The sequence below is a fragment of the Archangium sp. Cb G35 genome, assembly GCF_001896145.1.
Classification (GTDB): domain Bacteria; phylum Myxococcota; class Myxococcia; order Myxococcales; family Myxococcaceae; genus Archangium; species Archangium violaceum.
Genome location: NZ_MPOI01000019.1, coordinates 229,903 through 287,573, shown reverse-complemented (window position 1 = coordinate 287,573; position 57,671 = coordinate 229,903). Strand labels below are relative to the sequence as shown.

Annotated in this window: 45 protein-coding genes and 3 tRNA genes (2 of these 48 only partly in view); 18 read left to right on the top strand and 30 right to left on the bottom strand. The window is 68.7% G+C overall.

Translation table 11 applies throughout. The features are described from left to right. Window positions 1-583, bottom strand: the beginning of a protein-coding gene (locus BO221_RS45750; protein WP_073567227.1) for a carboxypeptidase regulatory-like domain-containing protein. 2,360 nt of this gene lie to the left of the window's left edge; the window shows 583 of its 2,943 coding nt (coding positions 1-583); the start codon lies at window positions 581-583; the stop codon falls past the left edge of the window. A gap of 248 nt (window positions 584-831) precedes the next feature. Here BO221_RS45750 and BO221_RS45745 point away from each other — a divergent pair, with 248 nt between their 5' ends. The 3 genes from BO221_RS45745 to BO221_RS45735 all read left to right on the top strand — a co-directional run bounded on the left by BO221_RS45745 (window position 832) and on the right by BO221_RS45735 (window position 4,217). Then, window positions 832-1,923, top strand: a complete 1,092-nt coding sequence (locus tag BO221_RS45745; RefSeq protein ID WP_073567226.1) for a prenyltransferase/squalene oxidase repeat-containing protein — start codon at window positions 832-834, stop codon at window positions 1,921-1,923. 430 nt (window positions 1,924-2,353) lie between these two features. Beyond that, window positions 2,354-3,490 (top strand): hypothetical protein, encoded by a 1,137-nt coding sequence (locus BO221_RS45740; RefSeq protein ID WP_073567225.1) that lies wholly within the window; start codon window positions 2,354-2,356, stop codon window positions 3,488-3,490. Window positions 3,491-3,596: 106 nt separating this feature from the next. After that, window positions 3,597-4,217 carry a TIGR02265 family protein gene (locus BO221_RS45735; protein WP_073567224.1) on the top strand — a complete coding sequence of 207 codons (621 nt, stop codon included), beginning with the start codon at window positions 3,597-3,599 and terminating at the stop codon, window positions 4,215-4,217. A gap of 9 nt (window positions 4,218-4,226) precedes the next feature. Here the strand turns inward: BO221_RS45735 and BO221_RS45730 are convergent, their stop codons facing one another. Next, on the bottom strand, window positions 4,227-6,332 hold the full coding sequence (locus BO221_RS45730; protein WP_158080029.1) for a PAS domain-containing protein: 2,106 nt from the start codon (window positions 6,330-6,332) through the stop codon (window positions 4,227-4,229). Window positions 6,333-6,438: 106 nt separating this feature from the next. Between BO221_RS45730 and BO221_RS45725 the strand changes: the two genes are divergently transcribed. The 5 genes from BO221_RS45725 to BO221_RS45705 all read left to right on the top strand — a co-directional run bounded on the left by BO221_RS45725 (window position 6,439) and on the right by BO221_RS45705 (window position 12,237). Continuing rightward, a complete protein-coding gene (locus tag BO221_RS45725) occupies window positions 6,439-7,446 on the top strand; it encodes a serine/threonine-protein kinase (RefSeq protein ID WP_073567222.1) in 1,008 nt (335 codons plus the stop codon). 66 nt (window positions 7,447-7,512) lie between these two features. Continuing rightward, the gene (locus BO221_RS45720) at window positions 7,513-8,853 is read left to right on the top strand and encodes a sigma 54-interacting transcriptional regulator (protein ID WP_158080028.1); all 1,341 of its coding nucleotides are present in this window, start codon (window positions 7,513-7,515) and stop codon (window positions 8,851-8,853) included. 16 nt (window positions 8,854-8,869) lie between these two features. Next, window positions 8,870-10,261: a serine/threonine-protein kinase gene (locus tag BO221_RS45715; protein WP_073567220.1), complete on the top strand. Its 1,392-nt coding sequence runs from the start codon at window positions 8,870-8,872 to the stop codon at window positions 10,259-10,261. A gap of 7 nt (window positions 10,262-10,268) precedes the next feature. Continuing rightward, the gene (locus tag BO221_RS45710; RefSeq protein WP_073567219.1) at window positions 10,269-11,141 is read left to right on the top strand and encodes a PEGA domain-containing protein; all 873 of its coding nucleotides are present in this window, start codon (window positions 10,269-10,271) and stop codon (window positions 11,139-11,141) included. Between the two features lies 1 nt (window position 11,142). Then, window positions 11,143-12,237 (top strand): hypothetical protein, encoded by a 1,095-nt coding sequence (locus BO221_RS45705; protein ID WP_073567218.1) that lies wholly within the window; start codon window positions 11,143-11,145, stop codon window positions 12,235-12,237. A gap of 3 nt (window positions 12,238-12,240) precedes the next feature. Here the strand turns inward: BO221_RS45705 and BO221_RS45700 are convergent, their stop codons facing one another. From BO221_RS45700 to BO221_RS45685, 4 genes are all read right to left on the bottom strand, one after another. After that, on the bottom strand, window positions 12,241-13,227 hold the full coding sequence (locus BO221_RS45700) for a hypothetical protein (protein ID WP_073567217.1): 987 nt from the start codon (window positions 13,225-13,227) through the stop codon (window positions 12,241-12,243). A 147-nt stretch (window positions 13,228-13,374) separates the two neighbouring features. Then, window positions 13,375-15,588 carry a PhnD/SsuA/transferrin family substrate-binding protein gene (locus tag BO221_RS45695; RefSeq protein WP_233166554.1) on the bottom strand — a complete coding sequence of 738 codons (2,214 nt, stop codon included), beginning with the start codon at window positions 15,586-15,588 and terminating at the stop codon, window positions 13,375-13,377. A 173-nt stretch (window positions 15,589-15,761) separates the two neighbouring features. Continuing rightward, window positions 15,762-16,001, bottom strand: coding sequence for an Lrp/AsnC ligand binding domain-containing protein (locus tag BO221_RS45690; protein ID WP_073567216.1), 240 nt, complete (start codon window positions 15,999-16,001; stop codon window positions 15,762-15,764). Between the two features lie 14 nt (window positions 16,002-16,015). Further along, window positions 16,016-17,152 carry a fatty acid desaturase gene (locus tag BO221_RS45685; protein WP_073567215.1) on the bottom strand — a complete coding sequence of 379 codons (1,137 nt, stop codon included), beginning with the start codon at window positions 17,150-17,152 and terminating at the stop codon, window positions 16,016-16,018. Window positions 17,153-17,557: 405 nt separating this feature from the next. Here BO221_RS45685 and BO221_RS45680 point away from each other — a divergent pair, with 405 nt between their 5' ends. The 3 genes from BO221_RS45680 (at window position 17,558) to BO221_RS45665 (ending at window position 20,576) form a co-directional block, all read left to right on the top strand. Then, on the top strand, window positions 17,558-17,749 hold the full coding sequence (locus BO221_RS45680) for a hypothetical protein (RefSeq protein WP_073567214.1): 192 nt from the start codon (window positions 17,558-17,560) through the stop codon (window positions 17,747-17,749). Next, complete coding sequence (locus BO221_RS54470; protein ID WP_143196064.1) at window positions 17,746-18,486, top strand: hypothetical protein; 741 nt, start codon at window positions 17,746-17,748, stop codon at window positions 18,484-18,486. The genes BO221_RS45680 and BO221_RS54470 overlap by 4 nt, the downstream gene beginning before the upstream one ends. 212 nt (window positions 18,487-18,698) lie before the next feature. After that, entirely contained in the window at window positions 18,699-20,576 is a 1,878-nt protein-coding gene (locus BO221_RS45665; RefSeq protein ID WP_073567211.1) for a hypothetical protein, read from the top strand. Between the two features lie 77 nt (window positions 20,577-20,653). On the opposite strand, the gene BO221_RS45660 is transcribed toward BO221_RS45665, so the two are convergent. From BO221_RS45660 to BO221_RS45650, 3 genes are all read right to left on the bottom strand, one after another. Beyond that, on the bottom strand, window positions 20,654-26,176 hold the full coding sequence (locus BO221_RS45660) for a DNA repair ATPase (RefSeq protein WP_073567210.1): 5,523 nt from the start codon (window positions 26,174-26,176) through the stop codon (window positions 20,654-20,656). 203 nt (window positions 26,177-26,379) lie between these two features. Then, window positions 26,380-28,617, bottom strand: coding sequence for a flotillin family protein (locus BO221_RS45655; protein WP_073567209.1), 2,238 nt, complete (start codon window positions 28,615-28,617; stop codon window positions 26,380-26,382). Window positions 28,618-28,726: 109 nt separating this feature from the next. After that, entirely contained in the window at window positions 28,727-29,530 is an 804-nt protein-coding gene (locus BO221_RS45650) for a hypothetical protein (protein WP_073567208.1), read from the bottom strand. A 193-nt stretch (window positions 29,531-29,723) separates the two neighbouring features. On the opposite strand from BO221_RS45650, the gene BO221_RS45645 reads away from it, so the two are divergent. Next, window positions 29,724-30,764, top strand: coding sequence for a DNA topoisomerase IB (locus BO221_RS45645; protein WP_073567207.1), 1,041 nt, complete (start codon window positions 29,724-29,726; stop codon window positions 30,762-30,764). Between the two features lie 21 nt (window positions 30,765-30,785). Here the strand turns inward: BO221_RS45645 and uvrA are convergent, their stop codons facing one another. Continuing rightward, window positions 30,786-33,338 (bottom strand): excinuclease ABC subunit UvrA, encoded by a 2,553-nt coding sequence (uvrA, locus tag BO221_RS45640; protein WP_073567206.1) that lies wholly within the window; start codon window positions 33,336-33,338, stop codon window positions 30,786-30,788. Between the two features lie 138 nt (window positions 33,339-33,476). Between uvrA and BO221_RS45635 the strand changes: the two genes are divergently transcribed. Further along, the gene (locus tag BO221_RS45635; protein ID WP_143196063.1) at window positions 33,477-34,208 is read left to right on the top strand and encodes a 2OG-Fe(II) oxygenase; all 732 of its coding nucleotides are present in this window, start codon (window positions 33,477-33,479) and stop codon (window positions 34,206-34,208) included. Between the two features lie 70 nt (window positions 34,209-34,278). On the opposite strand, the gene BO221_RS45630 is transcribed toward BO221_RS45635, so the two are convergent. From BO221_RS45630 to murJ, 6 genes are all read right to left on the bottom strand, one after another. Further along, window positions 34,279-34,953: a hypothetical protein gene (locus BO221_RS45630; RefSeq protein ID WP_143196062.1), complete on the bottom strand. Its 675-nt coding sequence runs from the start codon at window positions 34,951-34,953 to the stop codon at window positions 34,279-34,281. Between the two features lie 141 nt (window positions 34,954-35,094). Beyond that, window positions 35,095-35,168 (bottom strand) — tRNA-Met (locus BO221_RS45625). Window positions 35,169-35,244: 76 nt separating this feature from the next. Next, window positions 35,245-35,318: transfer RNA gene (locus tag BO221_RS45620), tRNA-Met, on the bottom strand. Between the two features lie 81 nt (window positions 35,319-35,399). Beyond that, a tRNA-Met gene (locus tag BO221_RS45615) sits at window positions 35,400-35,473 on the bottom strand. Between the two features lie 118 nt (window positions 35,474-35,591). Then, window positions 35,592-37,679: a S1 RNA-binding domain-containing protein gene (locus BO221_RS45610; RefSeq protein ID WP_073567203.1), complete on the bottom strand. Its 2,088-nt coding sequence runs from the start codon at window positions 37,677-37,679 to the stop codon at window positions 35,592-35,594. Window positions 37,680-37,888: 209 nt separating this feature from the next. After that, entirely contained in the window at window positions 37,889-39,592 is a 1,704-nt protein-coding gene (murJ, locus tag BO221_RS45605) for a murein biosynthesis integral membrane protein MurJ (protein ID WP_369866128.1), read from the bottom strand. Between the two features lie 108 nt (window positions 39,593-39,700). Here murJ and BO221_RS45600 point away from each other — a divergent pair, with 108 nt between their 5' ends. The 5 genes from BO221_RS45600 to BO221_RS45580 all read left to right on the top strand — a co-directional run bounded on the left by BO221_RS45600 (window position 39,701) and on the right by BO221_RS45580 (window position 45,136). Continuing rightward, window positions 39,701-40,207, top strand: a complete 507-nt coding sequence (locus BO221_RS45600; protein WP_073567246.1) for a ferritin — start codon at window positions 39,701-39,703, stop codon at window positions 40,205-40,207. Window positions 40,208-40,232: 25 nt separating this feature from the next. Next, the gene (locus BO221_RS45595) at window positions 40,233-41,090 is read left to right on the top strand and encodes a family 1 encapsulin nanocompartment shell protein (protein WP_073567202.1); all 858 of its coding nucleotides are present in this window, start codon (window positions 40,233-40,235) and stop codon (window positions 41,088-41,090) included. A gap of 27 nt (window positions 41,091-41,117) precedes the next feature. Beyond that, window positions 41,118-42,536 (top strand): sigma-54 dependent transcriptional regulator, encoded by a 1,419-nt coding sequence (locus tag BO221_RS45590; protein WP_073567201.1) that lies wholly within the window; start codon window positions 41,118-41,120, stop codon window positions 42,534-42,536. Window positions 42,537-42,673: 137 nt separating this feature from the next. Next, on the top strand, window positions 42,674-43,693 hold the full coding sequence (locus tag BO221_RS45585; RefSeq protein ID WP_233166557.1) for a M23 family metallopeptidase: 1,020 nt from the start codon (window positions 42,674-42,676) through the stop codon (window positions 43,691-43,693). 141 nt (window positions 43,694-43,834) lie between these two features. Beyond that, window positions 43,835-45,136 carry a hypothetical protein gene (locus BO221_RS45580; RefSeq protein ID WP_073567199.1) on the top strand — a complete coding sequence of 434 codons (1,302 nt, stop codon included), beginning with the start codon at window positions 43,835-43,837 and terminating at the stop codon, window positions 45,134-45,136. A 181-nt stretch (window positions 45,137-45,317) separates the two neighbouring features. Here the strand turns inward: BO221_RS45580 and rsmI are convergent, their stop codons facing one another. From rsmI to sdhA, 14 genes are all read right to left on the bottom strand, one after another. After that, a complete protein-coding gene (gene rsmI, locus BO221_RS45575) occupies window positions 45,318-46,148 on the bottom strand; it encodes a 16S rRNA (cytidine(1402)-2'-O)-methyltransferase (RefSeq protein WP_073567198.1) in 831 nt (276 codons plus the stop codon). Between the two features lie 9 nt (window positions 46,149-46,157). Continuing rightward, window positions 46,158-46,538 (bottom strand): YraN family protein, encoded by a 381-nt coding sequence (locus tag BO221_RS45570; protein WP_073567197.1) that lies wholly within the window; start codon window positions 46,536-46,538, stop codon window positions 46,158-46,160. Window positions 46,539-46,593: 55 nt separating this feature from the next. Continuing rightward, window positions 46,594-48,579: an ATP-binding protein gene (locus BO221_RS45565; protein WP_073567196.1), complete on the bottom strand. Its 1,986-nt coding sequence runs from the start codon at window positions 48,577-48,579 to the stop codon at window positions 46,594-46,596. 111 nt (window positions 48,580-48,690) lie between these two features. After that, window positions 48,691-49,092: a 50S ribosomal protein L19 gene (rplS, locus tag BO221_RS45560; protein ID WP_073567195.1), complete on the bottom strand. Its 402-nt coding sequence runs from the start codon at window positions 49,090-49,092 to the stop codon at window positions 48,691-48,693. A 123-nt stretch (window positions 49,093-49,215) separates the two neighbouring features. Beyond that, window positions 49,216-49,950, bottom strand: coding sequence for a tRNA (guanosine(37)-N1)-methyltransferase TrmD (gene trmD, locus BO221_RS45555; protein ID WP_073567194.1), 735 nt, complete (start codon window positions 49,948-49,950; stop codon window positions 49,216-49,218). Further along, the gene (gene rimM / locus BO221_RS45550; RefSeq protein WP_073567193.1) at window positions 49,950-50,510 is read right to left on the bottom strand and encodes a ribosome maturation factor RimM; all 561 of its coding nucleotides are present in this window, start codon (window positions 50,508-50,510) and stop codon (window positions 49,950-49,952) included. Before rimM ends, trmD begins: the two co-directional genes overlap by 1 nt. After that, complete coding sequence (locus BO221_RS45545; RefSeq protein ID WP_073567192.1) at window positions 50,507-50,794, bottom strand: KH domain-containing protein; 288 nt, start codon at window positions 50,792-50,794, stop codon at window positions 50,507-50,509. Before BO221_RS45545 ends, rimM begins: the two co-directional genes overlap by 4 nt. A gap of 25 nt (window positions 50,795-50,819) precedes the next feature. Then, window positions 50,820-51,083, bottom strand: coding sequence for a 30S ribosomal protein S16 (gene rpsP / locus BO221_RS45540; protein WP_047857489.1), 264 nt, complete (start codon window positions 51,081-51,083; stop codon window positions 50,820-50,822). Window positions 51,084-51,171: 88 nt separating this feature from the next. Continuing rightward, on the bottom strand, window positions 51,172-52,332 hold the full coding sequence (gene rlmN / locus BO221_RS45535; RefSeq protein ID WP_369866138.1) for a 23S rRNA (adenine(2503)-C(2))-methyltransferase RlmN: 1,161 nt from the start codon (window positions 52,330-52,332) through the stop codon (window positions 51,172-51,174). Between the two features lie 174 nt (window positions 52,333-52,506). Next, window positions 52,507-52,950, bottom strand: a complete 444-nt coding sequence (ndk, locus tag BO221_RS45530; protein ID WP_047857487.1) for a nucleoside-diphosphate kinase — start codon at window positions 52,948-52,950, stop codon at window positions 52,507-52,509. 36 nt (window positions 52,951-52,986) lie between these two features. Further along, window positions 52,987-53,889 carry a succinate--CoA ligase subunit alpha gene (sucD, locus tag BO221_RS45525; protein ID WP_073567190.1) on the bottom strand — a complete coding sequence of 301 codons (903 nt, stop codon included), beginning with the start codon at window positions 53,887-53,889 and terminating at the stop codon, window positions 52,987-52,989. A gap of 24 nt (window positions 53,890-53,913) precedes the next feature. Next, entirely contained in the window at window positions 53,914-55,074 is a 1,161-nt protein-coding gene (gene sucC, locus BO221_RS45520) for an ADP-forming succinate--CoA ligase subunit beta (protein ID WP_073567189.1), read from the bottom strand. A 223-nt stretch (window positions 55,075-55,297) separates the two neighbouring features. Beyond that, window positions 55,298-56,128: a succinate dehydrogenase iron-sulfur subunit gene (gene sdhB, locus BO221_RS45515; protein WP_073567188.1), complete on the bottom strand. Its 831-nt coding sequence runs from the start codon at window positions 56,126-56,128 to the stop codon at window positions 55,298-55,300. A 21-nt stretch (window positions 56,129-56,149) separates the two neighbouring features. After that, a protein-coding gene (sdhA, locus tag BO221_RS45510) for a succinate dehydrogenase flavoprotein subunit (RefSeq protein WP_073567187.1) crosses the window boundary here: on the bottom strand, window positions 56,150-57,671 show its 3' portion. It continues 359 nt past the right edge of the window; 1,522 of the gene's 1,881 nt are visible here — the last part of the coding sequence; the start codon falls outside the window, past its right edge; the stop codon is at window positions 56,150-56,152.

The following is a 57,671-nucleotide window of genomic DNA, read 5'->3' as shown; positions in this document are numbered from 1 at the left end:
CGTACACCTCGCCCGAGAACGTCTTTCCGGGGCCCAGCGGCACCTCGACGTCCGTGCTACCGGCGGCCACCCCTGCCCTCAGGCCGATGCCCTCCCCGCTCTCGGCCCAGAGCGCGACGGCACCCCCTTCCAAGCCATCGAGGCGGAAGTTCCCCTGGGCATCGGTGGTCGCGCGAGCCAGCGGCGCCTGCTGTCCCCGGAGCTCCGCCGCCAGTTCCAGGAGCGGCAGCGCGTCCCCGCTCAGCTCGCACGGCGACACGAACAACCCACCCCACCGGCGCTTCCGGGGAGTGGTCAGGGTGGACCATTCCCGGGGCACGGGCGCGAGGGCGACGACGAGCGCCCCGGGCACCGGTCCCCAGGGACCCACCACCTGGCCCTCGATGGACAACGTGCCCCGCGGCCCGGCCGGCGTGGCGCTGGACCAGAGGCTCGGAGCGGCCTGGGTCCGCTCCACCTCGGGTCTCCTCGAAGCGTCCGTGGCCCGGGAGGTGGACTCCGGCGCCGCTCCGGGCCGCCAGACGAGCCACAGCAGCAGGGCCAGCAGTCCCGCTCCCACTCCGATGACCCACCTGCGCCGCATGTACAGCCTCTCTCTCGTCTCCGTGACGCGGGGCCAGTTTAATGATCAAGGGGCCGCTGGGAACAGGGGCTCGGAGGACTCCCGGAAACTCCCACCTCCCGCTGAATCCTGTCTCGCTTCGAGAGGAATCATCGCCCTCCGGCACAATCACAAACAATCAGGAGCACACCCGGAGGAAGGCCGATATCCATCATGGGTTGCCCCATCGCATGTAAGGACTTGCACGTACGGCACACGGGGAGGGACCGATGCAGGCAATCCTGGAACACGAGGACACGAGGGAGTCCGCTGTCACCGAGGCGCTCGCGAGGGCCGTGCGCTTCCTGGAGAAGGCGCGGACGGCGGATGGACGCTGGTTGGATTTCCGCTTCCGCTTCGTGGTGGGAGACCGGGATGTCATCAGCTCGCAATGGGTGACGGCGTATGTCGGCGAGGCATTGGCCCGGGCGGGGGCGGGCCCGGCCACGCTGGCGCCCGCGCGGGACTGGTTGATGAGTCATTCGCACCCCGGGGGTGGGTGGGGTTTCAGCCTGGCGACGCCGGCGGACGCGGACTCCACCGCCAATGTGGTGCGCTTCCTCTCGCATGGGCGGGGCGAGCCGGAATGGGACGCGGCGCTCGGAGAGGCCTGCGCGCGATTGCTTCATTATTGGGACGAGCCCGGGAGCGGCTTCCGCACCTACCGCCCCGCTGAGCGGCCCTCGTTGAATGGCTGGGCCAGCTACCCGGGCAGCAGTTGGTGTGACGTCCACCTGTGTGTCACCGCGCTGGCGGGAGTGGCCCTGCACGACGCGGGAGACCCCCGCCACCGCCCCGTCCTCGAGGCCTGCGCCCGCCTGCTGCGCGACAGCCAATCCCCCGAGGGCTTCTGGGATGGCTATTGGTGGCACGGCCGCACGTACACCACCGCGCACGCGGCGCGGTTGCTGTTCCTGCTGGGAGAGACCGGACCGGTGGCGCGCGCCGCCCAGTGGGTGCTGGGTGCGCGGCAACCCGGCGGAGGCTGGGGCAACGGCACGGGGAGCGAGGCCGCCGCCTTCCACACCGCACTCTCCCTCTCGGTGCTGCTGCTCGATGGGGGTCATCCGCGACACGGTGCCGCGATCGACGCCGGCCTCCAGTGGCTGCTGCGGGCCCAGCAACCGGATGGGAGCTGGGCGAACGTGCCCATCATGCGGATGCCCCGCCCCGAGGAACATGCGCCCTGGGAGGATCCCGAGGGGTGTCTCCTCCTGCCGGTGCTGACGGACAGGAACCGGCTCTTCACCACCGCCACGGTGGTGCCGGCCCTGGTGGACTTCCTCCTGGCCTCGCACTCCGGATGGCGCGGCAAACCCTGACATCACAGCTCACCCGTCATCCCCGTTCGCGCGCCCATGGATCTTTCACACCCAATAAAAGACATCCATTCCTCGCGCGGCGGCCACGCGGATTGATTTGACTTTTGAAATGCCAATCTCTACATTTCCAATCGCTGCCGGTGACGGGGATGACCCGCCGCCGGAAGCCCCCGGGCGGATGATGAGTCTTTTCTGGGGTTCCACACCAAAGGGAGGGCAATGCCATGATGAACGAGAACATCGCCGAGCAGACTGCCAACCTCACCGAGCTCAACGACGAGGCGCTGGATGATCTCATCTCCGGCGGCGCGCAGGAGCTGAGCAAGACGCAGGCCTGGGAGTAGTCACACCAGGAAGCATCCCCGCGGTCACCACGGACGGGTGCATCCGGAGCGCCCGTCCGTTGTCTTTTCTGAATCAGGGGGATTCCATGTCCACCACGTTGAATGAGTACCTGAGACTCGCCGAGCCCCACCTCTCCCCCCGGCTCATCTCTCCCACGGCGCTGGCCCGGCTCGAGCAACTCGCCCGCCTGATGCCGCCCGTGTCCGCCTCCGGCTTCGAGTGCCGGCTGGGCCGGGAGGAGGCCCAGGCCGACTTCGGCGTCCGCTTCCTCGCCAGCGATGGCAGCCGCGCCATGCTCGCGGGCCGCATGGACACCGGCGCCGCCCTGCCCTCCCCGCTCTTCTCCCATCCCGTCTGGGAGCGCCTGCGCCGCTTCGGCGCGCGCTGGGACACCCCGGGGAGCTTGTTGCAGGAGGAGCTCGGCGACGTCTTCCTGGAGTTCGACGTCGAGGAGACACCGCCCCCGGTGCCCATCCCCTCCTTCTTCATCGAGTATGACCGGCGGGCCTGGCGCCGCCTGGCGGCGATGGAGGAATCCCTGGCACTGCTGTGGGGCGAGCCGCTCGCGCCCGCCGTCCGGGAGCGGGTGTTGGCGTGTCTGGCGGCCCTGCCCGCCGGGGGCTACGTGTCCGCCGTGGGCGCCATGTTCTCCCGCCGCTTCGACGGCGTGCGGTTGTGTCTCCAGGGCCTGGGGCCCGACACCCTGCCCGACTACCTGGCCCTCATCGACTGGCCGGGAGACACCCGCGACGTGGAGGCACTGCTCGCCCCGGTGGCCGGCCGCATGGAGCGCATGGCGCTGAGCCTCGACGTGGGCCCGGCCGTGCTGCCCAGGCTGGGTGTGGAGTGTCACCTCGCGGACAGCCTGCACGAGGCGGACTCCGAGCGCTGGGCGTCGCTGCTGGAGGTGCTCGTGAAGCAGGGCCTGTGTCTGCGCACCAAGCGGGACGCGCTCGTGGAGTGGCTGGGGCATACGCACCTGCGCTCACACCCCGAGGCCCTCCCTGACAACCTGCGAGCGCTCGCCGCCTCGCTCGGCCCCAAGGCCCTCCCCGTCTTCCTGCGGCGCATCAACCACCTCAAGCTCGTCCTCCAACCCGGCCAGCCTCCCGAGGCCAAGGCCTACCTCGTGCTCCTCCAGCGGTGGCTGGGCCATGACGGGCAGCGGCGGCGCTACGTGTTCGGCGATCTCCAGGAGGTCCGCGACGCCGTGCTCGGTTGAGCCCCAACCAACCGTGGCCCTGGCTTCGTACCGGGGGACCGTGGTCAGGGTCATTCCAGACAAGCTACACTCTTCCGTCCAGACGAGAGATGGGAGAGCGCTTCGGATGAGTGATGGCCAGACCTCCACGGGCGGTGAATCCGGCCTCGGAACGGAGCTGGAGCTGAAGCGGAGACTGTCACTGGCCACCCCTGCGGACACCGTGCGGGGCATGTCCTTCCACACCACGCTGGACGTGTTGCGCGCGGACCTGGGTGAGGAGGCGTTGGAGCGCTGCCTCGAGCCACTCAAGGAGAAGGTCTACAAGAGCTTCTTCACCTACCCCGTCAGCGAGTACCTGCGGTTGCAGTACAGCGCGGCGTGGCTGCTGAGCGAGAAGCACGGCGGCTTCGACAACGCGGTCCGGCGCATCGGCGGGGGAATTGCTCCCGGGTTCCTGGGCTCGGTGGTGGGCAAGGCCTTCATGCTGCTGACCAAGGAAGGCCCGAGGCAGTTGCTCAACAACATGCCGGTGGCGTTCCGGGCCGCGTCGAGCTTCGGCGAGGCGGTGGTGCACTGGACGGGGCCAAGGAGCGGCGTGCTCACCACGAAGCGGGACTTCCTCCTCTACCTCAACCACGAGGGCGGACTGCTGGGCCTGTTCCGCACGCTGGGCATCCAGGACGGGCGGGTGTCCGGCCGGCAGATCGGTCCGCTCGACAACGAGGTGGCGTTCTCCTGGGGTTGAGGGCGGGCCTCAGGCGGAGGACACCCGGGGCAGGCTCACCCGGAACACCGTGCCCGCCTCCGCCGAGGAGCTCACGTCGATGTGGCCGCCGTGCGCGGCGACGATCTCGTGCACGATGAACAGGCCGAGCCCCACGCCCTTGAGGGCGTTGCCTCCCCCGCTCGCGCGCGTGAAGGGCTCGAAGATGCGGGGCAGCAACTCCGGCGGGATGGGGAGGCCCTGATTGGCCACCTCGAGCACCACCTGCGCTCCCTCGCCATTCACGCGTACCTGGATGGGCGCCCCCTCCGCCCCATGGGTCAGGGCGTTGGACAACAGGTTGCCCAGCAGTTGGATCAACCGATCCGGATCCCACTCCCCGCGCGTCTCCCCGCGCGTCTCGAGCAACAGCTGGCGTTGGGGATGGGCGGCCTGCAGCTCGTCCACGGCGGTGCGGCCCACCTCCTCCAGGCTCATCGGCTGGCGCTGGATGGGGAGCGTCCCACCCTGGCGGACCCGCACGAAGTCGAGCAGATCCCGGATGAGGCGATCCATCCGCAGCACGCTCATGCGGATGCGTGACACCCACTTGCGCTGCGGAGCCGTGAGGGGCGAGGGGGAGCTCATCAACAGGTGGCTGACGGTGGAAATGGCCTGCAGGGGGTTGCGCAGATCATGGCTGACGATGCCGATCAGCCGCTCGCGCACCTCCCCCTCGCGGCGCAGCGCCTCCCGCAGCTCGTGGTGCTGGGTGACGTCGGTGCTCACCGCCACACCGGCCACCGGGCGCCCCGCGGCATCGCGCACCAGGGTGGAGCTCACGTCGATCTGCCGGCGGGAAGCGTCCGGACGGATGATCGTCACCGGCTCGCGCACCACCGTCTCGCCGTGGGTCAGCGAACGCGACAGGGGCCACTCCTCGGGGGCATAGGGCCGCCCGTCCGGGTGATAGCCCTTGTAGGCGCCGTATTCCGAAATACCCGTCGAGGCCACGAAGGGGTGGCCCCAGATGGTCTCGATCGCCGCGCTGCTGCGCACGAGCCGGCCTCCGGGCTCGGCGATGACGACGCCCACGGGCAACTGCTTCAGCACGGTCTCCAGCAGGGTGCTCTCGGCGGCGAGCCGATCCCTCAGCTGCTCGGCCTCGGCACGTGCCTGGCGCTCGGCCGCATAGAGGCGCGCGCGCTCGATGGCCACCGAGCACTGCTGCCCGAGCGCCTCCATGAACTGGAGATCCTCTGGGGAGAACTCCCGCTCGTGCTCGAAGCTGAAGCCGAACGCGCCAATGACGGCCCCCCGCACACGCAGCGGCAGCGCCGCGAACGCACGCCCCAGGAGCGCCGGAGAGCCCGCCTGCTCCGGGTAGTCGCGCAGGAAGTCCTCCAGGTTCCCGTACAGCATGGACCGGCCGGTGCGGACGGCCTCGCGGTACATCACCGGTGTGTCGATCGGGAAGCGCCGCCAGCGCTCGTCCAGCACGCCCTCGGGGAAGCCATGGGCCGCGCTCAGCTCGAAGGTGGTGCCATCCGCGTCCACCAGCGCGAGCGAGGCCGAGAGGGCCTCGAGCGCCGCGGCCCCCTCGCGCACCACCACCTGGGCCACCTCCTCGGGCAGCAGCGCCTGGGAGAGCGCCGACGACACGGCGTACAGCCGCTCCACCCGCAGGTGGGCACGCCGTTGCTGCTCGCGCCGGTGCAGCTCGGTGATGTCCTCCACCATGGCCACGAAGCCGGCCACCCGCCCATCCGGCAGCACGTGCGGCACGTAGTCCGCACGCACCATGCGGGAGCCTCCGGAGCGGTAGCGCACCACGCGCTCGAAGTGCACCCGCCGCCCCGACAGCGCCGACTGGACGGACTCCTGGATGCTCGCGTACGCGGCCTCGCCGAGGACCTCGGGCATGGCCTTGCCGAGCAGGTGCTCGCGCTTCTCCCCGAACCACCGCTCGTACGCCTGGTTGCAGAAGCGGTAGCGCCCGGCGCTGTCCACGTACGACAGCAGCACGGGCGCGGTGTCCACGGTGATGAGCAGCTTCTCGAGAAAACCATGCTCCTCCGCGGCCGAACCGGGCTGCCGCAGGGAACTCTCGAGCACCAACAGCTTATCGACGAAGTCGCCGAGGGAGGAGGTGAGCACGGGGACAGGCATTTGGAGGCAACGGCACTTTCTACCCTAGCTGAACACCGCATGCGCCCCGGAAGTGACCGGGGCGAGGGGGTGGAGAGCCCGCTATGTTGGCGCCATGACGCAGGGACGAGAGGCAGGCACGGTGGGCCGCTACCGGCTGATGTCCCGCCTGGCGCGAGGAGGAATGGCGGAGGTGTTCCTCGGCGTCCTGCCCGGGCCCGAGGGCTTCGAGAAGCCGGTGGTGGTCAAACGATTGCTGCCGGAGCTGGCGGGACAGGAGGCCTACCGGCAGATGTTCGCCCAGGAGGCGCGGCTGATGGCCGCCTTCGGCCACGCGCACGTCGTGTCGGTGCTGGACTTCGGGCAGGAGGCGGACGCGCCCTACCTGGTGCTGGAGTACGTGGAGGGAGTGGATCTGGCCCGGGCGCTCGCCGCGCGGGGACCGCTGGCCCCGGCGCTCGTGCGGCACCTGGGCCTGTGCCTGCTGCGCGCGCTGGAGCACGTGCATGGCCTGCGCGACACCCGGGGCGAGTGGCTGGGGCTGGTCCACCGGGACGTGAGCCCCGCCAACGTGCTGCTGGGGCATACCGGCGACGTGAAGCTGGGGGACTTCGGCATCGCCAAGGGGCTGCGCACGCCCTCGCGCACCGCGCCCGGCAGCACGCGCGGCACGCTGCGCTACATGTCTCCCGAACAACTGCGCGGCGGCCCCCTGGACGCGCGGGCCGATCTCTTCTCGCTCGGGGTGCTGCTGTACGAGGCGGTGGTGGGCCGTAGCCCCTTCGCGGCGGCCACGGACGCACAACTGCTGCTCGCCGTGCGGGACGCGCGCCTGGAGCCCGCGGAGCACCTGTTGCAACGGGCCGGCCCCGCCCTGGCGGGTGTCCTCCAACGTGCCCTGCGCCCCCACCCCGCCGAGCGCTTCGCCTCCGCGGGAGACATGGCGCGCGCCCTGCTGGACGTGGACACCGGCGGCGGAGCGGAGCAGCCCTGGCACGTGGCCGCGCTGGTGGCGGAGACGCTCGCCGCCGGGCGAGACCCGGGGACCTCGGTTTCCGAGAAACGAGCCGCGAGCCCGTTCTCCGCCGCCCTGCTCGAAGGCCAGGGAGACGAGGAGACGTGACGCTGGCGGGCCCGCGCTTCCTCGCCGCGTGCCCTCTCCGGACGGAAGGTGCTAAGGACGATGGGCATGTCAGGGCGTACCGAGCTCATCCCCGCGCAGGAACCGGCCAGCGGGCTCTCCGTCCGGAGGGTGAACCTCGAGGTGTCGGCCGGCCCGGACGCGGGCACCGCGGTGAGCAGCTCCGCCGAGAAGCTCACCATCGGCTCGGCTCCGGGAAATGATCTGGCGCTTTCCGACGCCACCGTGTCGCGCTTCCACGCCGAGCTGGTACGCGAGCGGAACGGCTACCGGGTGAAGGACCTGGGCAGCACCAACGGCACGCGGGTGGACCATGTGCGCGTGCAGGACGCCTACGTGGCGGACGGCTCCACGCTGACCTTCGGCGGCACCACGGTGCGCTTCTCCCTGGTGGCCACGCGGGACGTGCTGCCCCTGCACCCCGAGCCCCGTTTCGGCGGGCTGGTGGGCGAGAGCGCGGTGATGCGGGCCCTGTTCGCCCAGCTGGCGCGTCTGGCCGCCACCGACGCCACCGTGCTCATCGAGGGCGAGAGCGGCACGGGCAAGGAGCTGGTGGCCGAGGCGCTCCACCAGGCGAGCCCGCGGGCCTCGGGGCCCTTCGTGGTAGTGGACTGCGGCTCCATCCCCGCCGAGCTGGTGGAGAGCGAGCTCTTCGGCCACGAGAAGGGCGCCTTCACCGGCGCCACCCACGAGCGCCGGGGCGCCTTCGAGGCCGCCAACGGAGGCACCCTCTTCCTGGACGAGCTGGGCGAGCTGCCCCTGGCCGTGCAGCCCAAGCTGCTGCGCGCGCTGGAGCGCCGGCAGGTGAAGCGCGTGGGCGCGGATGGGTACCGGAGCGTGGACGTGCGCTTCGTGGCCGCCACGCACCGGGATTTGCGCGAGGCCGTCAACCGCGGGCAGTTCCGCGAGGACCTGTACTTCCGGCTCGCCGTGGGCATGGTGCGCGTGCCGCCGCTGCGCGCGCACCTGGAGGATCTGCCGCACCTGCTGGAGCACCTGTGGGCGGAGACGTTCCGATCGCTCGGCCTGCCGCCGCGGCCCTTCACCGCGCCCGGCCCCGAGACGCTGCACCAGCTCTCCTCCCTGCCCTGGCGCGGCAACGTGCGCGAGCTGCGCAACTTCGTCGAGCGCAGCGTGGCCCTCTCCGGCGCACTGGATGCCTCGTTCCTCCAGGCGGCCAGCGCCCCGGCCGCGGCGGCCGGGACTCCCACCGTGCGCGTGGACCTGTCCTACAAGGAGGCGAAGGAGGCGTGGCTCGCCCACTTCGAGGAGACGTACCTGCGCCAGCGCCTGGCGGCCTCGGGCGGCAACGTGAGCCAGATGGCGCGCGAGGCCGAGGTGGACCGCGCCCACGTCATCAAGCTGCTCCGCAAGCACGCGGTGCGCTGATATGAAACCGAGTGCCATGCCGCGCTGCCCGACGTGCCAGAGCGAGTACGCGGAGGACATCTCGTACTGCCCCCGTGACGGCGCGGCGCTGCTGCCCGCCGTGCTGGAGGGCCGCTACCGGTTGCTGTCCCAGCTCGGCGCGGGAGGCATGGGCGTGGTGTACCTCGCCGAGCACCTGGGCCTGCGCAAGAGCGTGGCGGTGAAGCTGCTGCGCGGCGAGCTGTCGCGGGATCCCACCTTCACCCGCCGCTTCGAGCAGGAGGCCATCGCCGCCAGCCAGATCGGCCACGAGCACATCGTCAACGTGACGGACCTGGGCCGCACCCCCACCGGCGAGCTCTTCTACGTCATGGAGTTGCTGGAGGGAGAGAGCCTCGGCACGCTGCTGCTGCGCGAGCGCTACCTCCCGCTGTGGCGCGCGGTGCCGATCCTGACGCAGGTGTGCCGGGCGCTCGAAGCGGCGCACGCGCGCGGCATCGTCCACCGGGACGTGAAGCCACAGAACGTGATGCTGCTGCGGCGGCAGGAGCAGGCGGACTTCGTCAAGGTGGTGGACTTCGGCATCTCCAAGGTGATGCAGGGGCAGCCGGCCAGCGGACTCACCGAGGCGGGCGCCATCCTCGGCACCGCCAACTACATGGCCCCGGAGCAGGCGGCGGGTGGGACGGTGGATGCCCGGGCGGATGTGTACTCGGTGGGAGTGCTCACCTACGAGGTCTGCACCGGTACGCTGCCCTTCCGCGGGGACAACACCTTCGCCACCATGTTGCAGCACCTGGAGGCCACCGCCGAGCCCCCCAGCCGGCGCCGCCCGGACCTCGGACTGCCGCCGGAGCTGGACGCGCTGGTGCTGAGCGCGCTCGCCAAGGACCCGGCCGCGCGCCCCACCCTGGAGGCGTTCCGCGCCGGCCTGGAGGCGCTCGTCCCGGGCCGCGTGCCCCTCCAGCTCACGCCGGCCATGGCCACCAGCCGCGTGCCCGCGCTCCCTCCCGCCGTGTCACCCGCCCCCGCTCCACCCGCCGTGGCCGAACCCATCGAGCCCACCATGGTGTCCACCCGGAGCCTGGAGGCGGTCCCCCGTGCCAGGCGCGGCGGGCTCCTCGTGGGAGGCGTGGGCACGCTGCTGCTCCTCGGCGGCATGGGACTCTGGGCGGCCACCTCGCGCACTCCGGCCGTGGAGCCCCCCGCCGTCTCCGCGCCGGTGGAGGCCCCCGCTCCCTCCGCGCCAGTGGCGGCCCCCGCTCCCGCGGCCGAAACCCCGAAGGAGTCCGCTCCCACGCAGGCTCCGGCCGAACGCCCGCCCGAGGGCGAGCGGCTCGAAGTCCCGCCGAAGAAGCAGCCGCCGCGCGTGAAGCCCGACAAGCCCCGGCCCGGCAAGGTCCAGGACCTCAAGCCCAACCCCTTCTGAATCGACGATGACCACTCGCCACCGCCGCATGTCCTTCCCGGCGCTCCTCGTCGCGCTGCTGCTCGCCCTGGGAGGTACGGGGGCGAGCGCCGCCGAGCCCGGAGCCGCCCGCGCCGCCGCTCGCAAGCACTTCGAGCGCGGAACCACCCTCTACCAGGAGGGCCGATACGCCGAGGCCGCCGCCGCCTTCGAGGCCGCCTACCAGACGCTCGCCAACGGCGTGGTGCTCTACAACCTGGGCCAGTGCTACGAGAAGCTCGGCGATCTCCAGCGGGCCATCGGCTACTACCGCGACTACCTGCGCATGGTGCCTGGCGCGGAGGATCGTCCTCTCGTCGAGTCACTCATCGCCCGGCTGGAGAAGCGCCACGAAGAGGAGCGCCGTCCCCAGGTGACCGTCTCGAGCGAGCCGTCGGGTGCACAGGTTCAGGTGGACGGCGAGGCGCGTGGGGTGACGCCCTGGAGCGACAAGCTGGTGGTGGGCCCGCACCGGCTCGATGTGACCCACGAGGGCTACCAGCCGCTGCGGCGCGACGTGGAGCTGCGGCCCGGCGAGCCCCTCGAACTGCAACTGATGCTCACGCCCCTCCCGAAGAGCGGCGTGGCGGGCGGGCTCCAGCCGGGCCAACCACGGCAGCGCGTCTGGACGTGGGTGGCGGCGGGCGCGGCGGGCGCGGCGGCGGCGGGCGCGGTGACACTCGGCCTGCTGGCGCGCTCGGACTCGAGGGAGCTGCTGGCCCGGCCGCACGAGCGCGTCGAGGCGCAACGGCTGCACGACTCGGCCCTGGGCCGGGCGCGGGCCTCCAACATCCTCACCGGAACCGCGGGCGTGGCCCTGCTCGCGGGCACGGCCCTGTTCTTCTTCGAGGGGAGCTTCTGACGTGCGCGTGTGGCTGACGGTGGTGATGATGGCCCTGGCGGGCTGCAGCGTGCAGGTGACGGGCGCTCCGTGCCAGGACGACCTGCAGTGCCCCAATGCCCAACGCTGCACTCCCGAGGGACAGTGCGTGGCGGGAGCCCGCTCCGGGGAGCACCTGCTCGAGTCCTGCCGCACGGCGATGGAGACGCTCGCCCGGCGCGCGGACCAGTGTTACGGCGGGAAGACCCCGGAGAGCTATCCGCGGCTGGCGGACACGGAATCGGTGTGCGCCTCGGTGGTGGCGAGCGTCGAGGCGGGCCGGCAGGCCTTCGTCCCGGAGCGATTCGGCGCCTGCGTGCGCCAGCTGCGCGAGCTGCCCTGTGGCGCGATGACGCTCGATGACTTCAGCCAGGGCAACCTGCTGGCGCGCTGCGAGGCCCTGGAGTCCCAGGTAACGGAAGGCAACCCGTGTGGCAGCAACCTGGACTGCCAGGGCGGCTGGTGCGACACGAGCGCCGGCTGCGCCTCGGGGGTGTGCAAGCGCTACGTGCCCGCGGGGAGCGGATGTGACGGCGGCGTCCCGTGCCAGCCCGGCTCCACCTGCTCGCTCAACGTGTGCCGCGCGCACGCGAACCTGGGCGAGTCCTGCGCCTGGAGCATCCGCTGCGCGCCGGAAGCCAACGCCGCGTGCGTGGACAACCGGTGCGTCGCGCGCAAGGCGTCCGGTACGTGCAAGAGCGCCGACGAGTGCGAGCCCGGCATGGCCTGCGCGAAGATCAACGTGGACGCGGGTCCGGACTCCCCGCGCGAGTGCCGCACGGCCCGGGGGCTGGATGAGCCCTGCACGCCCGGGGCCTTCGAGTGTGGCGGCCTGCTCTACTGCGAGGCCGCCACGGCGCGCTGCCGTCCCTGGAGGGAACTCGGACAGACCTGTCTCGACCCGGATGGCACGAAGGAGACGGCCATGTGCCTCGGGAGCCGGTGCGCCTTCGGTGCCTTCCTCCAGCTCGTCTGCCAGCAATACGTCACCCCGGGAGGGAGCTGCCTGGCGGACGGAGACTGTGGCCCCACGGGTGCCTGCCGCAACAAGGTCTGCGTCACCACGTGGTGCCGGTGAGCCTCAGCGCGTGGAGTAGGACGCGCTGGAGAAGGCGCAGTCCGAGGACTCCACGCCCCACTTCACCTGCGAGGGCGCGCTGCCATCCAGGAAGGTGGAGCGGAAACGCGTGTCCCAGCACTCGTTCAGCGTGACGGGGCTGGCGAGATCGCCCCCGGTGGCGCGCACGTCCGCGCGGCCCTCGCCCGTGGCCATCCAGCGGCTCTTGATGGTCCAGCGCTCCAGGGCGATCTTGCTCAGATCGAACCAGTGGATGTTGGAGTCGGTGGCGAACTCGAAGGAGCCCTCGCCCCCGGGCACCTGGCTGTAGCGGTAGGCGGCCGTGTTGGGGATGGCCTCCTCGTTGACGAACTCCTTCAGGTCCACGCCCACGGTGACGGCGGCCGTGGGGCTGGGGCGGGCGTAGTGGAAGCTGACCTGGCCCCGCTTGCTGTCCTGGAACGGGAGGCGGGCGGCCTTGTCGTAGTCGATGTCGAAGCGGCCCTCGCCGTAGCCCTTGATGGCCTTGCCGTCCTCATCCACCGCCACCGTGTGCGAGCCGGTGATGACGGCGGCGTACTCGCTGTCCTCGGAGCCCTTGGGCTTGGCCTCCAGGGTGTACTTGAAGGCGTTGGGAGCGGTGCGCACGGCCGTCAGCTTCCAGGTGGTGCGCTCCCAGTCGTTGGTGTGCGGACCCCACACGGCGGTGGTGCCGTTGTCGGAGGCCGGCTCGAAGCCCGCCACGAAGTTGAGCGAGCCGAGCGACCACAGGGTAACGCCGTTGACGACGAGCACCGTGCCGCCGGTGACGAGCCAGGTGCCGGACAGGTCACCCCGGCCCTGCTGCCGCACGGTGGCGGCGCCGTCGTCGATGCGCTGGGAGGCCGTCGAGGGCACGTCCAGCTTCGCCATCTCCTGGCCGGGCAGGCCGTCCTTGAAGGACACCGTTTCGATCTGGGGGCCGCACGCGGCGAGGGAAAGGGAAGCCAGCGCGCCGAACATCTTCTTCATGGGAGTTTCCTCGTGTCTGGGGGTCTCGCGCTCCTCATGAGCAAGGGGCGGACCAACGCCAAACCCGCGAAACAACGAGGCGGCGGCACGAGGGCTGTAGACTCGAGCCTACAGGGGACGCCGGGCCCGTAGGCCGCGGCCAACACCCTACCCCGCGGCCAGCCGCACCTGCTGACGGGACTGGGCGACCTCGGCCGCCGCGGGCAGGGTGACGGTGATGAGGGTGCCCCGGCCCTCGCGGCTCTCCGCGCGCAGCGTGCCGCCCAGGCTGGTGACGATGGCGTGGCTCACCGACAGCCCCAACCCCGAGCTGCCGGGCACCGTGGCGACGAAGGGCTCGAAGATGCGGGAGAGCGCATCGGGCGCCAGTCCCTTGCCCGTGTCCTGGACCTCCACCACCGCCTCGCCATCCTCGCTGGTGTAGGCGGCCACCCGCAGCACGTTGCGCGCGGCGTCCGCCGGGTTCATCGACTGCACCGCGTTGAGCAGCAGGTTGAGGAAGAGCTGGATGAGCCGGGCCTCGTCCGCGTCCACCGCGGGCAACTCGAAGAAGTCCCGCTCCAGCCGGGCCCGCTGACTCACCTGGCCGCGGATGAGCTTCAACGCGTTCTCCAGCACCGGCTGCAGCTCCACCCGCGCCTGGTGCTCCGGCGGCTTGCGAGAGAGCGTCCGCAAATCCTGGACGATGTGCTTGAGCCGCAGCGCCCCCTCGGCCGTCTCGGACAGGGCTTCCATCACCTCGTCCAGCTCCTCGGATACCGCCGCGCCCTGGCCGCGCAGCGACTCGCCCATGCGCTCCAGCTCCTCGCGCGCGTAGGAGAGGTTGGCCAGCATGAAGGCCAGCGGGTTGTTCATCTCGTGCCCCACCGCCGCCGCCAGCGAGCCCAGCGCCGAGAGCCGATCCGCCTGGAGGAGCCGCGTCTCCATCTGCTTGCGCAGCGTCACGTCCCGGGCGAACACCCGCAGGCCCGCGGGATCCGACAACTGCGCCACCGTCAGCTCCCAGTAGTGGCCCGCCAGCTGAACCAGGGGAGCGGGCTCGCCCGCGGGCGCACCCCGCCAGGACCATTGCAGCGCCGCCTGCACCAGCGGGTGCCGCCCCCCTTGCGCCACCATCTCCGGGAAGGCCCTGTGCGCGGCCGGGTTGGCGTAGCGCAGCTCGCCCTCCATGCTCAGCTCCAGCAACGGCTCCGGGTGCAGCAGCGGGAAGGAGGCCAGCCGGTACATGGGCTCCTCCAGCGCGCGCATCCCCGACACGTCGCGCACCATCAGCCCCAGGCGCTGCCGCGTCTCGCCGGGCACCGGCGCGCACGGGGTGATCTCCGCCGCGTACCAGCGCGTCTCGCCGTCCACCTCCAACCGGTACTCCTGCCGTCCGTCCGCCCCGCCATGGCGCACCGCGCACATCAGCGACAGCAACGGCTCGGCCGCCTCCGCCCCCAACACCTCCGTCAGCGTACGCCCCTCGGCGCCGCTCACGTCCCGGCCAAAGGCCCTGCCCGTGGGCGACCACAGCCGCCGGCACCGATCCTCTCCGTCCAGCTCGGCCACCACGTACTCGGCGCTCCGGGACCTACGCGGTGCCGGAACCTGCTCCCGCCCATCCGACGGCAGGACGAAGCCCTCCACCCGGAACGGCCCCATCAGCATCTCCAGGCCGGAGCCATCCGTATTCATCCGCGTGAGGACGGACACCAGCGCGGCGGCATCCGGCTCGGACAGGCGCCGGGTGAGGACGATGCCATCGGCCAGCGTGGGCGCGGTGAAGGCGAACGTCATCAGCCGGGGCTCATCCTCCGCCCCCACGTAGGAGGCCAGGGTGGCGCGCATGGCATGCTCGTCCGCGTGGTTGGAGTAGATGGCCGTCAGGTCCGCCTCTCCGGACAGCACCGCGTGGATCGCCTTGCGGTAGGTGCCCCAGAAGCGCTGCTGGGAGAAGAGCTCGTGGGTGCGCAGCCCCCGCGACTCCAGGTAACGCACCGGCAGCAGGTGCCCCCCGGTGGAACGCGGCGCCACCCAGGCCGCGCGCTTGCCCTGGAGCGTCTCCAGGGTGAGCGGCTCCTCCGAGCGGCATACCAGCGCCGAGTGGTAGTGGTAGCTCCCCGAGCGCACCGCGCGCAGCACCGCCCTCGCCCTCGGCGCGAAGGCATCACACTGCTCGGCCGTGGCCCACGCCATGTCCACATGGCCCGCCACCAGCTCCGCCTCCAGAGCCTCGTACGTGGGCGCGATCTCCACCATCACCGTCCGGCCCAGCCGCTCCGACAACGCCCGCCCAAACAGCTCCACGCGGACGTGCTCCCTCACGTCACCCAGGGCCGGGTAGATCATGAAGCGGATGGGGGTGGTCGGCGTGGTCACGTGCGCTGCCTCCTTTGGATGCCCCCCGGGCCCGGGAGCGGCCCCTATCAACTCCGGCATCCATAGTGCACGATATTTTTAGCTCATTCCACAGAATTCCTGATTCACTGGAATGGAGCGTTTGTCCGACACGGCATGTTTCACCCGGAGTCCGGGCCCAGAAGGCCTTGAAGTCAGAAGGCCTTGAAGCTGGTGATGGTGTAGGTGTCCTTGACACCCGGCAGGGTCTGGATGCGCTCGGTGACGAAGCGGCCGATGTCCTGGTCCTTGTCGAGGTGGAACTTGGCCAGCAGATCGTAGCCCCCGGAGGTGGAGTAGACCTCGGCGGCCTCGTCGACCTGGTCGGCGATCATCGCCGCGGTCTTGTAGGTCTGCCCCAGCTCACACTTGATCATGACGAAGATGGTGTGCACGGGAGGTCACCCTATCACGCGACTTCGGGGAGCGGACCGGAAGCCGGGGCGGCTTCACGGCGGGAGAGCCGCCGCATGGAGGCCTTGCCCACGACGATGTCCACCATCTTGCGCGCGCGCGTCCAGACGCTCTCCTGCACGTAGGGGATGCCGTACTTCTCGCAGATCGCGCGCACCTTGGGCTGCATGCGCTGGTACTGGAGCATGGAGACGTCGGGGAAGATGTGGTGCTCGATCTGGTAGTTGAGCCAGAGGTGGAGGTAGTCGTTGAGATCGCCCCCGGTGCGGTAGTTGGCGCTGCCGATCACCTGCTGGAGGTAGCGCTCGCCCTTGTTCTCCGGCTTGGAGTCGAAGCGGTAGAGGTCCTCGCCGGTGTGGTTGGGCCCCACGACGAGGAAGGTGTGCACGTTGGTGATGACCTCGGCCATGAGCGAGTTGCACAGGGCGTTGAAGCCAGCCCAGGCGCCCAGGGGCAGGAAGAGCGCGGGGAGGACGGCGAAGTTCCAGAGGATGTAGGGGGCGTAGCCGCTGAGCAGCACCTCGCGCCACTCCTCGCGGGTGAGGGGCCCGTTGGGACGGTGCTTGCGGCGCAGCGAGGCGAGCGTCTCGGGGGAGTAGTAGCTGGCGCGCCAGGTGATGGCGAGCAGGGCGAGCTGGAGGTAGCGCAGGGCGAGGGGGCGGTTGGGGTTGCGGAGGGAGCCCTCGGCGTTGCGCTCGAGGAGATCCGGATCCGCGTCCTCGCCGGTGTGCGAGTGGTGGAGGACGTTGTGCTCGTAGACCCAGGCCTCGGGCAGGATCCAATCGAGCCAGTCGAGGAAGCGGCGATTGCCCTTGGCGAAGCCCTTGCTGGTGCGCTCGACGGGGGCACCGGGGACGCGGTCGTAGCCGCGGTGACCCACGTGGTGCATGAGCAGCCAACGGGTGGAGCGGCCGAGCCCCATGGCGGCGGCGCTCAACGGGTTGGGCATCACCCAGCAGGTGGCCAGTCCGAGCACGGAGGCGGCGCGGCCCCAGTTCTCGATCTTCCTCAGGTGGGCGAGGTCCGCCTCGCTGACGGAGGCGTCGATCTCGTCGCGAAGGGCGCGGATGTCGGCCAGGAAAGCCTCCACGTCGACGGTCGAGGGATCGAAGTCAGGGGTGGCGCGGGACATGCGGAGGGACCTCGGGCGGGCGGAACGGAGATGGGGGGCGAAGAAGAGCGGGCCCGCCTGTGCGCGCTCGGGGACCGCACGGTATCCGCAGGGTGGTGGCTCGGGGAAGGCCCTCGCGCGGACCTGGTGCCGGAAGCCCAAGAGGAAACCCAGGAAATGAGGTACGCATGGAGCCCATGCTGGCAGCCCGCCTCTTTCTGGAACCATGAGTTGGATGGACTGCGTGCAAGCACCGGTGGCAGTACAGCCCGTATCGTGCTCGCATCCAGACGCCCACGAGACTGCGACCAGGAGCAGATCGACTGCCACCGGGACTGTATGAAGCGCAAGCCGCCCTACCCTCATGGCGCACGTCGAAGTCATAGCCATATCGAGTACTGCGATAACAAGTGCTTGGAAGAATATATGGACTGCTTGAAGTTACAGAAGCTGGAGGCTTTGAGCTTTACAGCCATTGCCCAGGCTGCGGACTGGCTGAGGCGCCATCAGCGGGAAGTCACGGTTGGCGCCACTGTTGTTGCTGCGGGGACCGCCTTCGTTGTCATTTCCACCGGCGCGGGGTTGATTGTCCTCGCCCCCCTGGTGCTGCTGACATGAGCCTCGACATAGAGGCGGCTTGCAGTGTCCTTCAGAAGCTCCAGGAAAAGTTCGGCTCTCCACCAGGTACGGAGCCGCTCAGGACGGCGGCACTCGCGCTCCATTTCATCTGGGGCAGTGGTCATCTCCACAATTTCGAGGACTATCTGGTGTGTTTCGGGCTGAGCGATTCCCATCCCCTGCCCTCCTTCGATACACGCGAGCAAGCGGTGGCTTCGCTACAGCATCCGATGGATCCTCGAGTTGCACGCAGCGTTGCCATCGCAGGCACTCGATACGCTGTCGGTTACTCGCTCGAGCGCGGAGACCGATTCCTGGTCCGCCTCCCCGAGAGCATCGGGCTGACTACGACCCGTCAGCCCATACGCCCTGTCATCAGCGAAGCCCTTGGCGCACTCCGCCAGGCACGTGCGCATGCCCACTCTCCCGGGGACAAAGAGTCGGTCGATATGGCCTTGCTCGCCATCCATTTCATCTTGGAGAGCAATCAGTCATCCCACTTCGAGAGCTTTCTCGAAAATTTTGATTCGGACATTCCCCGCCCCCCACTCTGTGCCTTCAGCTCCCGGAAGGAAGCCGATACCTGGTTGAACGCCCACCCCAGGCCTCCCCACGGCGCAGGAGTGCACATCGCTGGCGAGCACTACTCCGTGGGCTACGCGCGCGATAGCGGGCTCCGGGTGCTGGTTCGCAGACCTACGCTGGAAGAGCTGGGACTCACCGAGGAGGGAGAGTAACTCCCCTCCAACTCCGACTGACGTCTCCGCTCATTACTTCGATGCCCTGCGGGCTCATCTCCGCCCCGTCCGGACGGGGCTCGGCGAGCTGTTACGTACGAAGGTCTCAACGTGTGGTACCTTCCGGCGCTGCCCAGAAGCCGCTTGACGCCCCACATCATTGATTGGCGGCTTTTCTCGCATTTTCACCTTCAGCGAGGGAGGAAAACCAAATGGGTAACACCCTGAATGCCGCGCGCGCGGCCGAGCTTGCCGCGAATGCCGCCGAGGATGCCGCGAATGCGGCTGAGGACGCCACCAAGAAGGCTGTGACGGGCATCAAAGTCGCCGAGATCAACGAGGCAGGCAAAGAGGTTTCAGAGGGCATCAGCAAGGCCATCGAGGCCATTGAGCTATTCCGGTCGGGCGACACGACGGGTGGCGCCGCGATGGTGACGCAAAGCATCGGCTCGTTCAGCGGAATGTTGGCGCTCGCGGCCCCACCCTTTGGTGCGATGGCCGCCGCCGCGCTCGGAGCGCTCACGTCCTTGATCTCGGCCATCCTCTCGATGATGAGACCAGAGCAGGAGTCGCTCGAGCACAAACTCAAAAAGCTCATCTCCGAAGAGACGCTGAGCAACGCCTACATCGCCATGTCGGCCGGGAAGGCCGAATGGGAGGTGGCGGAGCAGAAGATTTCGCTCCTCGCTGAACAGCGCAAAGCCGCGGTGCGCGAACTCAACAAGACCGGCCTCTCGCCGGAAAAGCGCAAAGAGCTCGAAGCCATCGCAGCCGGCCGGACCTGGGAGTATCTCACGCAGAACATCGGCTGGGAGCGACACAAGGCACGTATCTCGGCGTCCTTCGCGGCCTTGGCCAAGAAGCGAGACATTGCATCGACCGAATGGATGGCCCTCTTCGACATCACGATGGTCTATGCGCAACGCTTCTGGCATTCGTTCGAGAGCATGGCGGGGCTCGTGGGTGGAGTCGATGGTGCCAGCAGCCAGGACGCGATCAACAACGTGGAGATATTCAAGGCTCTGCGGCGCGTGGTGGCCCGGCAGCTTCGAGACGATATCGCTGGCGTGTACTTCGAGATGCAGAACAAGAGCCAGCTTTATAATCTTTGGAAGGGAACTGAAAACTATCAGGCGATCTATCGCCGCATCGGCATGACCGGTCAGAGCGCGGAAGCGAACGAGTCACTCGGTGGCGAAAGCACGACCTTCGCGGTCACCCCTGGAGGGACCCTCTTTGCTTCGGGGTGGACCCACTCGGGCGACGTCTCGACGCCTGTCTATTACGGTCGAGGCTCTGCCAATAGCCTGACGAAGGCCAAGAACACCCCGAACTGTGATCAGGTTTTTCTTGGCGAGCTCAAGGAGCCCGGACAATTCGTCGTGGGCTCCCTCATGGAGCGTGGAACGAAGCTCGCCATCGCCAGCTTCAACGACCTGGACGGAGTAGGCGAAAACAGCCCGCGGGACTGGTCCGCCAATGAGAAGCGGTGGGGACCGTGGCGAACGCTGGATTTCAGCCACGACAAGATCACTGTCCTCTCCGTGGGTTTCAAGGCGGGCAAGGAGAGCTACTACGGTCTTCATGTGCTTGCCTACCACTGGGACAGAAAGGACGTGTGGCTCTTCGACGTCGTCGAACGGCAGGAGGGAAAGCTGGAGCTGACAACGGTCGAATCGACGTATTTTGCCCCCAAGCAGGTCGTAGAGCAGCTCGGCGCTTCAGATGAGCTCAAGAAGCGCTCGACGCCGAGCCATTGCGCGATCTCCTATGGCCCGAACAACACAACGTGGGTACAGGTCGGTACACTGCTCCTCAGCGTGGGCCCGAAGGGTCCGACCATCGAGAAGCTGACTGAAACCATCGATTCTGGAATCCAGGTCAGCCAGGCCCGCGTCTTTCATGACGACACCCTTGTCTGCGCGACGAACAAGGGCCTGTACATGCGCTATCGCTTGAATGGACCGCAGGAGGAGCCCGCGTGGGCTGTCGCGCCCGAGCTTCAAACCGATTGGTTCTGGAAGCAAGGCGCGAACGAAGCTCAAGTTGCCAATGCCTTGCTCGAGCAACTCGAAGGAGTCAGTCAATAGGGACGGTCAGGCGCGCGTGACCACGCGGAGCGGCAACCCGCCGCTCCGCTCCCCAAGGAGGTCTCCCGACGACTGCTTCAGCCCGTGGGGCGCTGCATGGCCTGGAGCAACTCCAGCGCCTCGGTGACGGCCTGCCAGACCTGCATGGCCTTCAGGTTCTCGTCGCCACTCTGCAGCGTCCGCTTCGCCAGGCGCTCCAGCGGCGCCAGTGCGTTCTCCACCAACACCACCTGCCGGCCCAGGTCCGCGGGCAGTGGCGCCGAGGCCCGTTGCGGCGAGGGTACGGGCGCCCGCTCCGCCATGGACTTCACCGCCTGGGACATCTGCTCCATGTACCGCCCCAGGTCCGCCGGCGGCGCGGCCACGGGCGCCGCCACCGGCTGGCGCTCCGCCATCGTCTTCACCGCCTGCGTCAGCTGCTCCATCACCGGGCCCATGTCCACCGTCTGCGCGGGCGCCGCCACCGCGCGCTCGGCCAGCGCCCTCAGCATCTTCGCCAGGTGTTGCAGGTACGGCGTCAGGTCCGGCCCCTGCACCACGGGTGCCGGCGTCTCCTTCTTCGCCAGCGCCAGCAGCGCCTCGCGCAGCGACTCCAGCCGCGGAACCACCTCGGCCACCGGGCTCGGACCCGACGGCTGACGCGTCACCTCCGCCGCCTTCACCACCGCGCCCGCCACTGAACCGAGCTGCTCCTCGATGGCGCTCAGCTGACCCGTCACCCGGGCCACCGGATCGTCCTCCTTCCCGCCCATCCGCTTCACCCGCGCGAAGCCCTGCTTGATCTCCTCCCAGCGCTTCGCCTTCTCCGGCGTCAGCCGCCCACGCATCTCCTGCAGCTTCAGCAGGTTCTGCTCGGCCGCCGTCGTGAGTGTCTGCGACTCGCCCTGGTAGTGATCGTCGATGAGCCGCTCCAGCTCATCGTCCGTCATGGCCGCCACCACCTTCTCGGTGACCTTGCCCATGTTGCGGTAGCTGCCCTGCAACTTGAACGCGGGCTCCGTGCGGAAGCGCTCGTCCTGCGCTGCCGAGGCGATGTACTCCAGGTTCACCTTCAGCAGCACCTCCTGCACACGGAACAGCCGCTGGAACACCGCGACAATCTCCTGCAGCTCCGCCGCCGCGTAGCCGTACGACAGCTCACCGGTGGGCACCTCCTCGCCCTTAGCCATGCGGATGAGCTTGTGGATGTCCCCCGGCTCACGCGTGGCCAGCGGCGCCAGCGCACTGTTCGACGTGAGCGCGTTCTCGATGTAGCTCAGCGCGAACAGATCCTCCTTGCCGTCGAGGATGTCACCCAGGTTGTAGGTGTCGGCGCGGTTGGCGAGCATGTCCGGGATACGGAAGCGATCACCCGTCTCGGTGTACGGGTTGCCGGCCATCACCACGCAGAACTTCTTGCCGCGCAGGTCATACGTGCGCGTCTTGCCGTTCCACACGCCTTCGATCCGCCGCTGGCCGTCGCACAGCGAGATGAACTTCTGGAGCAGCTCGGGATCCGTGTGCTGGATGTCGTCGAGGTAGAGCATCACGTTGTTGCCCATCTCGAAGGACAGGTTGATGCGCTCCACCTCCTGGCGGGCCGTGGCGTTGGGAGCCTCGGACGGATCCAGCGACTTCACCGAGTGACCCAGGGCCGGGCCGTTCACCTTCACGAAGGTGAGGCCGAGCCGGCTGGCCACGTACTCCATCAACGTCGTCTTGCCGTAGCCCGGAGGCGACATGAGCAGCAGCATGCCCATGCGGTCCGTGCGCTTGTTCTCGCCCGCCGAGCCGAGCTGCTTGGCCAGGTTGGCGCCGATGAGCGGCAGGTACACCTCGTCGATGAGCTTGTTGCGCACGAAGGACGTCAGCACCTTCGGCGTGAACTCCTCCAGGCGCAGCCGGCGGCGCTCGCGGTCCAGCAGGTCGCGCAGCAGCGCGCGGTAGGCGTGGTAGGCCGGCACGCGCACCTGCCGGAAGTCGCTCAGGCGGGTGAGGAACTCATCCAGCCGCAGCGGCAGCTTCCGGTCCTGGATGCGCGGGTGCTGGCCGAGCATGCCCGGCACCTCGGTGGAGGTGAGGGCACCGGCCACCTCGCGGTCCACCTTGCGCTCGGTGAGCAGCACCACCGCGGCTTCCACCGCCACGTGGGCCGACGCGCCCGGGCCGCCCTCGCGCCGCGCCAGGTACGCATCCACCCATGCGCGCACGGTGCGCAGCCGCTCGGGGAGGTTCTTCTCCAGGCCGCGCAGATCGTCCTCGAAAGCCGAACGCGTGCCCGCCCTGTCCAGCTGCGACATCAGCGCGTCCTTGAGCGCCACGGCCTCGCCGCTGGTGGTGAAGCGCGGCCTGTCTCCGGCCAGCTCCTCGACGAGGTAGCGCCCGGCGAGCCGCGCCTCCGCGGGGCCACACGCCACGCCCGAGGCCTTCAGGAAGGCGCCAATCCGCTCGCCCGCCTCGGTACCGAGGGCCACCAATTCCGCCGACTCACCGAAGGCCGCGCGGAGCCGGTGCAGGCTGCGCGCGCGCCGGTGGATGAGGGCCTTCTCGTCACCCTCCCCACCGAAGGCCCAGTACAGGGATGCCCAGGCGCGCGGCGTGGGCGCGAAGCGCAACAGCCCCGCTCCCGTGTGCATCGCCAGCAGCTTCTCCAGGATGGCCGCCGCGTCCACGTCGTGGATGCCGCGCTCGTAGCCCTCGTCGTACTTGTCCGCCGAGTACGTGCGCACCTTCTCCAGCAGCCCGCCCTGCTCCACCATCGCCTGGTGCAGCGCCGCCAGCGTCACGCTCCCCTTCCCCTCCTCCGCGTCCAGCAACACCTGCGCCGCGAGGTACTCGGCGCGGTACACCTGGGACGTCTCGGAGATGAGGTGCTGCTCCCACAGCTCGCGGTACTTCTCCAGCTCCGGCTCCTCCAGCTTCTGGGCGTAGTCGGTGCCGGTGAGCTGCAGGTACAGCGCGCCGTCGCGCGGCAGCAGCGTCAAATCCAGTTGCTGGGTATTGACGTTGAAGCGGTGCTTGCCGAACTTGATGACCGGCGCGCCCGAGCCCTCCTCGTAGAGGTCGTTGCGATCGCGCAGCGCGCGCAGGGCGTCCTGGCGCGCCGTCTTCACGCGGCTCTGCACCTCGTCCGAGCGCACGCTGTCCTGGAGCTCGAGGAGCTGCTCGGCGAGCTGCCGCAGCTTGAGCACCATCGAGTCCGAGGCGAAGTACGTGTTGAGCTCGTCCTCGGACTTGAAGGACTTCGCGCGGCGGCTGACGCCGGTGAGGATGCGATCGGCGGCGCCGAAGAGGTTCTGCGCGCGGCGCTGGCGCTCGTCCACCAGGGCCTGCTTCTTCTGGCCGAAGGCCTCGAGCAACTCCTCGCGCTTCTGGGTGAGCTGGCCGAGGAACTCGTCGAACTCGCCGAAGCGCCCCTCCATCTCCTCCAACTGCACGGTGAGGCGCGAGAGTCCCTCGTCACACTTCTCCGGCGAGTCCGCCACGGACAGGGCGCTCTCCACCGACTGGCCGAGCAGCTTGAACTGGGCGCCGAACTCGGCCCGCTTCTCGCGGCCCACCAGCTCCTTGCGCTTGACGTTCAGGCCCGCGCGCACGCGGTTGAGGCGGGAGAACAGCTCGGAGATGCCCTCGAGAATCTTGGCGCGCGCGAGCGGATCGCCCACCTGCAGGCCGCCCACCGTCTCGCTGAGCACCTCGAGGCCCTTGCCCACCTGCTCGATGTCCTCGCCGAGCGGGGCCAGCTCCTGGGTGGTCTGGATGGGCTCCAGCTTCTGCAACAGCACATCCAGGCGCTCGGCCAGCGGATTGAGCGCTTCACCCCGCTGGAGGAACATCACGGCGTCGGAGCTGACGCGGTCGGTCTCCTCGATGACCTGCTTCTCGAGGGCCTCGAGCCGCGCCGTGTCGATGTAGCGGATCTCCTTGAGGGTGATGAGGTGGCCGCGCTGCTTGCGCAGATCCGAGAGGGCATTCATGAAGCCCTCGGCGTTCTGGAGCTCCTCGGGCCGCACGCGCAGGAGCACCTGCTCCTGGACCTTCTGGGCCTCGGTCATGGCCTCCGTGGCGCGCTTCTGCAGCGCCAGCACCTTCTCGAACTCGTCGATGATGAGCTCGGAGGTGCGCCGGAGCGTCTCGATGCCCTCCTGGAGCTTCGTCTCCTCGTGCCCGAGCCAGTAGAAGGCATCGAGCAGGCGGGTGGCGGCGGAGGCCAGGTCCTCGTAGGTGCGCCGCGAGGGCTTGTCCGTCCGGGCCATGCGCACGAGCGTCAGCGCGTCGGAGATACCGCGCACGAGCTCGGCGTTGCCCACCTTGCCCAGGTAGCCGGGAGCGGGAGGCATCTTCGCGGCGTGCTCGGCGGAGACGAAGGGCGTCTGCCACACCTGCATGGGGTGCACGCGGGTGGGCTCGTTGGAGGCGGCGCGGAAGATCACCATGCGCCCGTCCCCGAAGAGGCTGAAGCCGTTCCCGAGCAGCGGGTTCTGCACCTCCTTGCGCACGAGGTTGTACGGGAAGAGGACGTAAGCGCCCTCGTCGCGGCGGAAGAAGACGTAGAGCACGTCCTCGCCGTTGGGCGAGCGGATGGCGCGCTTGAACTGGAGGCCCTCGCCGATGTTCTCGAAGACCTTGAAGTCGCCCGTCTGCAGGTAGTAGCCGCCGGGGAAGACGATGCCCTGATCCTCGGGCAGGCGGATGCAGGCGCTGCCGATGGCGTCGATGCGCAGCACGTGCTGGGTGCGCGTGTTGAAGACGAGGTAGCGGTGCTTCGTCTCGCGGAAGGGCAGCACGCGCAGGAGGATGAGGGCGCCCACCTGGGCGTAGGCGAACTCGGCGTCATCCAGCGACTGATCCGGGTCCTCCACCGGCTCGCGGTAGATGCCCAGGCCGTCCGCGGTGTTGTCCTCCACCTTGATGGTGAGGTCGCCCTTCACCGTCTCGACGAACACCTGATCGAGGATGTTGACGTGGGGGTGCTGGCCCAGCACGTAGTCCTCGCGCGAGGCCACCTTCCACTCGAAGTCATGGGACGGGGGGAAGACGTGATCGCGCTCGCCCTGGTTGTCGATGTAGGTGGCGTTACCCTCCACATCGAGCCCGAAGCGGAAGACCTTGATGTCGCGATCGGACTTGCCCGTCTGGAAGATGGCGAGCAGCCGCGTCTCGTTGCGGCGCAACTGCAGCAGCCGCGCGTCCTTGTAGTACTTGTAGAGTTCGCCGAAGTCCTTGACGAAGCGCGGATCCTTGAGGAATCCGCCGGCCTCGGAGGAGGGAACCTCGGAGAAGTCGAAACCCTCGGCGGTCTTCTCGAACTTGTGCAGCGAGAAGACGTCGGCGACGTTCATCTCCTTCTTGAGGCCGATGAAGACGTTGTAGCCGAAGAGCAGGTACTTCCCGACGCCGACGATGTCGCGCGGGACGCAGTTGTTCTCGGTGCGGACGCGCTCGTTGCCGATGACGGTGAGCTCGGTGCCACCGAAGAGCTTCTTGCGCCGCTCGTTGAGGTCCGTGGCCTTGGTGCCAAGCGCCTCGGCCTGGTTGAGCAGGCGCGCGCGGATGACCTCGTAGCTGCCACCCGCCAGCGTGGCCTCGCCGGACGCGGGGGGGGTGCTTTCAGTTGCCATCTTCAGTTCACCGGGAAAGGGAGGGAACCAGGGATACGGATACCCTCACCCCCGCCCTCTCCCGAGGGGAGAGGGGGAAACACGACTCCCTCTCCCTTCGGGAGAGGGTCGGGGTGAGGGTATCGGGAATCCGTACTCCACACCGCGCGGACACCGTGTCATCACCGGATCCGCGCGGCACATGACCGCCAGTGAGAACCGGCTCAGCCCTGGGTCTTCTCGGGAGCGGAGACCCGGGCGGGCTCGGACTCCACGAGCGACTTGAGGTTGGAGGCGGCCGCGGCGGCGGGGTTGGGCGCCATGCGGTGCAGCAGGGCGGCCATGGCCAGGTTCTGCGCGTCGCTGGTGAGGCCCGGCTTGGAGAGGATCTCCTTCAGATCGGCCGGGAAGTCCTTCTCGCCATTCAGGTAGCCGCTGAAGGCCTTGCGCAGCGTCTCGCTCTGGTCGAGCGCGCCGTCCACGGACTGGCCCACGGAGATGGCCTTGATGAAGCGCTCGAAGAACTGGCCGTCGCCGCCGACGATGTTGATCTTCGCGTGGCCCATGGTCTCGGCGAGCACCTTGGACTGGGACTCGGCGATGTCCTTGCGCACCTGGATGGTGGCGAGCTCCACGTCGCGCTCCTTCTGGAGGCGCAGGCGGAACTCCTCGTGCTCGCGGGTGGCGCCCTGGAGCAGCTTCATGGACTCGGCCTTCTCGGCAAGGCCCCGGGCCTCGGCGAGCAGCTTCTCCTCGATGGCCTTGGCCTCGGCGAGCAGCTTCTCGCGGATGGCGACGGCCTCGGCCTCGCCGCGCTTCTGGATGGCGGCGGCCTCGGCCTCGCCGATGGTGGCGCGGGCCAGGCCCTTCTCCTTCTCACCCACGGCCTCGGCGAGCAGCTTCTCCTTGGCGGCGGAGGCCTCGGCGAGCCCGCGCTCCTTGGCGGCGATTGCCTCGGCCAGGCCGCGCTCCTTGAGGACGGCGGCCTGGGCCATGCCCTGCTTCTCGATGACGGCGGCCTCGGCCTCCTTCACGCGCACCTGGGCCATGCCCTGCTTCTCGACGGCCAGGGCGTCGGCCTCCTTCACGCGCACCTCGGCCAGACCGTGGGCGGCCTCCTCGGCCTGGATGCCCTCGGACAGACGCATCTTCGCCTTGGCCGTCATGTCGGCGGCCTGCAGCTCGGCCTCGGCGATGGTGAGCTTCTCCTTGGCGGAGTACTTGGACACCTCGTTGCTGGCCTCGGCGGCCTTGATGTCCTTGACGAGCTTCTCCTGGGCCTGGGCCTCGGCGGTGATGAGCAGCGCGTCCTTGCGGCGGGTGGCCTCGGCCTTCACGCGCAGGTCCTTGATGCGCTCCTCCTCCTCCGCCACGCCCTTCTCCACGGCGATGCGGGTGCGCACCACGTCGGCGATGGCCTTCTTCTCGGCCTCGAGCTGCTTCTCCTTGCCGATGCGCGACAGCTCCACCTCGCGCTCGCGGTTGATGGCCTCGAGGGAGCGGTCCTTCTCCACGCGCTCGGTCTCCACGCCCACCACGCGCTCGCGGTTCTTCTGCGCCACTTCCACCTGGCGCTGCTTGTTCTGCTCGTTGATGAGGATCTCCTCCTCGGCCTTGATGCGCGCCAGCTGCTGCTTGGCGTACTCCTCGGCCTTCACGCGCTCGGCCTCGGCGGTCTCACGGGCGGTGATGGAGTCGATCTCGCGCTTCTGCTTGGCGGCGGCCTCGGCGCGCTGGCGCTCGAGGGCGAAGATGGCCTCGTCCGACTCGACGTTGCGCTTGGTGATGTTCATGCGCTCGTTCTGCCGGAACTCGTTCGTCTGGACGTTCTGGACGGACGTGAGCTCGGTGATCTTCCGGATGCCCTCGGCGTCGAGGATGTTGTCCTTGTCGAGCATCTCGACGGGGGTCTGCTCCAGGAAGTCGATGGCGCAGTCCTCGAGCATGTAGCCGTTGAGGTCCTTGCCGATGACGCGCAGCACCTCGTCCTTGATGGCCTCACGCTCGGTGTAGAGGTCCTTGAAGTCGAACTTCTTGCCGGCCGTCTTGAGGGCCTCGGAGAACTTGGCCTCGAAGAGGTTCTCGAGCGTCTCCGGATGGCTGGCGCGCTCGCAGCCGATGGCCTGGGCCACCTTGAGCACGTCCTCGCGCGTCTTGTTCACCCGGACGAAGAAGGTGACCTTGATGTCCGCGCGGATGTTGTCCTGGCAGATCAGGCCCTCCTTGCCGCGGCGATCGATGTCGATCGTCTTGAGGGCGATGTCCATCACCTCGGCCCGGTTGATGATGGGCCACACGACGGAGCCGGTGAAGGTGACGAGCGGCTCGCCCTTGAAGGGGTTGATGATCAGCGCGCGTCCCTGATCCACCTGCCGGTAGAACCTGGAGACGATGAAGGCGGAACAGAAGAGGATGAACAATCCTCCGGTGATTCCAATACCAGCAGTGACGATTGGATCCATGTCGGTGCGATTCCCGAGCGAGTAGACCGGGGGAACCTATCACGCGGCCGGAGTCCCCCGCTAACAGCCCCGGCGCGGTATTGAGAAGTCTAGAAGAAGGACAGCGGCACTACCTCGTCCGGGACCTGTCCCGGGCGAGCGCTGCGGCGGTGAGCGGATCCTTCAGGTGATCCAGCTCCTGCGGCAGGAGCCAGTCCACCGGCTCCACCTCGTAGGCGTCGCGGGCGGCATCGTAGTTGAGGATGAGCGCCTTTTCACCGCGCGTGAGTTGGTTGGCCTTGTCACACACCACGTTGAGCAGGAGGCCGGCGCCGCCGTCCTCGAAGGTGGCGTGGCCGAACTTGCCATCCACATTGCCGCTGGAGATGACACAGACGCGGCCCATCAGCTCGGAGCGGCGAGGCGCCTGGTGCGTGGCGAACATGGGCCGCAGGGGCCGCACCGCGAAGCCCGCGACCACCAGACCCACCGCGAGGCACAGCGCGGCGATGCCACCGCCGACGAGCGCGCCAGGCAGGAAGCCGAGCGCATCCTTGGCCGGTCCGGCGAAGGTCAGCGACATCAGCCAGGAGAGGAAGACCACGGCGCTGACGGATACCGTCACGGGGACGCCGCCGAAGCCGAGCACCTCGAAGATGCTGGCGCCGGCCTTGGCACCGCCCTCGAGCGCAGCCTTGGCACCGCCCTCCATGGCGGCCTTGGCGCCCCCCTCCACGGCGCCCTTCACGCCACCTTCGAGCGCCTCGGCCGCGCCCGCCTTGGCTCCCAGGGCGAAGTCGCCAATGTCCCCATCGAGCAGGTCGACGCCCACGGCGCCCACCATGACGATGAGCCAGTAGCCGATCACCACTCCGAGCGGGATGGTGAAGAGGATGGTGGGAAAGGCGAGGATGGCGGCGAGGAACTCGGTCATCGGGCCTGCAAGCGGAGAGGTGGCTGGGAGTCTAGTCCAGTCTTGCGGGGATACGGCAATCCTTCCCGACGATTTCCGGTCTGGTCCCCCTCCAGGCGAGCGGGCCGGGGCTGCGTTGACGGGGTGGGCCTGGCTGCACAGCCATTCCTGACGACGGCGCACGGAGCGCACGGCCGGGAGCCAGGGCACGGGCATGACGCATATCGAAAGACTGCGGCAGGACGGAATCCGCCGGCGCGGGAGCCCCCAGCGAGGCTTCCACTATGTGCAGGCGAGCGGGAAGCCAGTGCCGGCGAAGGAACGTGAGCGCATCGAGGCGCTGAAGCTGCCGCCCGCGTGGAAGGACGTGCTGATCAGCCCGTCGGCGGCGTCGAAGCTGCAGGCGATGGGCAAGGACAGCGCGGGCCGGTGGCAGTACCGCTACCACGAGTCCTTCACGAAGCGGCGGGACGTGGAGAAGTACAAGCGGGTGGTGGACTTCGCGAGGGCCCTGCCGAAGCTGCGGCGGCGGGTGGCGGCGGATCTGCGCCAGCCGGGGCTGGGGCGCGACAAGGTGATGGCGTGCCTGCTGCGGATATTGGGGACGTGCTTCATCCGGGTGGGGAGCCAGCAGTACGCGGACGAGAACAAGAGCTTCGGACTGGCGACGCTGCGGGCGAAGCACGTGAAGGTGAAGGGGGACACGATCATCTTCGACTTCCCGGGCAAGAGCGGGAAGCAGCAGTACCGGGAGCTGAGGGATCGGCAGGTGGCGCGCGTGGTGCGCGAGTGCCTGAAGCGGCCGGGGCGGGACGTCTTCAAGTTCGTGCTGGACGATGGGTTCGTGGTGGACGTGAGGCGGCGCCACATCAACGAGTACATCCAGGAGGTGATGGGGGCGCGCTACAGCGCGAAGGACTTCCGCACGTGGGGAGGGACGCTCATCTGCGCGTGCGCGCTGGCCCGGGCGAAGGAGCGGGTGCACCACGAGGCCGCGAAGGACGGGACGAAGCTGACGAAGAAGACGATGGTGGCGGCGGTGAAGGAGGTCTCCGAGCACCTGGGGAACACGCCCGCGGTGGCGAGGGACTCGTACATCTATCCCTCGGTGCTGGCGATGTTCGAGAAGGGCCAGGTGGTGGACCGATTCTTCAATTCCGTGGACGAGCTGGCCCAGCACGAGAAGCCGGTGCTGCACTGCGCGGAGAAGGCGCTGCTGGAGATGCTGGAGGAAGGCAAGCGGCCCGCGGTGTAGGCCTCCCCTGCCCCGCTGCTGTCACCCAATGCCTTCCGACAGAAAAGGCGCCGTACGGCTCGCGGACGAGGCGGCGACCTCCGCGGGAGTTCCAGCGACCACCACCCTGCCCCCCTCGTCACCTGCACCGGGGCCGATGTCGATGACCCAATCGCTCGCCGCGACCACCCGCATGTCGTGCTCGACGAGGATGACGGTGTTGCCCGCCTCGACCAGCCCATCGAGCTGCGCCATGAGCTTGTCCACGTCGGCGGGATGCAGCCCCGTGGTGGGCTCGTCCAGGATGTAGAGCGTGTTGCCGCGCTGGAGCCGCTGGAGCTCCGTCGCGAGTTTGATCCGCTGGGCCTCGCCGCCGGAGAGCTCCGTCGCGGGCTGGCCCAGGCGCAGGTAGCCCAGGCCCACTTCCCGCAGAACTCCGAGCGAGCGCAGCACCTGCGGCTCCTCGGCGAAGAACGCGTGGGCCGCGTCGACGGTCATCCCCAGCACCTCGGCGATGTTCTTTCCGCGGTACTGAATCTCCAGGGTCTTGGCGTTGTAGCGCGCTCCATGACACGTGGGGCACGGCGCGTAGACGCTGGGCAGGAAGAGCAGCTCGACACTCACGAAGCCCTCGCCTTCACAGGTCTCGCAGCGGCCCTTGGCCACGTTGAACGAGAAGCGCCCGACGTCGTAGTTCCGGGCCCGCGCGGCCTTCGTCGCCGCGAAGAGCTTGCGGACGTTGTCGAAGAGCCCCGTGTAGGTCGCCAGGTTGGAGCGCGGCGTGCGGCCGATCGGCTTCTGATCGACCCGTACCAGCCGCTTGATGCCCTCCATCCCCGAGACGATCCGGCCTCCCGTGGTGAGCACCACGGAGCGCTCCAACTCCTCACCCTCCTCTTCCTCCTCGAGGACCTCATGCCCGAGCTGCTCGGCGACCAACTCCACCAGGACCTGGCTCACGAGGCTCGACTTGCCCGAGCCGGAGACACCCGTCACGGAGGTGAAGACGCCCAGCGGGAAGTCGACATCGAGGTTGTGCAAGTTGTTGCGGGAGATGCCCTCGAGGCGGAGCCATCCCTTGGGCTCGCGAGGCGTGCGGCGCTTCGCGGTCTTCCCGGCTCCGAAGAGGTAACGCCGCGTCTGGGATGCATCCACAGCCGCGAGCCCTTCGAGCGGACCACTGTAGAGGATCTGTCCGCCCTTCTCGCCCGCCGCTGGACCGACGTCGACGATCCAGTCAGCGTGGCGGATGACATCCACCTCATGCTCCACCACGAACAGCGAATTCCCCGAGCCCTTGAGCTGATCCAACGCCTTGAGCAACGACTCGGTGTCCGCTGGATGGAGCCCCGCGGAGGGCTCGTCGAGCACGTACACCACGCCGAACAGGTTGGAGCGCACCTGGGTGGCGAGCCGCAACCGCTGGAGCTCACCGGGTGACAGGGTCGGCGTGCTGCGCTCGAGCGAGAGGTAGCCCAGCCCGAGCTCGCTGAGCACCTGGATGCGCGCCAGCAGATCCCTGGCGATCCGCTGGGTGACCAGCGCCTTCTCCGGATGCTCGCGCGCCAGCTTCGCCGCCCCGGGGGCCGTCCCGTCCACGAAGGGCTGAAGGATGCTGGCCACGCGCTTCAGTGGCAGCCGGGAGAGCTCTCCAATGTCGAGCCCCGCGAAGGTGACGGACAGGGACTCACGGCGCAACCGCTTGCCCAGGCAGAGGCGGCACTCCCCGCTCACCATGTACTGCGACACGCGCTTCTTCATCAGCGCGCTCTGCGTCGTGGCGAAGGTCTGCAGCACGTACTTCCGGGCGCCGGTGAACGTCCCGATGTAGCTGGGAGGCTCCTTGCGCTTGAGCGCACGGCGCGTCTCGGCCGGAGTGAAGCCCGCGTAGACCGGAGCGGTCGGCTGCTCGTCCGTGAAGAGGATCCACTCCCGGTCCTTCTGGGGAAGGTCCCGCCAGGGGCGGTCCACGTCGTAGCCGAGCGACACCAGGATGTCGCGCAGGTTCTGGCCGTGCCACGCGGGAGGCCACGCGGCGATCGCGCGCTCGCGGATGGTCAGCGAGTCATCCGGCACCATCGACTTCTCGGTCACGTCGTAGACGCGGCCCAACCCGTGGCAGTTGGGACAGGCGCCCGCCGGAGTGTTGGGCGAGAACGCATCGGAGTCGAGGTGCGGCTGACCGGGCGGATAGGTTCCGGCCCGCGAGTACAGCAGGCGCAGGGAGTTGGCGATCGTGGTCACGCTGCCCACCGACGAACGGGTGGTGGGCGTACCGCGGTGCTGCTGGAGGGCCACCGCCGGGGGCAGGCCATCGATCGAATCGAACTCGGGGACGCCCGCCTGGTCGATCAGCCGCCGCGCGTACGGGGCCACGGATTCGAAGTACCGCCGCTGCGCCTCCGCGTAGAGCGTCCCGAAGGCCAGCGAGGACTTGCCCGAGCCAGAGACGCCCGTGAAGACCACCAGGGCGTCACGGGGAAGCTCGACGTCCACGTTCTTCAGGTTGTGCTCTCGAGCCCCTCTCACCCGGACGAATCCCGTCTTGGTGTCGCCTGGAGTCTCCGGAAGGTGATGACCGCGATTCTTGGGCATGCGCTCCACTCGGGAAGTTCGAGACCCGCTCTTGGCTGAATGTGGTGCCGGGGACAATGAAGGAAAAGGGGGCCTGCCCGCCTGCATGCCGTGTCTTCATCCCAGGTCTCCGGACCGGGACCCGCTAAGCTCCGGGGCGTGAGCGAGTTCGTCACCCACCGTGAAGCCATGCCCGCGGAGAAGCTGGAGGCCCTTCGGGAGGCCCTGCTCTCCTCGCGCTTCGTGGCGCGGAGTCCGCTGATGGGGACGTTCCAGAGCAGCCGGGGTTTCGCGCTCATCTTCACGGAGGCGGGGCAAGCGAAGCTGGAGGAGCGCTTCCCGTTCCTCCGGGACTACCTGGCGCTGGTGATGGACCCGGCGAGCTCGCGGGGACTGTTGCCCTGGCGCGAGCGGATCTTCGGTCCGAGCAAGGAACGGCGCAGGCCGAACGCCTTCTACGTGAACCTGCTGTTGCTGGAGCCCGGGCGGGGTGTGGGCCGGCACATCGACGCGACGCTGCAGGAGCCGAGCGGAGTCCCGGGAGCGACGCCGGAGCATGTGAGCGTGCTCTACCTGAACGTGCCCGAGGGCGTGAAGGGTGGCGCGTTGGTGCTCTCGCGTGGATCAGAGCCATCGGGCGAGGTGCGTCCGAGGCCAGGGATGCTGGTGCACTTCCGGGGGGACCTGACGCACGAGGTGCGGCCCTTCACGGGCGGCCCGGAGGGGGCTCTGCGGGCGAGCCTCGTGTGCGAACAGTACGCCTTCGAGCCCGAGGCACTCGCGCGGCTGCCCGAGTTCCGCATCCAGTCCAAGGCGGGTTTCTCGGCGTACCTGCAGGAGCACCACGAGCGCGGCAGTATTCCCTCTCCCTCTGGGAGAGGGTCAGGGTGAGGGTCTTCCACAGGCGACGACCCTCACCCCCCGCCCTCTCCCAAAGGGAGAGGGAGCATGCGCAACACGACTACCGCAGCCGGGCCACCAGCGAGCCCAGCTCGCGCGACTTGTGACTGTCCCTCCGCGTCACCTGGATGGCGAGCGCCTCGGCCGCCGCGGCCACCTCCCGCCGCACGTCCGCTGGCAGCTCCGCCTCCACCAGCAGCTCGGGCACCTCCGAGAAGCGGCCGTACTCATCCGCGACGTAGGCCGCGAGCAGCTCCTCGGCCACGGTCCGTGCCGCTCCCGCCACCCTCGCCGCGAGCCCTAGCGCCACCCTCGCCAGCTGCGCGCAGAAGAGCGCCAGCTCATCCTCGTCCGCGATGCTGTCGAACACCCGCGGCAGGACCTTCACGAAGTAGCGGAGCACCGCCACGCCCTCCACCGGATAGCCCTCGGCGAAGGAGCGGATGTCCCCGAGCAACCGCTCCAACCGCGCGATGTAGCTGGGCACCTCGCGCCAATCCACGTACTGGACCCCCATGGCCTCGTCGATGGCCCGCCGCAACCGCCGGGACAGGGCCGCATCCGCCCCACCCGCCTCCACCGGTCCGTCGAGGACATGCCGCAACTGGGGATCCGCCAGGAATTGCTCCACGGCGAAGTCGAGCAGCCGCTCCCGGGGCCAGGACTCCAGCCGGGCCCGGAGCTCGGCCCTCAATGCCGGCCCATGTCGCTGTTGGCCACCGTGCTTCCGGTTCATCGGGCCAAATCTAACCACCCCCACCGGAAACGTCACCTGAATGCGGGTGACTCCCAAAGTGGTGTGGTCCGCGCCGCGCCGGAGCCCGGAAACGACAAAGCCCCGCCGGTTCATCACCGGCGGGGCTCCGTCTTCTTCGAGTTGCGGGGGCAGGATTTGAACCTGCGACCTTCGGGTTATGAGCCCGACGAGCTACCAGGCTGCTCCACCCCGCGACATGTCTCTACCCACTGCACTGCCTTCAACGATAAAGCCCCGCTGGCTCAGCACCAGCGGGGCCTCATCCACGAGTTGCGGGGGCAGGATTTGAACCTGCGACCTTCGGGTTATGAGCCCGACGAGCTACCAGGCTGCTCCACCCCGCGATATCGTTTTCTGCTGCTGCTCTATGTCAAACACCGGAGACCCTGTCATCTATTTCCGGCAGGGTCTCCGGCTTGTCTGAGTTGCGGGGGCAGGATTTGAACCTGCGACCTTCGGGTTATGAGCCCGACGAGCTACCAGGCTGCTCCACCCCGCGGCGTCGAAGCGGGAGGCTAAGTACCGCCCTCCCCCTGTACCGTCAACTGTTTTCCTCGAACGCCGGGAGGCGCGTGCCCATTCCCCGCGCCTCCCGCGTGCGCACAGCGCGCCGGGCGTTACTTGCCCGACTTCTTCAACAGATCGGCGAACGTGCCGAATCCCTTCTTGCCGCCGCCAACGGGCTGCTGGCTCTTCGTCCACGCCTCGACCTCCGCGCGCTCCTCGGCCCGCTCGGCGGCGGTGATGGAGAGGCGGATCTTCCCGGAGGCGTCGATGTCCACGAGGGCCACCTTCAGCTCCTGGCCGAGCGAGAACTTCTTGCGCAGGTCCGTGCCGCGCTCGGTGCCCGTCTCGGAGGCGGGGATGAGACCCTTGCCGCCGGGGAACACGAGGAACACGCCGTAGGGCTCGATGCGGTCCACCTTGCCCACCACCACCTGGCCCACCTTCGGGCGAGGCGCCGCGGGCTCGGCGGGCTTCTTCTCCTGGGCGGCGGCGGGGGCCGGACGCTCCTCGGCGGGGCGCTGGGCCTCCTCCTCGGTGATCCGGCGCAGGCCGATGCGCTTGTCGTTGGGCTCGATCTTCTCCACCTGCACCCAGATGGTCTCGTCCACCTGCACCACGTCGCGCGGGTGCGCGATGCGGCGCTCGGACAGCGCGGAGATGTGCACCAGGCCGTCCACGCCCGGACGCAGCTCCACGAAGGCGCCGAAGGGCTGCAGCCGCACCACCTTGCCCTGCAGCCGGTCGCCCTCCTTGATCTCCGCGATCGCCGCCTTGAAGGGATCCTCCTGGCGGGCGCGCATGGAGAGCGTGATGCGCTCCTTGTGCTTGGCCTTGTCGGGCGAGTTGGGCTGGGCGGCCTCCATACGGAGGATCTCCACCTCCACCTCGTCGCCCTGCTTCACCACGTCGCTCGGGTGGGCCACGCGCATGTAGGACATCTCGGAGACGGGGATCATGCCCTCGACTCCGCCCAGGTCCACGAAGGCGCCGAAGTCACGCACGCCGGTGACCTTGCCCTTGACGACCTTGCCTTCGGAGAGCGTCTCGCGCGTCTTGGCGGCCAGCTTGCGCTGCTCGTCCTCGAGCAGCGAGCGGCGCGAGAGCACCACGTTGCGATCGCGCACCTCGGTGACGCGGAAGGTGAGCTTCTCGCCGATGAACGCGTCCGGCTTCTCCACGAAGCGGATGTCCAGCTGGCTGATGGGGCAGAAGGCGCGCACGTCGCCGATCGCGACCTCCACGCCGCCCTTGTTCACGGAGAGGACCATGCCCTCCACGGGCATGCCGGAGGCGCGGGCCTCGGCGAGCATGGCCATGTTGGCGCTGCCCTTGGCCAGCGCGCGGCTGAGCAGGATGCCCCGGGCGCCCGCCTCGATGACGTGCGCCTCGATGGTGTCACCCACGCCGTAGCGCAGCACGCCCTCGTCGTCCTTGAGCTCGCGCAGCTCGATCATCGCCTCGCTCTTGGCGTTGGACAATGTCACGAAGGCCGTGTCCGCGCCGAGCTGGAAGATCGTGCCCGACACCTTCTCGCCGATGCGCACCGCGCGCCGGCCCGGGACGCTGCCGTCCTTCTGCTGCGCCTCGAACATCTCGGCGAAGGACTCGGACTCGGGGACCTCCTCGTACAGCGCGCTGCTGGGAGCCGGCGCGGGAGGGGCCTTCCTGGGGGCCGGAGCCGCGGAAGCCACCGGAGCGGCCGTCTCGACCGGAGCCGCGGCCTCGGTGGCGGGCTCGGCCGGAGCGGTCGACGACGGCTCCGGGGTCACCGGGCCCCGCGTCTCCACCGCACCCGAGGCGCGCTTGACGACCACCATGGGGCCCTGGGGACGGCGCTCGCCGCCACCCTTGCCACCCCGGTCGCCACCACCACGGCCACCGCGCTCACCGCCCCGCTCACCCCGCGGACGGCGATCGTCACGGCCGCCACCCTCGCGGGGCGCACCCTGCTGCGGCTGGGCACCGGCCTCACCCTCCGGCTTCGCCGGACGGGCCTCGCGCTCGCCACTCCGCTCGCCGCGCGGGCGATCCGAGCCGCGGTCGCGATCACGGCCGCCGCGCTCCTCGCGCTCGCCGCCACGGCCCGCCGGGATGCCGAGCATCACGTCGCCAAAGGTGGCCTTGGGCTTCTTGGGACCAAATCCCCCAGGACCGCCACCGCCACCAGAACCAACGGAACCGTTCTTCTCGTCGCTCACTGCCAGGACCTTCCTGAACGTAATCGGAATCCAGCCTTGGGGGACCGTCCCCCCATGCTGGGTAAAAAGGCGGCGCACTCTATACATGCGCCGTGCTTGGACGGAAGACGCATGTGGTCATCTTCTGTCAAGCGCACCCGGAACCCCTCCATAACGCGACATGTCGCCTGTCCCATCCCCCACCCCGGGAATCGGGCTCGCCCGCCCGGTCAGCGCGCGGCTCTGCGACGGAGGATGCGCTGGAAGACGGCCTTCGCCTCGGGGATGCCCAGGACGCCCGTGATGCCGAAGTAGACCGCCCCGAAGGGCAGGACCACCGCCAGGAAGAGGACGATGGGATGTAGGTGTGGCGGAGCTAGCAGGCTTCCACCCCACTCCGCCTCCACCCCCGGCATGGTCCCCAGCGCCCGGGCCAGGGCCAGCTTGATGCCCAGGCCCGTCAGCCCGGCCGCCAGTCCGGCCCCCCACAGCTTGAGCAACAAGGCCCCGGGGACCCCCACGTGGCCTATCTGCCCCACGAGCGCCCGCCGGAGCATCTGCGCCTCGAACCAGGCCACCATGCCGCTCGTCACCGTGAGGAACACCGCCCCCAGGTGCTCCGGCAGGCCCACCAGTCCCGGCAGCCGCAGCGCCAGGAACCAGGCCGCCGCGGCGCCCAGGCCCACCCGCACCACCGCGAAGCGCAGCGGCGTCTTGGTGTCCTTCATCGCATAGAAGGCCGAGGCGTACAGTCGGCCCAGCGCGGAGGCCACCAGGCCCACCGCCGAACCCATCAGCAGGTACCAGAGGTAGCGCGTGTCCGCGGCGGTGAAGCGGCCCGTCTGCAGCAGTCCGCCCGCCACCACGTCTCCAATGAAGAGCAGCGCCGCCGCCGAGGGCACCACGAAGAAGGCGATGCGGCGCGCGCCCGCCTCGATGCGCGTGCGCAGCTTCGTGGCCACCTCCTCCCCCGCCCCGGCCGTGCGCGACATCTCCGGCAGCTCGGCCGCGGAGATGGACATGCCGAAGAGGCTCACGGGAATGAGGTAGATGGTCTGCGCGTACGTCAGCGTGGACAGCGCCCGGTCCGCGATGAGCGACGCATAGGACGTGTCCACGTAGGCGCTCACCTGCACCACGCCGCGGCCGATGACCACCGTGCCGAAGCTGCGCAGCACCTGGCGCACGGACTCGCTGGCGGTGGACAGCGTGGGCCGGAAGCCGCCGAGCATCCGCAGCACCGACGGCACCTGCACGCCGAACTGCAACAGGCAGCCCGCCACCACACCATAGGAGAGCACCACCACCAGCCGCTCTTCCGGCAGCCCGCGCATTCCCGCCACCACCAGCGTGGCGATGATGGCCAGGTTCCACACCACCGGGGCCAGGTACGACAGGAGGAACTTCCGGTGGCTGTTGAGCACGCCCAGGCACCACGCGGACAGCACCAGCATGCCCGTGCCCGGGAAAAGGATGCGGACCAGCTGGATGGCCAGGGTCCGCGCCTCGCCCTCGAAGCCCGGGGCGATGGTGTCCACGAAGAGCGGCGTGGCGAGCATGCCCACCGCCACCATCACACTGGTGGCCACCGCGAGCAGCCCGAACACCGCGCCCGCGACCCGGTCCGCCTCCTTCGTATCGCCCTTCCCCAACAGGCCCGCGTACACGGGGATGAACGAGCCGGAGAGCACGCCCTCGCCGAAGAGGTTCTGCAGGAAGTTGGGGATGCGCAGCGCGGCCTTGAACACCGCCGCGGCCATGCCGTTGCCCAGGTAGTGCGCGAAGAAGCGCTCGCGCACCAATCCCATCAAACGCGAGGCGAAGATGCCCACCGCGACGAACAGGGCGCCTCCACCTCGGGCACGCGTCCCGGGCGAGACGGGCCGGGGTTCAGGAACGGGGGAGGGAGCGGAGCGTGGAGGGGGAACGGTCACAAGAGAGCAGGCACTCTATGCGGAGCGTTCACCTGCTTGAAGCACGAACTCCCGTGCCATGGTTTCTCTTGACGGTTCCCCCGACAGGCCGCAATGGTCTGCGCTCCCATGGCTGGTTCCCCAGATAACGACCTCTCGACCGATGTGGCGCTCGTCCGCCAGGTCCTGGCACGCGAACTGGAGACCATCAACGAGTACGAGGCCCATGCTCGCGCCGCCTCCACCCCGGAGCTGCGCGACTTCTTCCTGCACCTCGCCGCCGAGGAGAAGGAGCACGTGGCCGAGGCCGTCCACATGCTGCGCCTCCTCGACGCGGGGCAGGAGGCGCACTTCGCCAAGCCCGTCACCACGAGCCACTTCCAGGGTGCCATCGAGGGCAAGCCGTCCCCCGCTCCCGCTCGTGCCCCGGCCGCCGCTCCCGCCACGGCGGCGCCGTCCGCGGCCGCTCCGTCCGAGCCCGCTGCCCGGGGCCCGGCCCGTGGCGGACGCAATGGCCAGGCCGAGCCGCCTCCTGGCCTCGTTCAACCCGAGCGCGTCCTGTATGGCGTGCCCGCCCCGCCGCCCAGCCCGGGCGTCCAACCCTTGACTGTCGGCTCGCTGCGTCGCGGCCGCTGACGCCGTAACTCCCCTGGAGCGTCCCATGCCTGATTTCCTTGGACATGCCGAGAACCCGCTGCGCGAGGACGAGTGGGCTCGCCTCAACGAGACCGTCATCCAGGTCGCCCGCCGGTCGCTCGTCGGCCGCCGCATCCTGGATATCTACGGCCCGCTGGGTGCCGGCGTGCAGACCGTCCCCCATGACGAGTACACCGGCGTGAGCCCGGGCGCGGTGGACATCGTCGGCGAGCAGGAGACGGCCTCCGTCTTCACCGACGCGCGCAAGTTCAAGACGATCCCCATCATCTACAAGGACTTCCTGCTGCACTGGCGCGACATCGAGGCCGCGCGCCTGCACAACATGCCCCTGGACGTCTCCGCCGCCGCCGGCGCCGCCGCCCTCTGCGCCCAGCAGGAAGACGAGCTCATCTTCTACGGGGACCCCAAGCTCGGCCACGAGGGGCTGATGAACGCCACCGGCCGCCTCACCGTGCCGCTCGGCGACTGGACCACCCCCGGCACCGGCTACCTGGCCATCGTCGAGGCCACCCGCCGGCTCAACGAGTCCGGCCACTACGGCCCCTACGCCGTCGTCCTCTCGCCCCGCCTCTACTCCATGCTGCACCGCATCTTCGAGAAGACGGGCGTGCTGGAGATCGAGACCATCCGTCAGCTCGCCTCCGACGGCGTCTTCCAGTCCAACCGGCTGCGCGGCGACTCGGGCGTGGTGGTGTCCACCGGCCGCGAGAACATGGACCTGGCGGTGGCCATGGACATGGTGGCCGCCTACCTGGGCGCCTCGCGGATGAACCATCCCTTCCGGGTGCTGGAGTCGCTCATCCTCCGCATCAAGCACCCCGACTCCATCTGCACCCTGGAATCCACGCCGAACCGCGGTTAGTCCGGCGGAGCCCCCCGCCAGCCCCCCATGGCGAAGATCCTGGTCATCGACGACGAGGCGAACCTCCGCAAGGTGCTCGCCGCCATGCTGCGCCGTGACGGCTTCGACGTCACCGTCGCGGCCGACGGCGAGCAGGGACTCGCCGAGTTCAACAAGAATGGCGCGGACATCGTGGTGACGGACCTCGTCATGCCCAAGGCCGGTGGCATGGAGGTGTTGCGCGCCGTCAACGCCGCCAACCCCGACGTGCCCGTCATCATCATCACCGCGCACGGCACCGTGGACTCCGCCGTCGAGGCCATCAAGGCCGGTGCCTTCGACTACGTCACCAAGCCCTTCGATCAGTCGGAGCTCTCGGCCGTCATCGCCAAGGCGGCCAAGGCGCACGATGTCGCCCAGCGCTCGGTGCGCGCCGACGCCAAGGCCCGCGCCGCCATCATCGGCGAGTCGCCACAGCTGCAAGAGGTCTTCAAGATCATCGACAAGGTGGCGGACACCCCCTCCACCGTCCTCATCAATGGCGAGAGCGGCACCGGCAAGGAGCTCGTCGCATCGGCCCTGCACGGCGCCTCCAGCCGCCGCGACAAGCCGTTCATCAAGATCAACTGCGCCGCCATCCCCCACAACCTCCTCGAGTCCGAGCTCTTCGGCTACGAGCGCGGGGCCTTCACCGGCGCCGTCACTTCCAAGCCCGGCCGCTTCGAGCTGGCCGACGGCGGCACCCTCTTCCTCGACGAGATTGGAGAGATCCCCGTCGAGATGCAGGTGAAGCTGCTGCGCGCGCTGCAGGAGGGCGAGTTCGAGCGCGTAGGCGGCATCAAGACGACGCGCGTGGACGTGCGTCTCATCGCCGCCACCAACCGCGACCTGCAGGCGGAGATCGAGACCGGGCGCTTCCGCAAGGATCTGTATTACCGGCTGGCGGTGGTGCCCATCGTGCTACCGCCCCTGCGTGAGCGCCGCGCGGACATCCCCATGCTCGCCGGGCACTTCGTGGAGAAGTACAACCGCAAGCTCAACAAGAAGATCGAGAGCATCTCCGACGACGCCATGGCGCTGCTGCAGGCCTACAACTGGCCCGGCAACATCCGCGAGCTGGAGAACCTCATCGAGCGCGTGTTGCTCTTCGCCGACGGGCCCACCATCACCGCGAAGGATCTCCCGGATCCGGTCCGCCAGGGCTCGGGCACGCCAGCGCCCGCCCTCTCGGCCGCTCCCCTGGAGGCCTCCACCGGTGAGGGTGGCCTCAAGGACATCGTCCGCATGAAGGCGGCCGAGCTGGAGAAGGACCTCATCACCAAGGCCCTGGAGGAGACGGGTGGCAACGTCACGCGAGCAGCCAAGCTGCTGCAGATCAGCCGCAAGTCCCTCCAGACGAAGATGAAGGAATTCGGCCTGCGCGACACCACCCCGTCCGACGGGCGGGATGAATCCATCGACGAGTAGTGACCGGGACGGCGAAATATCGCCGCGAAACCATCGGTTCGGACCCGGCCACAACCCCTTTCCCCCTGGGAGCCTGAATGCGGCCGCCTCTTCCCACCCTCGGACCTCAGCCGAAGAAAAGCCCTGTCGGTCCGGTGATGGTCGTCTCCTTGCTGCTGGGTCTGAGCGCCGGAGGCGTGTGGTGGTGGAAGCAACGGCTCGCCTCGGAGACGCCCCCCGCCACGACCGAGCAGCAGCTCGCCGTCGCGGGCTCCTCCCCTGCCACCCCGCCCTCCGCCACCGCCCCTTCCGCGGCCTCCGCCGCACCCGTGGCCGCGGCTCCCGTCGCGGCGGCTCCCGCGGATCCGCTCGCGGCCGCCGGGCTGTCGCGCGCCACCATCCGCATCGACGGGCCCATGGAGACGGCCGTCACCGCCGCCGCCGGCCCCGAGGTGGGCCCCGCGCTCGCCCAGGTGGTGACGCGCACGCTCGTGTGGTGGGTGGATGTGCCGGGAGATCTGCGGCGTGGGGACACGCTCGACGTCCTCTACCAGGTGCGCCCCGGCGAGGAGCCCCTCGTGTACGCGGTGCGCTTCACCAGCAACAAGACGGGCCAGACGCACCGCGCCTACCGCTTCCAGCCCGAGGGTGACAGGAACCCCCGCTACTACCTGCCCAGCGGCGAGGAGCTGGAGCTGCGCCTGGAGAACTCGCCCCTGGAGGACTACGAGCAGGTGACGTCGCTGCTGCGCGATGGCCGCCGGCACAAGGGCGTGGACTTCAAGACGCCCGTGGGCACTCCGGTGAAGGCGCCCTTCACGGGCATCGTCCGCCGCAAGAACTGGAGCTTCCGCTTCAACGGCAACTGCATCGAGCTGGAGGAGATTGGCGGCAAGAACCGCCGCGCGCTCTTCCTGCACATGGACGAGCTGCCGCGCTCGCTCAAGGTGGGAGACCGCTTCAACGTGGGCACCATGCTGGGCCGCAGCGGCAACAGTGGCCGCTCCTTCGCGCCCCACCTGCACTACCAGCTCGAGGCCGCCAACGAGCGCGTGCTGGATCCCTACGAGAGCCACCGCACCTACCGGCGTTCGCTCGCGGCGAGCCAGCGCGCGGCCTTCGAGGCCGAGGTGCGCCGGCAGGATGGGCTGCTCGGCACCACCGTAGCCGGCGGATGAAGCCATCCGTTTCTTGACACCCCCGCTTGCGACGGCTAGCGTCCCCGGACAATTTCTCAACGTTTCCCGGGGGTTAGACGGCACGGGTGGTCCCAGCGGCCCCCTCGCCCCGACCCCCGAGGAAGTGGTTCCGGAGGTCGGATGTCCAGGCTTCGCGCCGTAGTCGCCGCGCTGACGCTGGGTGTGCCGTTCGTCGCCACCGCGGCGGATGTCACTCGCGTCGCTTCGTCCTTCGAGGACGAGGATCCATTCGGGATGTTCATCGACGCGGGCTTCGCGCACTCGCAGCGGCGCACGAAGATCGTCCGCGAGGTCCTGCCCGAAAGCACGGGCGGGACGCGTCAGTACGAGGGCGAGCTCTGGTACAGGAATTACGACACGCGCCTGAACCTGGACGTGGCCTTCGGTATCGCCCAGGACGTGGAGCTGTCGTTCGGGCTGCCCCTCGTGCTCCTCCAGGACGAGTCCTGGTCGTTCGTGGAGGGTCGGAACTCGGGCAACTCCACCATCACCAACAACTTCGTGCGCAACAACTGCGGGGGCTCGGGTGTGCCCTGCTCGCTCACGACGCGCGAGCCGCTCTTCAACGTGCCCGATAACGGGTACCTGGAGACGTTCCGCGGTGGCCTGACCCGCTTGGGCAACGCGCGCTTCGGGTTCGCGTGGGCCATCTTCAACCAGCTCAAGGACGAGACGAAGCCCACGTGGACGGTGGCGCTGGACTACGAGGCCCCCACGGCGAAGCTGCTCGACCCGAGCTTCGTGACGTCCAAGGAGCAGCGCGGTGACGTCGGGGACCGGGTGCACAAGTACACGATCTCCACGGCGCTCTCGCGGCAGATCGGCCTGGCGGAGCCGTACTTCCGGATGCACTACACCATCCCCGTGCGCGGCCCGGGTGCCTGGTCCAACTGCGACAACCGCAACGTGGAGCCGCAGAACCTCGGCCACCCGCAGAACTGCGGCACCGCTGACTGGAATCGCAAGGAGACGGGCATCCAGGCGCCACACATCGCCGGCGTGATGTTCGGCTCCGAGTTCCAGGTGCTCGATCAGCCCACGCGCAAGTTCAAGCTGGACCTGCGCGCCATCAGCAACTACGTGTCCAAGGGCCGTTACTACAACGAGATGAGCGGCGCTCTGCGCAAGCTGCTCGCCACCGGGGACTACATGCAGGTCGGTGGCCAGTTCGCCCTGACGGCCCAGATCTCCGACTTCCTGTCCGTCCGGGGCTCGGGCATGTTCCTGTACAACACGGACCACGTGCTGACCGACGAGAAGATCGGCAAGGACCTGGACGGCAACGGTTCGGTGGACATCACGGGGAACCCGGCGGAGCTGAACCCCAACTTCGACTACCGCACGGACTTCGTCTCGCGGCGCTTCCTCGCCACCGAGAGCAAGGACTTCCGCCTGGACGTCACCGCCACCCTGCGGTTCTAGGGGAGCCCATTTCCCCTCTCCCCTCGGGAGAGGGACGGGGTGAGGGTATCTCGGATCCCGGGTTGAACCCCCTGTCCACATCGGGTGCCACGGGTTGAAGAACAGGCCCCGATACCCTCACCCTGACCCTCTCCCGAAGGGAGAGGGGATGGTGGTGAGGAGTGGTTTCACTTGATGGGATTCACCGCTTCTTGAGCCCGAGCCCCAGCCGGTACACGTCCTGCCCGGACCAACCGGCGCGGCGGGCCAGCTCGGTGCTGAGCGCCTTGAGCTTCTCCCCTCTCCCGAGCCCCTCCTCCAGCGCTCGCTGCAACTCCTCCTCGGACCAGCGCCGCTCTCCGGTACGCCCCTCCACCAACACCACCACCTCGCCCCGGGGCTCCTCGGCCGCGTAACGCCCGGCCAGCTCCGACAGCGTGCCGCGCACGAACTCCTCGTGCACCTTGGTCAGCTCCCGCGCCACCACCGCGCGCCGGTCCCCCAACGCGTCCTTCAGGTCCGTCAGCGTCTCGGCCAGCCGGCGCGGGGACTCGTAGATCCCCACCGTGGCCGACAGCGGCGCTACCTCCTCCAGCATGGCCTGGCGCTCCGGCCCCTTGCGCGGCAGGAAGCCCAGGAAGTGGAAGCGCCCGGTGGGCAGCCCCGAGGCGCTCAGAGCCGCCACCAGCGCCGTGGGACCCGGCACGGGCACCACCTTCACCCCGCGCTCGATGGCCTCGGCCACCAGCTTCTCCCCGGGATCGCTGATCCCCGGGCTGCCCGCGTCCGTCACCAGCGCGCAGTCCTCTCCGGCCTCGATCCGCTCCAGGATGCGGCCGGCGCGCTGGCCCTCGGCGAAGGCCGGCAGGCTCACCGTGTCCGCGGAGATGCCGAAGTGGTCCAACAGCACGCGCGAGTGCCGCGTGTCCTCGCATGCCACGAAGGACACCGCCCGCAGCGTCTCCAGGGCGCGCGTGGAGATGTCCCCCAGGTTCCCGATGGGCGTGGCCACCAGGTAGAGCGTCCCAGCCATATCCGTTCCTCACATCCCCGCGTCGAAGGCGCCCGGCAGGTGCTCCACCGTGGCGTGCTCGCCACGGCCCACCACCGAGATGACATCGAAACGGATCATCCTGTCCCGCAGCCGATGGGCCAGGAGGTAATGCAGCGCGGCCTTCACCACCTTGCGCTGCTTGGCGAAGGACACCGTGTGGGAAGGATCTCCCCACACCGCCGTGGAGCGCATCCGCACCTCCACGAAACACAAAGTGTCCCCGTGCTCGGCCACCACGTCCAGCTCCCCGTAGCGGCAGGAAAAATTGCGCGCGCGCACCCGGTAGCCCCGAGCCTCCAGGAAACGCACCGCCACCTCCTCGCCCTCGTCCCCATACCCCTTCCGATCCACCACCCCTGCCCGTTCCATCCCCACCCCTCCCGGGCCCCCACCTCTGGGAGCCCCACTCGCCACCACGGCGCGCCTACAGATTGACAGGCCCGTCCGACAACTGCGCCAGTCCGGGATGCGGGCTCACATGCAGCACCTGCGTCAGCGTGCCCAGGTGCTTGAGCATCCGCCCGATCAGCGGCAGCCGGGACTCGTCGAGACCCACCAGCGCGTCCTCCACGAGCAGCGGCAGCTTCACCCGGGCGCTCACCTTCTCTACCACCGTCAACCGGAGGCTCAGGAAGAAGAGGTCCACCTCGCGCGGAGGCAGCTCACCCACCGGCATGCGCTTGCCCGAGGAGGTCACCACCATCGTCCGCCCATCCCGGTCCCACTCCACGCCGACGTAGCGGCGCTCCGTGAGCGCGCTGAAGTACTGCACGCACCGCTCGCGCATCATGCCGATCACCGCGGCCACGTCCGTGGCCAGCAGATCCCCCGCCAGTCCGAGCACCAGGGGCCCCGGATCCTCCAGGGGCTCCATCATTCCGCCACCGGCCATATCAACGGCGGACATACCCATGCCGGCCATCTGCGGGTTGCGCGCGAGCGCGATGGACTCCTTGAGACGGGCCAGCTCCCGCTCCACCTCGCGCAGGTCGCGCACGAAGGCACCCTTCTCGGAGATCTGCGCGTTGAGCAGCTCGATCTGCTTGCGGAGCACCGGCAGCTGGTGGGCCGCCTCCTGGAACTCCGGGTGCTTCTCCACCGTCACGAGCTGGGCGCGCAGCTGGGCCACCTCGGCGCCGAGCTGCTCGCGGCGCTGCAGACGCAGCGGGATCTCCTTGGGCGTGTCCACGTCGAACACTTCCAGGGCCTTGCGCACCGGGCCGGCCTCGGCCTCGAACTCCTCGAGGATCTTCTTCTCGCGCGCGACGAACATCTCGCCGCGGCGGCTCAACCGATCCTTGTCCTGCAGCTCGTCCACGTAGCGGATGGCGAGCACCGCGGCGAAACCGAAGGCCGGGATGTCCAGCAGCGCCAGGTACCGGCCCAGGCCGTCGGTGAGCAGGCCGGCGACGAAGAACGCCACGCCCACGGCCACGGCGATCAAGAAATTGCGGTTGCGCACGATCGGCTCGACCTCCGGCAGCCGCTGCGCCTCCTCCTCGGCGACCTCGCGCTCGGACTGCAGGCGCGCCAGGGCCTCGTCACGGCGCGCGAGCGTCCGCGGGTAGCGCTCCGCGCGGGCCACGATGTCCTGCGGCAGGCCGAACGACTCGGGCGTGGGCTCGGCGTTCCAGGCCGCCTCCGCCTCGCGCACCTTCTCCTTGAGACCATCGGTGCCGCGCAGCTTCGACTCGAGATCGAAGACCTGGGAGTTGAGCCCATCCACCTCGAACTGGAGGTTGTCCACCTCCCTGCACAGCACGAGCTCCTTCTCGAGCTCGCGCACCTTCGCCTCGGCGGCGGGGATGTCCGAGGCGGGCATCACGCCCGGAGACGAGATGGACATGCCGGGAGAGGAGTGCGCCATGCCGGGAGAGGAGTGCGCCATGCCCGGCGAGGTCGGCGAGCGCATCGCGGGCATGCCCGTGGACGAGTGCGCCCGCAGGCCCGACGTGGAGGCCGGACGGCCCGCGCCGCGGGGACGGCGCGAGGGCAGTTGCGCCGCCTGGAGGCAGAAGAGCTGCTCGAAGGTGGTGCGCGGCGGCAGGCCCACCTGGCCGCGGAGGAACTGGTTCGCCTCGGCGGTGTCCTGCGTCACCAGCTCCGGCTGCTTCGTGGCGGGGTTGAGCCGGTGCAGCGAGCCTCCACCGCCGAGCTCGCGCAACACGCGGTAGGTGAGGGAGTCCTGCCCCACCAGCGTGAGCGCGGCCTTGGCCGCCTTCTGCGTGGAAGCGGCGAGCGCGGCATCACCGCCCCGGCCATCCGCGTAGAGCAGCGCGAGCGACAACCCCGCCAGCGGGCTCAGCTCCGGCGTGGGGGGCTTGAGGACCAGATACCCGGTCTTCAGGGCGAAACGGCCCGCCGGAGAGAATCCCCGGACGTTCTGGACGGCGACCTCGACGAAGTGCATGCGCCGCCCATTCTAGCGCGCCTGGGCATGAAAAAAGGGAGCGTCCTCGAAAGGACGCTCCCCGAAAAGCACCGGCCCCAGGGGGCTGGCGAGGATGCGAGCGGCTGATGCCTAGCTGGCGTTCGCCTTGGCGGCGTGGCTGGCGGCGGCGCGGCGCATCTCCGCGTCCTCCTGGCTCTCCACGCGGGAGGCCTTGCCCTTGAGGGCGCGGAGGTAGAAGAGGCGGTTGCGGTTCACGTTGCCGCGGGTGAGGACCTCGATCTTCTCGTAGCGCGGGCTGTGCACCGGGAAGATGCGCTCCACGCCCACGCCGAAGGAAACCTTGCGGACGGTGAAGGTGGCGCGGTTGTGGCCCTTCTTCTTGCGGATGACGACACCCTCGAACGCCTGCACGCGCTCCTTGTCGCCTTCCTTGACCTTCCAGTGAACTCGAACCGAGTCACCGGTACGGAACTGGGTGACGTCCTTACGGAGGTTCTTGGCCTCCACGTACTCGATCGCGCTGCGACGCATGACTGACTCCAGAAAAGCTCAGACTCGGGGTACGAAAACTGAGAGCGGGCCGTACTACCAGAGAGCCGGGGGTCGGACAAGCCCGCAGAACACCGACCAATGGCCCAGGAACCGTTGGAGGGGCTACAGCTCCTCCTCTTTCTTGGACAACAACTTCAAATCCGCCTTGTTGAACTCCAGGCGGGCATACAGGTCCGGGCGCCGTTCCCGGGTGAGCTGCAGGGCCTTCCAGCGGCGCCAGCGGGCGATCCGCGCGTGATCTCCGGATTGGAGGGCGGCGGGCACCTCGGCCCCGCGGAAGACGGGCGGCCGGGTGTAGTGGGGGTGCTCCAAAACGCCCTCCTCGAAGCTCTCCGTGACGCTGGAGACCTCGTTGCCCAGTACCCCGGGCAGCAGCCGGGCCACGGCATCCACCACGGCCAGGGCGGCCACCTCGCCCCCGGTGAGGATGAAGTCCCCCAGGGACACCTCCCCGTCCAGGAACGGCATGACGCGCTCGTCCACGCCCTCGTAGCGGCCGCAGACGAGGATCAGCCCGGGCTCCTTCGCCAGTTCGCGCGCCCGCGCCTGGGTGAAGACAGGGCCCCGAGGGCTCATCAACAGCACCTTCGCCCCGGCGGGGGCACGGGCCCGGGCGGCCTCGATGGCGGCCACCAGCGGCTCCGGCTTCATCACCATGCCGGCACCACCCCCGTAGGGCGTGTCGTCGGTGACGCGGTGCTTTCCCTCGGCGTAGTCACGGATGTGCGTGACGGTGACGCCGAGCAGCCCCTTCTCCTGGGCCTTCCCGAGGATGCTCGAGCCCAGATAGCCCGAGACACTGTCCGGAAAGAGCGTCACCACCTCCACGGGGTACATCAGCCCTCGCCCCCTTCTGACCCGCCCTCCGGCTCCTCCCCACCCGCCTCCAGGTACTCCGGAGGCTTCACCACGAGCCGGCCGCCCGGGATGTCCACGGTGGAGACGAAGTCGTCGACGAAGGGCACCACCAGCTCTTCCCTGCCCTCGGCGCGGATGACGAGGTTGGGCACCTCGCCGGTCTCCCAGAGTTCCTCCACGCGGCCGAGTACCTTGCCGGACTCGTCCACGGCGGTGAGCCCCACCAGGTCACCCTGGAAGTACTCGTCCTCGGCGGGAGGCTCGAGGTCCTCCCGGAAGGCGAGCACGGTGGCACCCACCAGCGCCTCGGAGGCGTCGCGGCCCTTCACGCCCTCGAAGACCACCAGCATCTCCTTGGGCGTGGGCCGCACGGAGACGATGCGCAGGACGCGCTCGGCGCCGGTGCGCGGACGTACGAGTACGCGCTCGACATGGTCGAGCGTCTCGGACGCCGGGTCGAAGGTGCGGACGGCCACCTCTCCCTGGAGACCATGGGCGCGGGCCACATAGCCCAGTTCGAGATGGGGTTTGAGCGTCACTGGCCTTCAGGGGGTGTGGCGGGCGCGGGGGTCGCGGCCTGGGGTTGGCGCCGGTCGTCCTGGATCTCCAGGCGGACCTTCTGGCCCTGCTTCTGGGCCGCGGCACCCACCAACGTCCGGAGGGCACCTACGGTGCGACCGTCCCGGCCGATGACCTTGCCCACGTCCTCGGGGGCGACCTTCAGCTCATAGAGCCGGGCCCCGTCCACGTCGGACGCGCGCAGGCTCACCTGGTCAGGTTGATCGACCAGGGCCCGCGCGAGATAGATGATGAGCTGCTCCACGCTGTCCGCTCGGCCTGCGAGGAGACTAAGCGGGCTTGGCGGCGGGGGCGGCGCGCTTGTGGCGCTTGATGAGCTCGCCCACGGTCTCGGAGGGCACCGCGCCGGCCTTCAGCCAGTACTCCAGACGCTCAGCGGCGAACTCCACCTTGGCGGGCTTGTGGTTGGGATCGTAGGAACCCACGGCCTCGAGGAACTTGCCATCCCGGGGGTTACGGGAGTCGGTGGCCACCACGTGGTAGTACGGCTTCTTCTTGGCGCCCGCGCGGGCAAGACGGAGGACAACGGCCATTTCTGATGCTCCAGGTGAAAACTGAAGGTGAGACAAGAAGGTGATCAGCTTGGAGGGGGGCGCTCTTAGCGCCGCCACAAGCGGATTGTCAAGGAAGCTCGGGGTTTTGCGTCGATTCCGACGCATTTTCGCCGCCCCGGTTGGCCAGCTGGCCACAAGCACCGGCGATATCGCGGCCCCGGTTCTGCCGGATGAAGGCGGCCACGTGCCCGTTGGTGAGGAGCTCCCGGAAGCGCTCGGCCCGCTCGTCCATGGTCGTCTTGAAGCCGAGCCCGGGGTTCTCGTTGTAGGGGATGAGGTTGACCTTGGCGGGGATGTCCTCGAGCAGCTCGATGAGGCGGAAGGCGTCCTCGTCGCTGTCGTTGAAGTCCCGCAGGAGGACGTACTCGAAGGTGATGCGGCGGCCCTGGCGCAGGGGGAACTTGCGGCAGGCGTCGAGCAGCGCCGCGATGTTCCACTTGCGGTTGACGGGCATCGTCTTGGAGCGCTGCTCGTCGGTGCTCGCGTTGAGCGAGATGGCGAGCTTCACGTCCGTCTCCTGGCCGAAGCGCTCGATCATCGGCACCAGGCCCACCGTGGAGACAGTGATGTGGCGGTGGCTGAAATTGGGCCCCTCCACCGACTGGAGGATTTTGAGCGCCGTCTTCAGGTTCTCAAAGTTGTGCAGGGGCTCGCCCATGCCCATGAAGACCAGATTGGAGAGCGGGCGGTAGGTCTCCAGCTTCTCCAGCTTGCGCACCTCGCGGTTCACCGCATGCACCTGGGCGACGATCTCCCCCGGGGTGAGGTTCCGCTTGAGGCCGAGCGTACCCGTCATGCAGAAGGTGCACGCCATGGCGCAGCCCACCTGGGTGGACACGCAGAGCGTCTTGCGGTCCTCGGAGGGCATGTAGACGGACTCGATGTAGCGGCCGTCCCGCGTCTTCCAACGGTACTTGATGGTGCCATCCACCGAGCGCTGCTCGGCGTCCTTCACGAGGGGGACGATCTCCGCGCGCGTCTTCAGCTTCTCGCGCAGGGCCTTGGAGAGGTCCGTCATCTCCTCGAACGAGGTGGCACCGCGCTGGTGCATCCACCGGTACAGCTGGCCGGCCCGGAACGCGCGCTCGCCCAGCTCCTCGGTGAGGAAGCGGGTAAGCCCCTCCAGCGTGAGGCTGGAGACCTCCGTGAGCTTCGCGGGCGCGGGGGCCTGCTCGGGCACGGGAGTGGCCGTGAGGTCGGCGTTGGGAGGGGTGGGCTCGGGCTGCATCATCATGATTCCAACGGGGGGAGTGTGGACGTGACTTCCCACAAGATAGGACTCGGAGTCAAAGGAGGGCCCGTTCCCTCCCCTGCTCCGCGGCGAAGGCCGAAAAGACGGCGGCCCGGTCCCCGCGGAGGAGCGCGGGGGCCGGGCCGTGTCCCGGGCGCGAGGCCCTCCCAGCTACTTCTTGCTGGTGTACTCGTAGGGGGCGATCTCGGTCTCGCGGAAGAAGTACGCGATCTCGTTCTTCGCGTTCTCCAGGCTGTCCGAGCCGTGCACCGTGTTCTGGTCGATGCTGGTGGCGAAGTCGCGGCGGATGGTGCCCGGGGCGGCGTTGGCCGGGTTGGTGGCGCCCATGATATCGCGGTTGGCCAGGACGGCGTTCTCACCCTCCAGCACCATCAGCACCACGGGGCCGGAGATCATGAAGTTGACCAGGTCCTTGAAGAAGGGGCGCGCCTTGTGGACGGCGTAGAACCCCTCGGCCTGGGCCTGGGACAGGTGCTGCAGGCGGATGGCAACGGGCTTCAGGCCCTTCTCCTCGAAGCGGGAGATGACCTTGCCAATGACGCCCTTCTGGAGCCCGTCGGGCTTGATGATGGACAGCGTACGCTCGATGGCCATGGTTGATGGTCCTCGTATGACGTGTGGGAGGTGGGACTAGCGGTTCTTCTTGGGAGCGCCGCGCTTGACGGCCTCCTGAAGCGTGGTGCCGAGCTCGGCGGGGCTGGCGGCCATGACGAAGCCAGCGGCCTCCATGGCCTTGATCTTCTCCGAGGCCGTGCCCTTGCCACCGGAGATGATGGCGCCGGCGTGGCCCATGCGCTTGCCCGGAGGAGCCGACTGGCCGGCGATGAAGCCAGCGATGGGCTTGGTGAACTCGCGGGCCACATACTCGGCGCCGCGCTCCTCGGCGTCGCCGCCGATCTCGCCGATCATGATGACGGCGTCCGTCTCGGGGTCCGCGTTGAAGAGCTTCAGCACGTCCACGAAGTCCGTGCCGTTGACCGGGTCACCGCCGATACCCACGGCGGTGGACTGGCCCAGGCCCAGCTGGGTGAGCTGGTACACGGCCTCGTAGGTGAGCGTGCCCGAGCGGGACACCACGCCGATGCGGCCCGGCTTGTGGATGTGGCCCGGCATGATGCCGATCTTGCACTTGGCGCCCGGAGTGATGACGCCGGGGCAGTTGGGGCCGATCAGCCGCACGCCCGGCTTACCCTGCAGGTAGCGCTTGGCCCTGATCATGTCATTGACGGGGATGCCCTCGGTGATGGTGATGATGAGGGAGATGCCCGCGTCGGCGGCCTCCATGATGGAGTCGGCGGCGAAGGGGGGCGGAACGAAGATGACCGAGGTGTTGGCACCGGTCTGCTTCACGGCGTCGGACACCGAGTTGAAGACGGGGACCTTGCCCTCGAAGTCGGTACCGCCCTTGCCCGGCGTGACGCCGGCGACCAGCTTCGTTCCGTACTCCATCATCTGCTTGGAGTGGAACGAGCCCGCCGAGCCGGTGATGCCCTGGCAGAGGACCTTCGTGTTCTCGTTGACGAGGATGCTCATGGCTTGAACCTTTCTCTGCCTGGACTACTTCAGCGCCGCGACGGCCTTCTCGGCGGCCTGGCGGAGGTTGTCGGCGGGGGTGATGGCGAGGCCGGAGTTACGCAGCAGCTCCTTGCCCTTCTCCACGTTGGTGCCCTCGAGCCGCACCACGAGCGGAACCTTGAGCTGCACTTCCTTCGCCGCGGCGATGATGCCCTCGGCGATGACATCGCACTTCATGATGCCGCCGAAGATGTTGACGAGCACCGCCTTCACGGCCGGGTCGGCGAGGATCAGCTTGAAGGCCGCCGTCACCTTCTCCTTGCTCGCGCCACCGCCCACGTCCAGGAAGTTGGCCGGCTGACCGCCCACCAGCTTGATGGTGTCCATGGTGGCCATGGCCAGACCCGCGCCGTTCACCATACAGCCGATGTTGCCCTCAAGCGCGATGTAGGCCAGGTCCCACTCCTTGGCCTGGGTCTCGCGAGGCTCCTCCTCGGCGACGTCGCGGTACTCGAGCAGATCCTTGTGCCGGTAGAGCGCGTTCTCGTCGAAGTTCACCTTCGCGTCGAGCGCCACCACGCCGCCATCCTTGAGGATGACGAGCGGGTTGATCTCCACCAGGGAGGAGTCCGTCTCCATGTACATGCGGTAGAGCGCGGAGCAGAACTGGACGAACTTGTTCACCGTGGGACCGGTGAGGCCCAGACCGAAGGCCAGCTTGCGGCCCTGGAAGTCCTGGAAGCCCACGGCGGGATCCACCGACTCGCGGAGGATCTTCTCGGGGCTGTGGGCGGCCACTTCCTCGATCTCCACGCCGCCCTCACGGGAGGCCATGAAGGTGACGCGCGAGGTGGCGCGATCCAGCGTCACACCGAGGTACAGCTCCTGACCGATGGCCAGGCCCTCCTCGATGTAGACCTTGTGGACCGTCTGGCCCTCGGGCCCGGTCTGGATCGTCTTGAGCTTCATGCCCAGCATCTGCTGGGCCAGGTCCTTGGCCTCGGCGGGGCTCTTGGCGAGCTTCACGCCTCCGCCCTTGCCGCGGCCACCCGCGTGGATCTGGGCCTTCACGACGACCACCGGCGTGCCCAGCTCCTTGGCGGCCGCCTCGGCCTCTTTGGGCGAGAGCGCGAGAATGCCGCGCGGCGTGGGAACGCCGTACTTCCGGAAGATTTCCTTGCCCTGGTACTCGTGGATCTTCATCGAGGCTCCGGGTGACGCGAGTGATGCGAGAGACTGGCACCCGGAAGCGAGCCTCCGGGGCGGAACGGCGCGGCTGCCTCTCTCGCGCAGAATGGCCCGCTTGGCAAGGCCCTACTGTCAAGGGCCAATCAGACGGACCAGAAAGAACCAAGGCCCCGCCCCGGCGAGGAACAGCCGGATGCGGGGCCCCGTGAAACAGTGGTGCAACAACCGCTGCCCTGCCCTACCCCGGACCGCCCGCGGACGTCTTCTCGCCACCCAGGTCGAAGAAGATGTCCTTGATGACCTGCTTGGTCACCTCGCGGCTCATCGCCGCGATGGAGGTGGTGAGGGGGATCTCCTTGGGGCACACCTTCACGCAGTTCTGCGCCTTGCCGCAGTCCTGGATACCGCCCGGACCCATGAGACCCCGGACGCGCTCCTCGGCGTTCATCTTGCCGGTGGGGTTCATGTTGAAGAGCCGGGCCTGGCTGATGGCGGCGGCGCCCATGAAGCCGTTGTCGACCGTCACCTGCGGGCACGCCTCGAGGCAGCTGCCGCACGTGATGCACGTGGACAGCTTGTACATCACCGTGTGGTCCGCCTGGGACTGGCGCGGGCCGGGGCCGAGGTTGTGCGTGCCGTCGATGTTGATCCACGCCTTGACGCGCTTGAGCGCCTCGAACATGCGGCTGCGATCCACCGCCAGGTCGCGCGAGACGGGGAACTTCTTCATCGGTTCCAGGGTGATGATGGGCTCCCCGTCCCCGATGATGCGATCGATCAGCGCCGAGCAGGCCATGCGGACCCGCCCGTTGATGTTCATGGCGCAGCTGCCGCACACCTCCTCGAGGCACGCGGCGTCATAGATGGCCGGGGACACCTTGCGCCCGTCGGTGGTGACCGGGTTGCGCTGGATCTCCATCAGGCAGGAGATGACGTTGGCGCCCTTGTTGTAGGGGACGCGGAACTCATCGAAGTGACCCGGAGCCTCCGGGCCATCCTGCCGCCAGATGCGAAAGGTGACGTGCTTCGTGGTGGTGCTGACAGGCGCCTGCACGGTCGCGTTGTCCATGTCGTTCCCTCCGTCCCTTCCTTAGGCGTACCAGCGCGGCTCGGGATCGAGCACGGGCGTGGGGATGTCCTGATAGGTAATCTGCGGGCCCTCGACCGAGTAGGCGGCCATGGTCGTCTTGGCCCACTTCTCGTGGCGCTTCTTCCACAGCGCCATCCACTCGGGATCCTTCGTCGGATCCTTCACCTTGGGCTCGGGCAGCGAGAACTCCGGCTTGTAGTGGGCGCCGCGGCTCTCGTCGCGCAGCAACGCGCTCTTGGCGATCACCTCGGCCAGCTCGAACATGTTCCAGAGCTGGTTGACGTAGGAGATGCTCCGGTTGCCCACGTTGCCCGTATCCAGCGCGTTGATGTTCTTCCAGCGGTCCTTGAAGTCGCGGATCTTCTCCAGCGACTTCTTGAGCCGGTCGTTGTAGCGGACGACGGTGCAGTTCTCCGTCATCAGATCGCCCAGCTCCTTGTTGAGGCCGTAGGCGTTCTCCTTGCCGTCCATCTTCTTGATGGTGGCGAAGCGATCCGCCCAGTACTTCTGCGCGTCGGCGAAGTACTTCTGGTTGTCCGCGTCGGTGGCGCTCTTGGACTGGCTCTTGGCGAAGGCCACCATGGCCGGGCCGCCGATCATGCCGCTGTAGATGCAGGAGAGCAGCGAGTTGGCACCCAGGCGGTTCGCGCCGTGGTAGGCGTAATCCGCCTCACCCGCGGCATACAGGCCGGGAATGTTGGTGGACTGGTTGACGGGGCTGCCGACCAGCGGCGTCTGCGTCTGGGGATCCGCCTCGAACTGCACGTACAGACCGCCCATCGAGTAGTGCATGCCCGGGAAGATCTTCATGGGCACGTGGCGCGGGTCGTCACCCACGAACTTCTCGTAGATCTCCATCACGCCGCCCAGCTTGGCGGTGAGCACGTGACCCGGGATGTGCGTGACGTCCAGGTACACGGCGTCGCCGCCGCCCAGACCCAGGCCCATCTCGCGGCACACCGTGAAGATCTCCCGGGTGGCCACGTCGCGAGGCACCAGGTTCTTGTACTTGGGGTACTTCTCCTCGAGGAAGTAGAAGCGCTCGCTCTCGGGGATGTCCTTGGGCTCGCGGATGTCGCCCTTCTTCTTGGGCACCCAGACGCGGCCACCCTCGCCACGCACGGACTCGCTCATCAGGCGCAGCTTGTCCTCACCCGGGATGGAGGTGGGGTGCACCTGGATGAACTCGCCGTTGGAGTAGATGGCGCCCTCCATGTAGGCGCGGCCGGCGGCGGTACCGGTGTTGATGATGGAGTTGGTGGAGCGCCCGAAGACGACGCCCGGGCCACCGGTGGCGAGGCACACGGCCTCGGCCGGGAAGGTGCGGATCTCGTTGGTGCGCAGATCCATGGCCACGCTGCCGATCACGCGGCCCGCGCCGTCCTTCACCGTGCCCAGCCACTCCCAGTACTCATACTTGGTGACGCGGCCCTCGGCCTCCCAGCGGCGCACCTGCTCGTCCAGCGCGTACAGCAGCTGCTGGCCGGTGGTGGCGCCCGCGAAGGCCGTGCGGTGGTGCAGC

Coding starts and splice junctions, on each gene's coding strand:
- BO221_RS45745 (WP_073567226.1), top strand. CDS start 832: ATGCAGGCAATCCTGGAACACGAGGACACGAGGGAGTCCGCTGTCACC.
- BO221_RS45740 (WP_073567225.1), top strand. CDS start 2,354: ATGTCCACCACGTTGAATGAGTACCTGAGACTCGCCGAGCCCCACCTC.
- BO221_RS45735 (WP_073567224.1), top strand. CDS start 3,597: ATGAGTGATGGCCAGACCTCCACGGGCGGTGAATCCGGCCTCGGAACG.
- BO221_RS45725 (WP_073567222.1), top strand. CDS start 6,439: ATGACGCAGGGACGAGAGGCAGGCACGGTGGGCCGCTACCGGCTGATG.
- BO221_RS45720 (WP_158080028.1), top strand. CDS start 7,513: ATGTCAGGGCGTACCGAGCTCATCCCCGCGCAGGAACCGGCCAGCGGG.
- BO221_RS45715 (WP_073567220.1), top strand. CDS start 8,870: ATGCCGCGCTGCCCGACGTGCCAGAGCGAGTACGCGGAGGACATCTCG.
- BO221_RS45710 (WP_073567219.1), top strand. CDS start 10,269: ATGACCACTCGCCACCGCCGCATGTCCTTCCCGGCGCTCCTCGTCGCG.
- BO221_RS45700 (WP_073567217.1), bottom strand. CDS start 13,227: ATGAAGAAGATGTTCGGCGCGCTGGCTTCCCTTTCCCTCGCCGCGTGC.
- BO221_RS45685 (WP_073567215.1), bottom strand. CDS start 17,152: ATGTCCCGCGCCACCCCTGACTTCGATCCCTCGACCGTCGACGTGGAG.
- BO221_RS45680 (WP_073567214.1), top strand. CDS start 17,558: ATGGACTGCTTGAAGTTACAGAAGCTGGAGGCTTTGAGCTTTACAGCC.
- BO221_RS54470 (WP_143196064.1), top strand. CDS start 17,746: ATGAGCCTCGACATAGAGGCGGCTTGCAGTGTCCTTCAGAAGCTCCAG.
- BO221_RS45665 (WP_073567211.1), top strand. CDS start 18,699: ATGGGTAACACCCTGAATGCCGCGCGCGCGGCCGAGCTTGCCGCGAAT.
- BO221_RS45660 (WP_073567210.1), bottom strand. CDS start 26,176: ATGGCAACTGAAAGCACCCCCCCCGCGTCCGGCGAGGCCACGCTGGCG.
- BO221_RS45655 (WP_073567209.1), bottom strand. CDS start 28,617: ATGGATCCAATCGTCACTGCTGGTATTGGAATCACCGGAGGATTGTTC.
- BO221_RS45650 (WP_073567208.1), bottom strand. CDS start 29,530: ATGACCGAGTTCCTCGCCGCCATCCTCGCCTTTCCCACCATCCTCTTC.
- BO221_RS45645 (WP_073567207.1), top strand. CDS start 29,724: ATGACGCATATCGAAAGACTGCGGCAGGACGGAATCCGCCGGCGCGGG.
- uvrA (WP_073567206.1), bottom strand. CDS start 33,338: ATGCCCAAGAATCGCGGTCATCACCTTCCGGAGACTCCAGGCGACACC.
- BO221_RS45630 (WP_143196062.1), bottom strand. CDS start 34,953: ATGAACCGGAAGCACGGTGGCCAACAGCGACATGGGCCGGCATTGAGG.
- BO221_RS45600 (WP_073567246.1), top strand. CDS start 39,701: ATGGCTGGTTCCCCAGATAACGACCTCTCGACCGATGTGGCGCTCGTC.
- BO221_RS45595 (WP_073567202.1), top strand. CDS start 40,233: ATGCCTGATTTCCTTGGACATGCCGAGAACCCGCTGCGCGAGGACGAG.
- BO221_RS45590 (WP_073567201.1), top strand. CDS start 41,118: ATGGCGAAGATCCTGGTCATCGACGACGAGGCGAACCTCCGCAAGGTG.
- BO221_RS45585 (WP_233166557.1), top strand. CDS start 42,674: ATGGTCGTCTCCTTGCTGCTGGGTCTGAGCGCCGGAGGCGTGTGGTGG.
- BO221_RS45580 (WP_073567199.1), top strand. CDS start 43,835: ATGTCCAGGCTTCGCGCCGTAGTCGCCGCGCTGACGCTGGGTGTGCCG.
- rsmI (WP_073567198.1), bottom strand. CDS start 46,148: ATGGCTGGGACGCTCTACCTGGTGGCCACGCCCATCGGGAACCTGGGG.
- BO221_RS45570 (WP_073567197.1), bottom strand. CDS start 46,538: ATGGAACGGGCAGGGGTGGTGGATCGGAAGGGGTATGGGGACGAGGGC.
- BO221_RS45565 (WP_073567196.1), bottom strand. CDS start 48,579: ATGCACTTCGTCGAGGTCGCCGTCCAGAACGTCCGGGGATTCTCTCCG.
- rplS (WP_073567195.1), bottom strand. CDS start 49,092: ATGCGTCGCAGCGCGATCGAGTACGTGGAGGCCAAGAACCTCCGTAAG.
- trmD (WP_073567194.1), bottom strand. CDS start 49,950: ATGTACCCCGTGGAGGTGGTGACGCTCTTTCCGGACAGTGTCTCGGGC.
- rpsP (WP_047857489.1), bottom strand. CDS start 51,083: ATGGCCGTTGTCCTCCGTCTTGCCCGCGCGGGCGCCAAGAAGAAGCCG.
- rlmN (WP_369866138.1), bottom strand. CDS start 52,332: ATGCAGCCCGAGCCCACCCCTCCCAACGCCGACCTCACGGCCACTCCC.
- ndk (WP_047857487.1), bottom strand. CDS start 52,950: ATGGCCATCGAGCGTACGCTGTCCATCATCAAGCCCGACGGGCTCCAG.
- sucD (WP_073567190.1), bottom strand. CDS start 53,889: ATGAGCATCCTCGTCAACGAGAACACGAAGGTCCTCTGCCAGGGCATC.
- sucC (WP_073567189.1), bottom strand. CDS start 55,074: ATGAAGATCCACGAGTACCAGGGCAAGGAAATCTTCCGGAAGTACGGC.
- sdhB (WP_073567188.1), bottom strand. CDS start 56,128: ATGGACAACGCGACCGTGCAGGCGCCTGTCAGCACCACCACGAAGCAC.